The organism is uncultured Fenollaria sp., assembly GCF_934202865.1.
Taxonomy (GTDB): Bacteria; Bacillota; Clostridia; order Tissierellales; family Peptoniphilaceae; genus Fenollaria.
Map to the genome: position 1 here is coordinate 1 of NZ_CAKPYL010000001.1, position 57,671 is coordinate 57,671.

The 57,671-nt window shown below is 40.0% G+C and carries 50 protein-coding genes and 1 riboswitch (1 of these 51 running past the window's edge); of the genes, 12 read left to right on the plus strand and 38 right to left on the minus strand.

What is annotated here, in order from left to right:
• Nucleotides 1–8: 8 nt before the first annotated feature.
• The 16 genes from Q0E71_RS00005 to Q0E71_RS00080 all read right to left on the minus strand — a co-directional run bounded on the left by Q0E71_RS00005 (nt 9) and on the right by Q0E71_RS00080 (nt 20,294).
• Nucleotides 9–2,249 (minus strand): FtsX-like permease family protein, encoded by a 2,241-nt coding sequence (locus Q0E71_RS00005; protein ID WP_294793951.1) that lies wholly within the window; start codon nt 2,247–2,249, stop codon nt 9–11.
• Nucleotides 2,250–2,945 carry an ABC transporter ATP-binding protein gene (locus Q0E71_RS00010; RefSeq protein WP_294793957.1) on the minus strand — a complete coding sequence of 232 codons (696 nt, stop codon included), beginning with the start codon at nt 2,943–2,945 and terminating at the stop codon, nt 2,250–2,252.
• Nucleotides 2,946–3,094: 149 nt separating this feature from the next.
• Entirely contained in the window at nt 3,095–3,469 is a 375-nt protein-coding gene (locus tag Q0E71_RS00015) for a type II toxin-antitoxin system HicB family antitoxin (protein WP_294793959.1), read from the minus strand.
• Nucleotides 3,470–3,604: 135 nt separating this feature from the next.
• Nucleotides 3,605–5,092: an SH3 domain-containing protein gene (locus tag Q0E71_RS00020; protein ID WP_294793961.1), complete on the minus strand. Its 1,488-nt coding sequence runs from the start codon at nt 5,090–5,092 to the stop codon at nt 3,605–3,607.
• Nucleotides 5,082–6,059 carry a hypothetical protein gene (locus Q0E71_RS00025; protein ID WP_294793963.1) on the minus strand — a complete coding sequence of 326 codons (978 nt, stop codon included), beginning with the start codon at nt 6,057–6,059 and terminating at the stop codon, nt 5,082–5,084. Before Q0E71_RS00025 ends, Q0E71_RS00020 begins: the two co-directional genes overlap by 11 nt.
• A gap of 463 nt (nt 6,060–6,522) precedes the next feature.
• Nucleotides 6,523–8,292: an ABC transporter ATP-binding protein gene (locus tag Q0E71_RS00030; RefSeq protein ID WP_294793965.1), complete on the minus strand. Its 1,770-nt coding sequence runs from the start codon at nt 8,290–8,292 to the stop codon at nt 6,523–6,525.
• Nucleotides 8,293–10,068 (minus strand): ABC transporter ATP-binding protein, encoded by a 1,776-nt coding sequence (locus Q0E71_RS00035; protein ID WP_294793967.1) that lies wholly within the window; start codon nt 10,066–10,068, stop codon nt 8,293–8,295. It lies immediately after the preceding gene.
• 596 nt (nt 10,069–10,664) lie between these two features.
• Entirely contained in the window at nt 10,665–11,339 is a 675-nt protein-coding gene (locus Q0E71_RS00040) for a dipeptide/oligopeptide/nickel ABC transporter ATP-binding protein (RefSeq protein WP_294793969.1), read from the minus strand.
• Complete coding sequence (locus Q0E71_RS00045; RefSeq protein ID WP_294793971.1) at nt 11,317–12,072, minus strand: ATP-binding cassette domain-containing protein; 756 nt, start codon at nt 12,070–12,072, stop codon at nt 11,317–11,319. The genes Q0E71_RS00040 and Q0E71_RS00045 overlap by 23 nt, the downstream gene beginning before the upstream one ends.
• Entirely contained in the window at nt 12,069–12,836 is a 768-nt protein-coding gene (locus tag Q0E71_RS00050; RefSeq protein WP_294793973.1) for an ABC transporter permease, read from the minus strand. The genes Q0E71_RS00045 and Q0E71_RS00050 overlap by 4 nt, the downstream gene beginning before the upstream one ends.
• Nucleotides 12,836–13,720, minus strand: coding sequence for an ABC transporter permease (locus tag Q0E71_RS00055; protein WP_294793974.1), 885 nt, complete (start codon nt 13,718–13,720; stop codon nt 12,836–12,838). Before Q0E71_RS00055 ends, Q0E71_RS00050 begins: the two co-directional genes overlap by 1 nt.
• A 33-nt stretch (nt 13,721–13,753) precedes the next feature.
• The gene (locus tag Q0E71_RS00060; protein WP_294793977.1) at nt 13,754–15,298 is read right to left on the minus strand and encodes an ABC transporter substrate-binding protein; all 1,545 of its coding nucleotides are present in this window, start codon (nt 15,296–15,298) and stop codon (nt 13,754–13,756) included.
• Nucleotides 15,299–15,365: 67 nt separating this feature from the next.
• Nucleotides 15,366–15,497, minus strand: a riboswitch (cobalamin riboswitch).
• A 373-nt stretch (nt 15,498–15,870) separates the two neighbouring features.
• Nucleotides 15,871–16,989 (minus strand): [FeFe] hydrogenase H-cluster maturation GTPase HydF, encoded by a 1,119-nt coding sequence (gene hydF, locus Q0E71_RS00065; protein ID WP_294793979.1) that lies wholly within the window; start codon nt 16,987–16,989, stop codon nt 15,871–15,873.
• A complete protein-coding gene (hydG, locus tag Q0E71_RS00070) occupies nt 16,986–18,413 on the minus strand; it encodes a [FeFe] hydrogenase H-cluster radical SAM maturase HydG (RefSeq protein ID WP_294793981.1) in 1,428 nt (475 codons plus the stop codon). The genes hydF and hydG overlap by 4 nt, the downstream gene beginning before the upstream one ends.
• Entirely contained in the window at nt 18,406–19,407 is a 1,002-nt protein-coding gene (gene hydE / locus Q0E71_RS00075) for a [FeFe] hydrogenase H-cluster radical SAM maturase HydE (protein ID WP_294793986.1), read from the minus strand. The genes hydG and hydE overlap by 8 nt, the downstream gene beginning before the upstream one ends.
• Nucleotides 19,407–20,294: a radical SAM protein gene (locus tag Q0E71_RS00080; protein WP_294793989.1), complete on the minus strand. Its 888-nt coding sequence runs from the start codon at nt 20,292–20,294 to the stop codon at nt 19,407–19,409. The genes hydE and Q0E71_RS00080 overlap by 1 nt, the downstream gene beginning before the upstream one ends.
• Before the next feature lie 122 nt (nt 20,295–20,416).
• Here Q0E71_RS00080 and Q0E71_RS00085 point away from each other — a divergent pair, with 122 nt between their 5' ends.
• A complete protein-coding gene (locus tag Q0E71_RS00085) occupies nt 20,417–20,674 on the plus strand; it encodes an AbrB/MazE/SpoVT family DNA-binding domain-containing protein (RefSeq protein WP_294793991.1) in 258 nt (85 codons plus the stop codon).
• 285 nt (nt 20,675–20,959) lie between these two features.
• Here Q0E71_RS00085 and Q0E71_RS00095 read toward each other — a convergent pair whose 3' ends face one another.
• The 6 genes from Q0E71_RS00095 to Q0E71_RS00120 all read right to left on the minus strand — a co-directional run bounded on the left by Q0E71_RS00095 (nt 20,960) and on the right by Q0E71_RS00120 (nt 26,025).
• Nucleotides 20,960–21,391 (minus strand): hypothetical protein, encoded by a 432-nt coding sequence (locus Q0E71_RS00095; RefSeq protein WP_294793993.1) that lies wholly within the window; start codon nt 21,389–21,391, stop codon nt 20,960–20,962.
• A gap of 11 nt (nt 21,392–21,402) precedes the next feature.
• Nucleotides 21,403–22,353: a hypothetical protein gene (locus Q0E71_RS00100; protein ID WP_294793998.1), complete on the minus strand. Its 951-nt coding sequence runs from the start codon at nt 22,351–22,353 to the stop codon at nt 21,403–21,405.
• Between the two features lie 12 nt (nt 22,354–22,365).
• Complete coding sequence (locus Q0E71_RS00105; RefSeq protein ID WP_294794000.1) at nt 22,366–23,802, minus strand: MBOAT family protein; 1,437 nt, start codon at nt 23,800–23,802, stop codon at nt 22,366–22,368.
• 64 nt (nt 23,803–23,866) lie between these two features.
• Nucleotides 23,867–24,559 carry a Crp/Fnr family transcriptional regulator gene (locus Q0E71_RS00110; protein WP_058259578.1) on the minus strand — a complete coding sequence of 231 codons (693 nt, stop codon included), beginning with the start codon at nt 24,557–24,559 and terminating at the stop codon, nt 23,867–23,869.
• Nucleotide 24,560: 1 nt separating this feature from the next.
• Entirely contained in the window at nt 24,561–24,845 is a 285-nt protein-coding gene (locus Q0E71_RS00115; protein ID WP_294794004.1) for a cupin domain-containing protein, read from the minus strand.
• 1 nt (nt 24,846) lies between these two features.
• Nucleotides 24,847–26,025: a hypothetical protein gene (locus Q0E71_RS00120; protein WP_294794006.1), complete on the minus strand. Its 1,179-nt coding sequence runs from the start codon at nt 26,023–26,025 to the stop codon at nt 24,847–24,849.
• Nucleotides 26,026–26,126: 101 nt separating this feature from the next.
• Here Q0E71_RS00120 and Q0E71_RS00125 point away from each other — a divergent pair, with 101 nt between their 5' ends.
• Both Q0E71_RS00125 and tpx read left to right on the plus strand, forming a co-directional pair.
• A complete protein-coding gene (locus tag Q0E71_RS00125; protein WP_294794008.1) occupies nt 26,127–26,306 on the plus strand; it encodes a hypothetical protein in 180 nt (59 codons plus the stop codon).
• Nucleotides 26,307–26,351: 45 nt separating this feature from the next.
• A complete protein-coding gene (gene tpx / locus Q0E71_RS00130; protein WP_294794010.1) occupies nt 26,352–26,864 on the plus strand; it encodes a thiol peroxidase in 513 nt (170 codons plus the stop codon).
• Nucleotides 26,865–27,147: 283 nt separating this feature from the next.
• On the opposite strand, the gene Q0E71_RS00135 is transcribed toward tpx, so the two are convergent.
• Together Q0E71_RS00135 and Q0E71_RS00140 are read right to left on the minus strand one after the other, a co-directional pair.
• Nucleotides 27,148–28,005, minus strand: coding sequence for a DegV family protein (locus Q0E71_RS00135; RefSeq protein ID WP_294794011.1), 858 nt, complete (start codon nt 28,003–28,005; stop codon nt 27,148–27,150).
• A 39-nt stretch (nt 28,006–28,044) separates the two neighbouring features.
• The gene (locus Q0E71_RS00140) at nt 28,045–29,421 is read right to left on the minus strand and encodes a PLP-dependent aminotransferase family protein (protein ID WP_294794013.1); all 1,377 of its coding nucleotides are present in this window, start codon (nt 29,419–29,421) and stop codon (nt 28,045–28,047) included.
• A 97-nt stretch (nt 29,422–29,518) separates the two neighbouring features.
• On the opposite strand from Q0E71_RS00140, the gene pdxS reads away from it, so the two are divergent.
• Nucleotides 29,519–30,376 (plus strand): pyridoxal 5'-phosphate synthase lyase subunit PdxS, encoded by an 858-nt coding sequence (gene pdxS / locus Q0E71_RS00145; protein ID WP_294794016.1) that lies wholly within the window; start codon nt 29,519–29,521, stop codon nt 30,374–30,376.
• A gap of 286 nt (nt 30,377–30,662) precedes the next feature.
• On the opposite strand, the gene Q0E71_RS00150 is transcribed toward pdxS, so the two are convergent.
• The 11 genes from Q0E71_RS00150 to secA form a co-directional block, all read right to left on the minus strand.
• A complete protein-coding gene (locus Q0E71_RS00150) occupies nt 30,663–31,364 on the minus strand; it encodes a hypothetical protein (protein ID WP_294794018.1) in 702 nt (233 codons plus the stop codon).
• A complete protein-coding gene (locus Q0E71_RS00155) occupies nt 31,357–32,199 on the minus strand; it encodes a metal ABC transporter permease (RefSeq protein WP_294794019.1) in 843 nt (280 codons plus the stop codon). Before Q0E71_RS00155 ends, Q0E71_RS00150 begins: the two co-directional genes overlap by 8 nt.
• Complete coding sequence (locus Q0E71_RS00160; RefSeq protein ID WP_294794021.1) at nt 32,186–32,845, minus strand: metal ABC transporter ATP-binding protein; 660 nt, start codon at nt 32,843–32,845, stop codon at nt 32,186–32,188. Before Q0E71_RS00160 ends, Q0E71_RS00155 begins: the two co-directional genes overlap by 14 nt.
• Complete coding sequence (locus Q0E71_RS00165) at nt 32,845–33,963, minus strand: metal ABC transporter substrate-binding protein (RefSeq protein ID WP_294794023.1); 1,119 nt, start codon at nt 33,961–33,963, stop codon at nt 32,845–32,847. Before Q0E71_RS00165 ends, Q0E71_RS00160 begins: the two co-directional genes overlap by 1 nt.
• 68 nt (nt 33,964–34,031) lie before the next feature.
• A complete protein-coding gene (locus Q0E71_RS00170; protein ID WP_294794025.1) occupies nt 34,032–34,325 on the minus strand; it encodes a hypothetical protein in 294 nt (97 codons plus the stop codon).
• 305 nt (nt 34,326–34,630) lie between these two features.
• Nucleotides 34,631–35,644 carry a tRNA (adenosine(37)-N6)-threonylcarbamoyltransferase complex transferase subunit TsaD gene (tsaD, locus tag Q0E71_RS00175; RefSeq protein ID WP_294794027.1) on the minus strand — a complete coding sequence of 338 codons (1,014 nt, stop codon included), beginning with the start codon at nt 35,642–35,644 and terminating at the stop codon, nt 34,631–34,633.
• Complete coding sequence (gene rimI, locus Q0E71_RS00180; RefSeq protein ID WP_294794029.1) at nt 35,629–36,045, minus strand: ribosomal protein S18-alanine N-acetyltransferase; 417 nt, start codon at nt 36,043–36,045, stop codon at nt 35,629–35,631. The genes tsaD and rimI overlap by 16 nt, the downstream gene beginning before the upstream one ends.
• Complete coding sequence (gene tsaB / locus Q0E71_RS00185; protein ID WP_294794031.1) at nt 36,042–36,713, minus strand: tRNA (adenosine(37)-N6)-threonylcarbamoyltransferase complex dimerization subunit type 1 TsaB; 672 nt, start codon at nt 36,711–36,713, stop codon at nt 36,042–36,044. The genes rimI and tsaB overlap by 4 nt, the downstream gene beginning before the upstream one ends.
• A gap of 7 nt (nt 36,714–36,720) precedes the next feature.
• On the minus strand, nt 36,721–37,137 hold the full coding sequence (gene tsaE, locus Q0E71_RS00190) for a tRNA (adenosine(37)-N6)-threonylcarbamoyltransferase complex ATPase subunit type 1 TsaE (RefSeq protein ID WP_294794034.1): 417 nt from the start codon (nt 37,135–37,137) through the stop codon (nt 36,721–36,723).
• Between the two features lies 1 nt (nt 37,138).
• Nucleotides 37,139–38,243 (minus strand): peptide chain release factor 2 gene (prfB, locus tag Q0E71_RS00195; RefSeq protein ID WP_294794036.1). Its coding sequence is split into 2 segments (ribosomal slippage): nt 37,139–38,167 and nt 38,169–38,243, totalling 1,104 coding nucleotides; the frame shifts between segments, so codons are not numbered across the junction.
• Entirely contained in the window at nt 38,243–41,005 is a 2,763-nt protein-coding gene (gene secA / locus Q0E71_RS00200) for a preprotein translocase subunit SecA (protein ID WP_294794038.1), read from the minus strand. The genes prfB and secA overlap by 1 nt, the downstream gene beginning before the upstream one ends.
• 777 nt (nt 41,006–41,782) lie before the next feature.
• Between secA and Q0E71_RS00205 the strand changes: the two genes are divergently transcribed.
• From Q0E71_RS00205 to Q0E71_RS00235, 7 genes are all read left to right on the plus strand, one after another.
• Nucleotides 41,783–42,721 (plus strand): substrate-binding domain-containing protein, encoded by a 939-nt coding sequence (locus Q0E71_RS00205; RefSeq protein WP_294794041.1) that lies wholly within the window; start codon nt 41,783–41,785, stop codon nt 42,719–42,721.
• Nucleotides 42,722–42,790: 69 nt separating this feature from the next.
• On the plus strand, nt 42,791–43,657 hold the full coding sequence (pstC, locus tag Q0E71_RS00210) for a phosphate ABC transporter permease subunit PstC (RefSeq protein ID WP_294794043.1): 867 nt from the start codon (nt 42,791–42,793) through the stop codon (nt 43,655–43,657).
• Nucleotides 43,650–44,453 (plus strand): phosphate ABC transporter permease PstA, encoded by an 804-nt coding sequence (pstA, locus tag Q0E71_RS00215; RefSeq protein ID WP_294794045.1) that lies wholly within the window; start codon nt 43,650–43,652, stop codon nt 44,451–44,453. The genes pstC and pstA overlap by 8 nt, the downstream gene beginning before the upstream one ends.
• Nucleotides 44,453–45,205 (plus strand): phosphate ABC transporter ATP-binding protein PstB, encoded by a 753-nt coding sequence (gene pstB, locus Q0E71_RS00220; protein WP_294794048.1) that lies wholly within the window; start codon nt 44,453–44,455, stop codon nt 45,203–45,205. The genes pstA and pstB overlap by 1 nt, the downstream gene beginning before the upstream one ends.
• 15 nt (nt 45,206–45,220) lie before the next feature.
• Nucleotides 45,221–45,877 carry a phosphate signaling complex protein PhoU gene (phoU, locus tag Q0E71_RS00225; RefSeq protein ID WP_294794050.1) on the plus strand — a complete coding sequence of 219 codons (657 nt, stop codon included), beginning with the start codon at nt 45,221–45,223 and terminating at the stop codon, nt 45,875–45,877.
• An 8-nt stretch (nt 45,878–45,885) separates the two neighbouring features.
• Entirely contained in the window at nt 45,886–46,557 is a 672-nt protein-coding gene (locus Q0E71_RS00230) for a response regulator (protein WP_294794052.1), read from the plus strand.
• A complete protein-coding gene (locus Q0E71_RS00235; RefSeq protein WP_294794054.1) occupies nt 46,554–48,233 on the plus strand; it encodes an ATP-binding protein in 1,680 nt (559 codons plus the stop codon). The genes Q0E71_RS00230 and Q0E71_RS00235 overlap by 4 nt, the downstream gene beginning before the upstream one ends.
• A 457-nt stretch (nt 48,234–48,690) precedes the next feature.
• On the opposite strand, the gene Q0E71_RS00240 is transcribed toward Q0E71_RS00235, so the two are convergent.
• The 3 genes from Q0E71_RS00240 to Q0E71_RS00250 form a co-directional block, all read right to left on the minus strand.
• Complete coding sequence (locus Q0E71_RS00240; RefSeq protein WP_294794056.1) at nt 48,691–49,707, minus strand: CAMP factor family pore-forming toxin; 1,017 nt, start codon at nt 49,705–49,707, stop codon at nt 48,691–48,693.
• 25 nt (nt 49,708–49,732) lie between these two features.
• Nucleotides 49,733–51,421: a CAMP factor family pore-forming toxin gene (locus Q0E71_RS00245; RefSeq protein ID WP_294794058.1), complete on the minus strand. Its 1,689-nt coding sequence runs from the start codon at nt 51,419–51,421 to the stop codon at nt 49,733–49,735.
• A 63-nt stretch (nt 51,422–51,484) separates the two neighbouring features.
• A complete protein-coding gene (locus Q0E71_RS00250) occupies nt 51,485–54,250 on the minus strand; it encodes a lectin like domain-containing protein (protein WP_294794060.1) in 2,766 nt (921 codons plus the stop codon).
• A 441-nt stretch (nt 54,251–54,691) separates the two neighbouring features.
• Between Q0E71_RS00250 and Q0E71_RS00255 the strand changes: the two genes are divergently transcribed.
• On the plus strand, nt 54,692–57,671 hold the 5' portion of the coding sequence (locus tag Q0E71_RS00255) for a lectin like domain-containing protein (RefSeq protein WP_294794061.1). 2,414 nt of this gene lie beyond the right edge of the window; the window shows 2,980 of its 5,394 coding nt (coding positions 1–2,980); it begins with the start codon at nt 54,692–54,694; its stop codon lies off the right edge, out of view.

Consider the following 57,671-nt stretch of genomic DNA (forward strand, 5'->3'; position numbering starts at 1 on the left):
CCCTTAGTTTATCCGGCTATTGTTTTCAACTCCTTCACCATATCGATCCTACTAATCTTTCTTCTCTCAATCCATTGACATAGCGCAAAGACTGCTATTGTCATAACGTAGCTTATCACAAATACTCTTAAAGGCACGGTGACCTCTATATATGCATCAAACTTTTGCATTGATATAAAATAAAAGTATTTTATAAGCTTATTTAGAATTGGAATTAACAAGAATTGAAATAAGAGTAGCATGGCAAAGCTTGTATTTACATAAAACTTCGCCACTTCCCTGTCTTTATATCCAAAAACTTTTAGGTAAGTCATATTGAGTTTGGCTTTTTCTATGATGAGTTCTGTCACAATGAGTAACAAAATAAAGTAAAAGGCTATGGCTGCGATTTGAACCATGACAAAGACTGCTGAGAATGATGCCAAGAAGTGCTTCATAAACTTACTCATCTCTTCTCTGTCGATCTCTGTCAATAGATTTTCCTTTGTAATATTTAGCTCTTCGTCGCTGAGATAAGCGTTATAATAATTTTTATCCTTGCCGATTAGCTCATTTAAATTTTCTCTCTTGGTAAATATTTGGAAATAATTATTCGTATCGTCAATATCCTTGACCAAAATTGTTTTTTCTTCTGTGTTATATGGCTCTCTTATCTTAATCTTATCGCCGATAGCATAATCAAACCTCTTCGAAAGGCCTAAGCTTATGACCGCATCGCCACTTTGAAGGCTAGATACATCGATCTTGTCGTACTTTGTTCCCTCATCTAATCCATAAACTTGAATGTCTTCATCTTCTCTATCGACCAGTTCAACGCTGACTAAGCTTATCTTGCTCGCGTCTAAGTCGTCCACATCGCTCTTGACAATGTATGTGTGGGCGTATTTCATCTGATTTTGCATATCCTCAGCGTATTTTGTAAACATGGGCTCGGCAGAAACGCCATAGATTAAAAGCAAATTAGCTATAAAGATACCAAAAAGCAATGAAATGTAGCTAAATTTATTCGTAAATAGCACTCTTAGCTTAAATTTATTGACAAAATTCATATTTTTTAGCTTCAATCTGCTTCTTGCGCCCGACTTTTTAAAGTTTTTCCTCAAGAAATCGACAGGCCTCATCCTTAGGCTCCTAGCTATGATGATGTAGTTAATCACAAGATACAAAACTAGTGGCATAACAGACGTTATCAAGAAAGAGCGCGCACTGATATATGGGACAAAACTTGGCAAATCATAGGCTTGGTAGTAGACATTGGTATATATCTTGTACGCATATAAGTAACTCACTGCGTTTCCTACTATTGACGCAATTATTACTATAAATATAGGCATGGCCATGTAATTAAAAAGAAGCTCTCTCTTTCTATAGCCCGAAGCAAGCAAAGTGCCGATGATTGGCGCTTCATCTTCGATTATGGACTTGATTTGCACGCTCGAAATGAAGGCAAAAGCTACAAACAAAAGTGCTGTAACTAAGCTCATAGTAGGAACATCGCCACTCATGTCGTCACCAACGTAGGTGATGCACTTATTGTCAAGGCGCGTAACGCCGTCAACCATGAGATTATCTTTGTTCACTATCTTCGCTATATCTTTTAACTTTTCTCTCGCTTCTTTTTTATCTAAATCATGGTCTGTGTGATACGAGTAAAGGAACTTCACGTGAGCGTCCTTCATATCGTCAAAGGACTCACTAGATATAGTCGCTATGCCGAAGTGGCCTGTATCCATAACTAAGTCACTTCTATTTCTAAGAGCTGAGGAATAATCCGGGAAGGAAGCAAGCGAACTTACTTTAAATTTTTTATTTTGAATAGTGATTTCGTCGCCCATTTTAATGTCACTACTCCTAGCAAAATAGGCAGAGATATTAATTTCATCAGCTTTTTCAGGCAAGCTTCCTTCAAAGATTTGCTCTTCGTTGATGTTTTTTCTAGTCTTGAAAATCCTCAAAACCCTACCACTATCAATCTCATCTTCAAAATAATAATTCTCGTAAAGCTTAATGCCAAGGCCCTTTATCTCATCTTTTGCCTCGTCACTTAGCTCATATATGGTCTCAAACTCGCCATCTTCAACTTTGCCATCAGCTATTTGCTTGTAATAAAGCTTTTCAACCGACTCTTGTGCGGTGAAAAATGAAGATGCAAATATAACTATAAAAGTAATAGCTATTAGTATGGGTATGACCTTGAGAGGCTTGTACTTAAACTGCCTGTAAATACGTTTGTTAATAGGACATCTCATCTACCAAGTCACTTCCTTTGCAGAAATCTTTTCAGTATTGGCGACTACGCTTTTGACGCTGCCGTTATGCAAAGACAGAATGACGTCGCTCATCTTGGCAATCTGTGTGTTGTGACTCGCAATAATGACCGTTGCGCCGTACTTTTGATTAAGCTTTTCGATCAAAGCTAAAACATCTTTCGCGCTCTCATAATCAAGAGCGCCAGTTGGTTCGTCGCAGATAAGCAGTTTCGGACTCTTAATCATGGCCCTCGCAATCGACGCCCTTTGCGCTTGACCGCCAGAGATTTCATTAGGGTACTTGTACTTGTGCTCATCTAACCCTAGGTCCTTAAGAAGCTCGTCAATATCAAGCGGCTCCTTCGATAGATACTCGCCTACTTCAACATTCTCAAGAAGATTGAGGTCAGTAATTAGATTGTAGAATTGAAAAACAAAGCCAAGGTAGTCGCGCCTGTAATTTTCCAAAGCCTTCTTAGGCATAGACTTAAGGTCCTTGCCAAAGACAGTGACATCGCCCTCGTCGATGGTCTCGATTCCGCCTAAAATATTTAAAAGAGTTGACTTGCCAGAGCCAGATGGACCCAAGACGCAGATGATCTTGCCATCTTCAATCTCTAGGTCAATGCCTTTAAGCACCTCCGCCCTGTTGTCCTTTGTGCCATAATATTTGTGTAAATTAGAAATTTTTATCATATAAACACCTTAGTTCAATATAATAACATAAATATTGAAACATCCTTTCGCCTATATAATAACACAATTTTTAGTTAGCGTCAACTAACTTTTTTAATTTTTGAAAATTTTTCGCAAAAAAAGAGACCGATTAAGGTCTCTTTGAAAAATTATATTACTTTTTTGGTTAGTGCTTCTTGTAATGTTTTCGAGAAATTAATATTCATCTCAACTGCTCTATCATTTAGCCACGATGGTATAGTAAGCGTTTTTCTAACAGATTTATTATCTTTGTTAAGATTGACATCTGCTCTAATTATGCTCACGAAAGTGTTTTTATCGGTCTTAATTGACTTGATATCACTTGGTGGATTAAGTTTGTCACCATCTTTGAGCATCTCAGACAAATGAAGTTCTAAGGCTAAAGTTGCATCCTCAATAATTTCATCTATGCTATCGCCTTGCGCATGACAGCCTTCTACGTCAGGGAACTCTCCCCAGTAACCGTCATCGTCGTGTATAAGTAATGGATAATAAAAAATCATATTTACCTCCTATTTTAAATCGTACATTTCAATAATTTTCTTTGTTACTTACATCATACACGTATATGCGCATACTTGTCAATAGTTTTCACAAAAAAGAGACCGATTAAGGTCTCTTTGAAAATTTATTTATTTTTATCTTAGCACGCGGCTACTAATCCATCCCGAATAATAAGCCCCATCAATATCAACCGCATCAACTAAATACCAAGTTCTTCCGTCGTCTGTATGCTTTTCGTCGTTAACTGTTACTTCTGCTCCGTCTGAAAGCTTTACGATAACGTCTGCGTCTAATGAGTAGTCTTCTCTTAGATTGCCTTCGTTATTAACGTAGAATGTTTTGCCGATGTCGTTTGTTTCTTCTTTTGCTTCGTCTTGATCATCTTCATCATCTTTTTCTTCTTTGTCATCTTTGTCATCGTCGTCATCTTTATCGTCAGTTTTTTCTTCTTTTGGCTCTTCTTTGGCTTTCTTTTCATCTAAAAGCTGATAGCCTTTGAATCCAAGGTTATTAACAAGTTCGTCGTAGTTATTGTAGTAACCATCGAAGTAAAACTCAGATATTACCTTGCCGTTAGCCTTTTGGAAGTTGTAGCTATCCATGATGTAGTAGTGAGTCTTTCTAGTCTTAGTACCGCTCCACCAGTCACTTTCGTTGAAGCTTGCTTGATAAACACCAAGTAGTCTGTATCTTGACTTTGCTTCATATGAGTTACTTACTTCGTAGATCTCTGCTTCATCCATTGGCTTTTCCATCAGAGCAAGTCTTTCTATCTTAAGTCCATCTGGCTTATATAGTGAGTCGTAGATGCTCTTGTTAGCTCTCTTGTCAAGTCTGTCAGTGAAATCGTCTGGTAGCTCAGCAAAACTATTAACAAGTTCTGCAAGTCCTTCAATTGTCATTTCCTTTTCAATAGTATCGTTATCAAATTTTAGCTTGAACTTTTCAGAAACAAGCTTAACTTTAGCTACGATCTTGTCGCCGTTCTTAAGGCCTTCCTTCTTGTCAAATTCGATGTCGCCGTAGCTAATGCTGTCGAGAATTTCGTAATCTCTGTCTTTAAGCTTTGTCTCAGTAATTTCAGGCATGCCAGTGAGTGAGCCGCTCGCAACTGCGTGGCCGTCAAAGCCCTTGACATCAATAATTATGTCCATGTCCTTAGTGCTGATAACTGCATCTGGCTTTAATGCGTAGATGATCTTCGGAACGAAGATGATAGCTAGCACTAAAAGGATTGCAGCAATAACTCCTATGATTATAGGCTTTGTGTTAACAGGTTTTGCTCTGTAAGCTGGGCCATAGCCGTCGTCGTAGCCATCGTCATAGTCGTCGTAGCCATCATCGTAGCCATCATCATAATTATCATCGTAATTATCATCATAGCCATTATCATAGCTGTCATCATAGCTGTCGTCATTGTCATAGCCATCATCATAGCTGTCGTCATTGTCATAGCCATCGTCATAGTTATCGTCATAGCTATCGTCATAATTATCGTCGTAATTATTGTCGTTATACTCGTTATAATCGTTATACTCGTTGTATTCGTTATAATCGTCTTGAGGCGCTTTTCTCGGACCTCTGTTTTCTCTGTACTCTCTGTTATTATCTTTATTCGTCATATTCATTACCTTGATCGTAGTCGTCGTTTTGTGGTCTAGATCTTCTAGGTGCTTCTGGTCTTTGTGGTGCGTCTGGTTTTGCTGGTCTAGCTGGTCTTTGTGGTGCGTCTGGTCTAGCTGGTCTTCTAGGTGCTTGTGGTCTAGCTGGTCTTTGTGGCCTAGCAGGTCTTTCATCGTAGTAATCATCGTAATCAGCGTTGTTTTGTGGTCTAGGTCTTCTAGGTGCTGGTCTTTGCGGCTCATCATATACGCCGTAGTCGTCGTCAACGTATTCCCTTGGAGCTGGTCTTCTTGTATCGTAGTCAGCAACATTGTCAGGGTTTCTTAAGTCTTCAGCTGCGTTTTGAGCAGTTTCTTTAACAGCGTTTGCTGCGCCTGAAACGCCTCTACCAACTGCGTTTATTTGTCTTGATAAGTCTTTTGGTCTAACTCTCTTGTAAATCTTCTTGTATAGAAGCACGCAGCCTATAATTAGTGTGATTAGAGCTAAAATACCAATTATAAGGCCAAATACAGGTGTATAATTAGGATCAAAGTCACTTGACATTCCAAGTCCTAACATACCTCCTAAAGAGTCCATCGATTTAGCGATCATCTTTAGCATCTTTCTAAACTTCATCATTGCAAAGAAGTCTATGAAAGTAAATAGTAGTCCAAAACCGATCATAACATTGTCAAGTGTCTTAACATTTCTTCTCTTGCCGCTTCTTAAAAGTATTGTGTAAATAAGAGCAAGTGTAGTTGTTACAAAGCTTATAACAATGAAGATAAAGTAAATATTTAGCCTCTTCGCCATAGATATAACTTTGCCTACAGTGTCAAAACTGTCTGAATTACCAATTACAGCTCCGCTTATAATGTAGTCTAGAGCATAAATCAAAGTAAATGCTAGTAGTATAAGTGCACTGAAAAATAGCACTTTGTCGTACATTAATAATGACTTTTTAGGTCTTCTTCTCCCTTCCATAATAAGTCCTCCTTAAAAATTATTTCTACAACTTTATTATACAATATATTGACTTTTATTGCAATTGTATTTACTAAGTTTATTAAATCTTTTTGCTATAGTGCTTTCAGTGTGAGTAAGTAAATTAATTGCTTAGCTTTTTTCTATGACAATGGCCTTGCCACTGCGTATATAATTGCTCAAGAAAAAATGCAGCTACTGCTTATAAGTAACTGCATTTGTTTAATAGATATAAATTGTTTTGCTTAGTACATCGAAAAGTGTTTTCGTCGCTTGCTGGTCTACATAAATTGTTAATTTCTAAGCTTGTTCACCTGTGGTCTCATATCCGTTCGCTTCGCTCAACTAAATGAGTCCACGGGCGGCTCACTGCGCCAAGAAATTAATTCAATTTTCTCCGAAGGCTGCGCTCACGAATAACAATTTTTTTACTATTAGCTCAAGGGCACATTTGGACAAAAAATTATATATTTTCTAATTGATTTTCAATATATTGGTTGCGGTATAAATTATAATACATTCCCTTTTTCTCAATCAATTCCCTATGCGTACCCATCTCAGCTATACGTCCTTGATGTATATAAAGTATCCTATCGCTCGTAACTATAGTCGATAATCTATGTGCAACTGTGATCGAGGTTCTTCCCTCAAGAAGTTTTTCGATTGCGTCTTGTATCCTCTTTTCTTGGTAGGTATCGACTGATGAAGTCGCCTCATCTAGTATAAGTATGGCTGGATCCTTGATCAAGGCTCTTGCGAAGCTCACTAATTGCTTCTCGCCTTGTGAAAGCTTTCCTCCGCCTTCGCCGACTTCTGTGTCGTAGCCGTCCTTGAATGACTTAACTAGCTCATCTAGGCCAACCACTTCGGCTGCCCTTAGCATCTCCTCTTCACTCGCGCCGTCCCTGCCATAAAGAATGTTATCGCGTATACTTCCTCTAAAAAGATACGGCGTTTGCAAAACGTAGCCCAAATTCATTTGCACCCACTTAAGCGGCATCTCTTCATAATCAAGTCCATCGATATAGACCTCGCCCTTTGTTGGCTCATAAAAGCGTGACGCTATGTTAATGATGGTCGACTTACCTCCGCCAGTTTCACCAACCAAGGCAATTCTCTCACCCGCAGCTATTTTCAAAGAAAAGTCCTTTAAAATATAGTCCTCGTCTTTGTATGCGAATGAGACGTCCTTAAACTCGATCTCGCCCTTCATCTCTGGAAGCGGCTTAGTTGGCGGCTCAAGCGCATCGCCGTAGATGGCTTCTATCTCTTTTGTGTCGTAGACATCGATGTCCGCTTCTAAAATGCTATTGACCCTATCAATGGAGGCTTGCATCGATATCAGCTCTTTCAAAACGGAGGCAACTTGCCTGATGGGCTCGTAGATTTCGGTCGAGTACTGAACCATGGCAAATAGCGTACCTATAGTCAATGTGCCGACCATGGCTGCCGCACCGCCATCTTTAAGTATAAAAGCTGTGGCGATTGAGCCTAAAAATGTCAGTGACGGGATATATAGACTTTGCAGCGTAACCGAGTGTTTGCTACGTCTTTCATACCTTGCGGATATCTCCTTGAACTCTTCAAGATTTTCCTTTTCTCTAAGAAGGGTCTTGATAGTTTTTTGTCCTTGTATATCTTCATTTAGCTTGCTTGTCAGGTCAGACGATGCTGCCTTGATGTCCTTTTGTGCCTTCATCATCTTATTTTGGAAGATGTAAGTAAAAATCGCTATAAATGGTATACTTGCTAGAACGTAGAGCGTAAGCCTTACGTTAAGCATAAGCATGGTGATAAGTATAGCGATCAGCCTCGAAATACCATCCGCCATATCAAAGAGGTCCCAAGCAACCGCTTCTTTGATCGACATCGTGTCGTGAACAAGCCTTGAGACCATCCAGCCTACTTGATGCGAGTCCATATACTTAGCAGAAAGCTTTTGCGCCTTCAAAAAAGTTTCACTTCTCAAATATAGTATGATTTTCTTTTCAAATATACCCGACATAAAAGTAACAAACAGCCCAATCCCTGCCATTGCTACAATGAAAAAAAGCATATATGCAATAAACTTTGGAAAACCTTCTACATCATTCCTATAGATATAATTATCAATAATATACTTTGTAAATAGCGGCCACAAAGCAAGTAGCGCCGCATTAAGAACGTTGATAATTACAACGAGAGCGGCTTCTTTCTTAAATTTTTTAACTAAATTAAATAATGTAACCTTCATCTAGTCCACCTCGATGTTTTGTATGCCGTATATAGTCTTGTAAAGGCCGTCTTCCAAAATTAGCTCATCGTGAGTGCCCTCTTGAATTTTCTTGCCATTCTTCATAACAATGATCTTGTCGGCGTTCATAAGCGTTGAAATTCTGTGCGAAATGATGATCTTTGTTTGAGCTTCTTCGTTTTGACTAAGCGCCGTCCTTATGTTGATGTCAGTTTGCGTATCAACCGCCGATAGCGCGTCGTCAAAGATAATTATAGGCGTATGAACAAGTATAGTCCTTGCAATTGCAAGTCTTTGCTTTTGTCCGCCAGATAGGCTCACGCCTCTCTCTCCGACCATTGTGTCGTAGCCCTCAGGAAAGTTCATAATATCCTCATGAATATCCGCGATCTTCGCCGCCTTGATGATGGCTTCATCGCTCGCCTCAGGCCATCTATATGCAATATTTTCTTTTATAGTTTTATTAAATAAATATGGCTCTTGTAAAACTATAGACGTATTTTCCCTTATCTTGCGCTTAGATATGGTATTTAGCTCAACACCATCTACCTTGATAGATCCATCGTATTCCATAAGCCTTGGTATAAGTGAAACCAAAGTCGATTTGCCCGAGCCAGTTAGACCAAGGACACCAAGGGTTTTACCCGCGTCAATGGTGAATGATAAGTCCTTAATCGCGTCGTGTGCCTCATCATAGCCAAAACTTACCTTGTCAAAATCAATTGCGCCCTTGATGGCAATATCTGTTATGCCGCTGTCAAGATCTTCAGAGTCCATCTCTAAAACTTCGTCGAAACGCTTGATAGCAACAGTAACTCTCGTAAATCTCGAAAGCATCCTACCTGTACCTAAGACGACCCAAACCATGTTTAAGGCAACAGCAAATACAGCTGTAAACTCGCCTAAGGACACAGATCCACTACGGTGCATTAAAACGCCAAAGATTGCGATCAAAGTTATTTGCAAAAAGCAAAGCGCTTCAGCTACCGACCAAAAGTATGCGAAGTACTTCATAATCTTGTAGTCCTTATTCGCAAGGTCCATGTTGGCCTCTTCAAATTTCTCAATCTCGTGCTTTTGCTTGAAAAAGGCTCTCACGACTTTGTATGAAGATAGATTTTCTTGCACAGTCGTAGTCAGTCTCGCCTCCGACTTTTCGAACTCATCGAAGACCTTGACCACATTTTTGTCGAAGATGTAAGTCCCGATGAATATTATCGGCATCAAGGCTATGGAAACAAGCGCAAGCTTCGCATTGATTGTAAATAGCGTGAATAAAGATATAAGTATATAAGAAATATTGCCAACAAGCGCCATCATGGTAGTGGAGACAAGAGTTTCGAACTTTGTGATGTCGCTCGACGCCCTTTGAAGCATGTCGCCAGTTGTGATTGAGGCCATGTCCTTGATGCTTAAAGACGAAATCTTCGCGTAAATATTGTCACGAATGCCCTTGCTAATGGCGTAAGTCGCCTTGCCGCTCATGTATGGCCTTAGGAAGTTAAGTAGTGCTATAGTAAAGCTGATAGTGATGAAAGCTATGGCGATGATGCCAAGGCGTTCCCTCACTAAGTCTCTGCCGCCCAAGAAGTTTATGAAACCTATCATGATCTTATTAGTCGGCACTTCACTGCCTATGATGCTGTCAATAGTCGTTCCAAGAAGTATAGGTATAAGCATTTGCAGTGCGCTCGACATTATTTCAAATAAAAATGCTAAAAAATAGATAAATATATATGGCTGAATGTATTTTTTAACTAGAGAATATTTTTTCATTGTATCACCTCGTCTTGCCAATGGTATTATTATAACACTTTTTATTACGCTTGTCAAAATGATTTGCATTCAAGCAAGCCCTTGAACTCGTTCCCTCCTCAGCAATGCTCACGTACGTTTAGTACGATCCGCTTGCTTCGTCAGTCCACTTCGTCCAATCATCTTGCTTGCTCTGCAAATCATAAGTTTGGCGATGATTCTCTGTCGTAAATAAATATTTTGTTTTTAAAAAAATAATGGATACATATCACAACAACATGTATCCACTAAACTATTTATAAAATTAAATTTTTACCCCTTGTCAATTAAGGTTTTAGTGTTTAAACTTTAGTTTAAACCTAAAGCCATTCTTCAAAAAAAATTTATGGATAAGGCGAAGTGAATTTTAATAATGCTATACAAAGTCACTCAAACGCTTAGTTCGCAGAGAAGTTGAGATGATTTTACGTTGTACAGAATTTTTTGGAGTGAGGTGTGCAAATAGGCACTCCGCAGCGACAAAACAATTCGAAACTAGCAAAAGGGCTCGACTTAATGCGAAATAAGTCGAGTATTGCCGCCAAGGGAACAAGCCTTAGCCGAAATTTTTTTAAGAATTAAGTATCTCTAACCATAATGTCATTTATGCTAATCACCCGGTCACATACATGTTCCAGCAATTGTACATCATGACTAACAAGTATTATGCTCATCCCATGTGTTTTTCTATACGCATCAAGTAGCTCTGTGATCTTGAGCTTCAGATTAACATCAAGTGGCGATGTAATCTCGTCTGCAAGTAGCACTTTTGGCTCTGTTAGTAGCGCTCTAATTATTTGCGCACGGCTAATCATGCCGCCTGATAATTCATTTGGAAGCTTTTGTAAAGAGCTTCTATCTAGCTCGAAGTCATCCATTAGTTTTTCTAGCTCTTCTTCATGAAAATCTTTTTTCGAAAAATAAAGCGCCTCTTTAAAACTAGCTAGTATAGTTTTTTTCGCATCGAAGGATGAGACAGCGTTTTGAAATATTAGCTGTACTGGAAAATCATTGAGGTTCCTTCTTTTATCGCCAACTATGGGCAAATCGCGTCCCTTGTAGAGAATTTCACCTTTATCAAGAACTATGAGACCAGCTATGAGCCTAAGAAGGGTTGTCTTGCCGCTACCTGAGGGGCCTATGATGCCTAAAAATTCATTCTCGTATAAATCTAAATTTAAATCAGAAATGGTTGGCGCGTCTGACATTTTAAATGTCTTTTTTAAATTTTTAATCTCTAAAATTTTTTCCATATATTTTCCCTGCCGCATCTAAAAGTGATTTCGTATTCTCTTCTTTGCTTTCAAAAATCTCGTCTGACGCTCTATTCTCAATGATTCGTCCGTCTTTAAAAACGCAAATCCTATCTGTAAGCGCTATGCCGTCAAAGGGGTTGTGCGTGATATAGATAAGGCTCATCTTGTTTTTGTCCATGTGATTTTTAATCATATTTATCGCCATATCGGTCGATTCTCTGTCAAGCGCGCTCGAAATTTCGTCCGCAATCAAAAGCTCTGGCCCTCTGTTTAATATCATGGCGATGACAACTCTTTGCTGCATGCCGCCTGAAAACTCATCTGGGTACTTCTTTGCCTTGTCTTTACTGATTCCAATCGCTTCCAAGGACTCAAGCGCCTTCTCTTTAGCCTCTGCCTTCGAAATGCCTTTTGCAAAAACTAAATCACTCGTCATCTGATCAATGACTTTGATGTAAGGATTTAGCGAGTTTTGCACGTCTTGCGTGATATAGCCGATTTCATTTTTTAATTTATCTTTTAAAGTTTTTACCCTTTCACCTTTGTAATAAATCTCGCCATCTATTTGCGCTTTGTCCACTAAACCAAGTGCTGACCTAAAGGTCATGCTCTTACCTGCTCCTGAAACACCAATCACGCTCATCGACTTACCATCATCAATTAAAAGGTTTATATCTTTGATTATGGATTTGCCAGCTATGCTTACTGAATAATTTCTTAGCTCAATCATACGTTCACCTCATCAAATGTGTAGTGAAAAATTAAGCTTAGGAAAAATATGCCAAGTGCTGGCCACAAAACTATAAGCGGCTTGTCAATTATGTAGCCTCTGTACTGATACAGCATAGTTCCAAAGTCTGGGGCTGTGATGTCTGCGCCTAAACCGATAAATGTTAGTGAAGCGTAAGCTAGTATATGATTTGAAGCTTTGTTGCCCATAAGATTTAGGCTCGGTGCAAGAAGCTCTGGCAGCAAAAACTTTCTCATGATGTATGAGTTTGGTGCTTGCAGCATTCTAAGCGTATCAACATAAGGGTCTCTAAGAATAATTTCACTAAGTTTATAGCTTTGGTTTGCGAAGAAACCTATATTTGAAAAGCCTAGTGCAAGACCAACGGCTAAAACCGTCTCCGAGAAGATGATTGACGCGATCAAAGCAACTATAAAGGTTGGTATGATTAAGGTTAAGTCCGTTAAAAAACGTATGACGCTTAAAAATGCCCCGCCATAAAAGCCAGCTACTATGCCAAGTGCAAGTCCAGCTGCGTATGAGACGGCGCTCGCTATCAAAACAACGCATAAGGTTCTTAAAAAGCCTTGTGCCATAAGCGAGAAGATATCACGGCCCAAGTGGTCTGTGCCCATGATGTGTTCAGCCGATGGCGGCAAGAATTTATTTTTGATGTCAACGAATTTTGGGTTTTGTGTCGGGATTATTGAGAGGACTATCGCTACCAAAAGTATTATGACTACTGATATTATCATCTTTTTCATTATGCGCTTCCCCTCCTTATTACATATTTCGAAAATACACTAAAAATTAAGTGTACAAAGAACATCCATATAATTACCATCATGATATATGTTTGTATGATTAAATAATCTCTGTGGGCGATGGACTCGATCAAAAATGTCGATAGTCCTTGTATTGATAAAGCGAACTCTACAACTGAGCTTGCGCCTATCACGTAAGCACTTTGACTGATAAGTAAACCGGAAAGTCCTTGTAAGGGCTCGTGGTAGCAGTACTTTAAAAGAGCCTTTTCTCTTTTGTAGCCTCTTTCAATATAAAAACGGAAGAATGGTTTTTTCATCACTTCTAAAAAATATATCCTAACCGTTCTGGACATAGGTCCAATAAGTGGAAGACCTACAAAAAACGTTCCAACTGCTAGGCTTGCGATTGAGCCAGTTTTGAAGAACTTGATGAATCTGTATTTCACGCCAAAGAAGTACACAAAGAGAATAATAAATATAAAAACTGGAACGGTTTGAGTGAAAAGAGCAAGTGCCCTTGTGAATTTATCAAAAAAGCCATCTTTAAGGCTTGACAAATAGCCTAGCCAAAAGGCTAATATACTCGCATATATTAGCCCTAATAAGCCAAGCATAAGTGAGACAGGAGCTCTCCTTAATATTTCAGGCTTCAAATCGACGTCTGTCATGTAGCTCTTGCCCCAATCGCCTTTGATAAAATCACTTATCCACTCAAAATACTGCATGCTAAGTGATTTATCAAGGCCGAATTCTTTTTTCAAATAGCTAATATTTTCTTCAGTCGCAGGGAGGTTCCTCTCGCTAAGCACCATCATAACTGGATCGCCGCTCATAAGCCTAACGATGCCAAAGGCGATTAGAGAGCCTACTATGAATATCAAAAGCCATTTGCAAAAAAAGTTTATGACTTTCATTTATCTAACTTTTAGTGTTGGGTTTGTTACAAAATAGTCTCCGTTCCAGATTTCATAATTCTTAATATTATCAGAAAGCATTACAAACCAGTGCGGATCAACTGTATATAGTATTGGAAGATCTTCATAGATCTTTGCTTGAATTTCTTTTGAAAGCTCGTCTCTCTTAACAATATCAGCTGTTACGCCAAGTTCGTCGATTAATTTATCAACTTCAGCATTAGCATAGTAGCTGTGGTTCTTAACAGCGTCTTTCTTAAAGTGTTGAGCGAAGAAATAGTGTGGGTTGCCGCTTGCTGTTGGGTTTTGAGCGTATAATAAGATATCGTGATTACCCTTAGCAGCTTCTTCGTCGATGCTGTCAGCTAGTGAAACGCTTGCTTCTATACCCACTTGTTCTAGATCAGATACAAGTACTTGACCAATAACTGGTAGATCTGGTTTAGCTGAGTATGTTAATATAGTAAGCTTAACAGGATTGCCGTTTTTGTCCATAAGCTTGTCGCCTTGATAAGTGTAGCCAGCAGCTGCAAATTCTTCTTTAGCCTTGTCTACATCAAAAGTTAATTTTTGATCGCCATTGAAGCTGAAGTTCTTGGCAAATAGTCCTGTAGGCATGTCTCCTCCGCCAAGTGCATCGATAATCTCTTGTCTATTAAGAAGAAGGTCAAGCGCCTTTCTGAAGTGAAGGTCATTTAAATGATCTCTCTTAAGATTTAAGAAGCAGTAGTATTGGTATCCAGCATTGTAATCAAGCGCTTTGAAGCCCTTGTCCTTTAAACCGACAGCCACATCGTTTGTAAGGCCGAAAGCTAGGTCCACTTCACCGCTTTCATAAGCAAGCTTAAGCGCATTTCCGTCCTTGAAAGCCTTGATAATAACAGTTTCAGGTCTATTTTCAAAACCATCGTAATATTCGTTTCTCTCTAAAATTACTTCAGCTCCTGGTTTAAGCTCTTTAATCTTGTAAGCGCCTGTGAAGATGTATTTGTCACCATCTTTCTTGAACATAACGTTAGTCCACTCAGCGAAAATTGATTCAAGATTAACTGTAGGTAGCTCAGTAAGTATCTCTACTTTGTAATCTTCTACTGGAGTGAAAACGATCTTACCAGCAGAAGCGCGAGCAAATTCATTGTTTTCCATGATCATGTTCATTGCTTCACAAAATGCCTTAGCATCAACCTCGCTGCCATCAGCAAACTTAACGCCTTCGTTTAATTCAGCAGTAAAGTGAGTCTCGTCTTTAGCCTCGATTGATTTAACAAATCTTGATTTTAAAGTTCCATCAGCTTGAAGAGTGTAAACGTACTCGCTGATGCCGTGGTTTGTGATGCTCCAACCGTTTGATCCGTCAAGTGGGTCATCACTTGTAATAACCCAAGTTTGACCAACAGTTATCTCTTTAACATCAGACTTTTCAGTAGTTTCTGTTTTTTCGCCAGAGGCAGTCTTTTCGTTCTTGTCTGCGCCTGTGTCGTTAGTTTTGCAACCAAATGTGAATAATAATGATAAGATGACTGCCAAGAAAATAATTTTTTTCATAAATCTTTCTCCTTTAATATACTATAGTATAGAATTAACTGTGCTAAAAAAACTAGCCTTGCTCTGAACCGGAGCAAAACTAAAGTACAAGTATCGGACTTATGCTAATCGCAAATACCGTAGCGGCACTGTGTAGGACTCTAACCTACTTCCTTGTTATATTCTATCTGCGTCTATTATACTACTTTTCAAGCAATTAGTCAATTAAAATGTATTTGTATAAATAGAAATAGATACATATAGCTTGACAATTTCACATCGAAAAGTGTTTTCCTTCGCTTGCTAGTCTACGAAAACTGATAATTTCTAAGCTTGCACATCGAAAAGTGTTTTCCTTCGCTTGCTACGTCTACATAAATTGTTAATTTCTAAGCTTGTTCACCTGTGGTCTCATATCCGTTCGCTTCGCTCAACTAAATGAGCCCACGGGCGGCTCACTGCGCTAAGAAATTAATGCAATTTATTCCGAAGGCTGCGCTCGTGAAAATCACTTTTCTCACTAAATAGTATCGATAAAAAATGGATACAAAATTAATTGTATCCATCGTAACTAATAATGTATTTTATCGTAACTAATAATGTATTTTATCCAAAATATCGTTTAAATAAGCAATAGTAATTCCATAATTCGTCATCGGAACTTTTTTTCGTTTAGCCTCATCGACCCTGCTCATCACGTGCGCCCTGTTAAACATACACGCCCCGCAATGTATAATCATATCATAATCCTCTATATCATCAAAATCGTCGGCTCTAGTAAATGTAAATTCAAGTCCATCGCCGAAGCGTTTCTTAAGCATGGCAGGTATTTTGACTGTGCCTATGTCCTCATTAAGCGGCGGATGCGTACAAGCCTCGGCTATCAAAATCTTCTCGTCGCCCTTAAAATCATCGAATTTCTTTGCGGACTCGATAAAGTAATCTATATCGCCCTTCATTTTTGAAAAAAGTACTGAGAAGGAAGTCACTTTTGTAGTCTTTCCAAAAACGTCATAGACCTTCTTAAAAACTCGTGAGTCGCAAATCACAAGGTCGATGTCAGTAAATCTATCTCTCACTTCTTCAAGACTTTCATCGCCCACGACTATGCTTGTCATGCCCTTGTCAAGCGCTTCTCGCAAAGCTTCGACTTGCGCTTTAATCAGCCTTCCCTTTGGCGCTGCTGCATCCTGCGGCATAACCATGACTATGGTCGCGCCGCTATCTACAAGGCCAGCTAATAAGGACTCTTCTTCTGTATTTAAAACTTTTTTAAGCGCTGAAAAAATTTCTTCACGCGATGAGTCATCTTTATAGACGATTGCATCGCCATAGTCATGGCTCACGTCTCTATCGATTGCCATAATAACTTTGATGACAGGCTTATTGTATTTTACTAGCTCTGCATAAATGGCCTCATCACCATTATCAAGGGTATATATAAAGGCGTCGGCCTTGTTAAATTCGGCACGTGTCTTTTTTAGCCTCTCATCCGAAAGGGCTGTGTCGTCGCCAAAGCCAGCTGTATCAATGAAGACAACTGGTCCAAGTCCTGGCACTTCGATGGATTTACGAACCGCATCTGTTGTCGTACCGCGCTCTTCCGAGACTATCGCCGCATCTGAGCCCATGATGGAGTTAAAAAGCGTTGACTTGCCAGCGTTTACTCTGCCTGCGATGACAACGTGCTTTTGTAAGGAACGCGCCATCATAGTCTGAAGTCTCTCTCGCCTTCTTCGATTTTCTTAAGATTTTCTCTGACTAGCTCTTTGATGTCGTCACGCGAAATATTTTCTATCTCTTTTTCAATAAGCGCTTCGCCTTTTTTCCTTGTTTCAGGCGCTGCGTAATCCATTAGATATTCTTTAAGTGTCATAAGTGCGTTTGGTTGACAGATATTGCCTATTTGTCCAGCTTTAACAAGGCTCATGAATCTATCGCCAGTTCTTCCCGCTCTGTAACAAGCTGTGCAGAATGACGGGATGTGGCCCGTATCCATTAGCCATGAAACGACCTCGTCAAGTGTTCTTTGGTCTGATGTGAAGAACTGCTCTGTATCGGCTGCTGCAGCGACTTCTTCTGTGGCGTAGCCGCCAACTGATGTCTTCGAGCCGCCACTGATTTGACTGATACCGAAGTCTATGACCTTAGCTCTTGTCTCAACGGACTCTCTTGTCGATATAATCATACCTGTATATGGCACAGAAACTCTTATGCAGGCAACTATTTTCTTAAATATATCGTCACTAATTGCGTTTTCAAAAGTCTCTGGGTCTATGTCGTCAGCCGGTCTGATTCTTGGCACGCTAATGGTATGCGGACCAACGCCGAAGCGTGCTTCAAGGTGCTCTGCGTGCATCAATAGACCCACGAAGTCGTATTCATAGTTATTTAAGCCGAATAAAACGCCGCAGCCGACATCGTCGATGCCGCCCAATTGAGCTCTGTCCATGGCCTCTGTGTGATAAGCGTAGTCATGCTTTGGTCCTGTTGGGTGAAGTGCTTCGTAATTTTTTCTATGATATGTCTCTTGGAACAAAATATATGTTCCTATGCCGACATCCTTTAATTTCTTGTAATTTTCAATACTTGTCGCAGCTATATTGACATTGACCCTTCTAATGTCACCAGCTTTGTGATGAACGGAGTAGATGGTCTTGATCGACTCAAGTATATACTCAATCGGGTTATTTACAGGGTCTTCGCCTGTTTCAAGTGCAAGCCTCTTGTGACCCATGTCTTGAAGAGCGATTACTTCGTTTTTTATCTCTTCTTGAGTCAATTTTCTTCTGTGAATAGTTTTGTTCTTTAAGTGATATGGGCAATAGACGCAGCCATTGACACAGTAGTTCGATAAATATAGCGGCGCGAATAGAACTATCCTATTGCCATAAAGTTTACGCTTGATATCGTTTGCAAGCTTGTAAACTTCTTCGTTTAAGTCCTCTTCTCCGGACGACAAAAGCAAAAACGCCTCTCTATGCGAAAGGCCCTTGACTTCCTTCGCCTTCTCAATCGCAGCCTTTATGAGCTCTCTGTTGTGCTTATTTGCCCTACCATATTCAAGCGAGGCAAGTATCTCCTCGTGATTTATAAATTCATCCGCTTTTTCAGATTTTACATCGTATTTATACATTGTAGTCTCCTCTCGTAAATTCAATTCCGTAGCCAAATTCTCTCAAATAATCGTTCAGCGCCTTCACGCCCTCAATCGCCTCAAGTCCGGATGCCTTCTTGCCGTCGTATAGATTGTAGCTCTCACGAGCAAATTTTGGCGAGACATTTGGCATGATGACGTTTGCGCCCGATAAAATGCCCTCTATCCTGCCAGTCTCGCTTATGGTATTGAGTGCAGTCGTTGATGGTATCAAGGCTTTCGGGTGTTCGATTCGTAGTATTGCAAGTAGTTTTCGCGTCAGCTCCACGGTGCCCGCTGGACAGCTTTCAAAGCGCGTCCCCTTCGATGGGATAAAGGGCCCTATGCCTATCATGGCGGGGTCTATCTCTCTAATTAATTTTATATCTTTTATATGACTCTCAAGATTTGTGAATGGTGCAGCCACCATAAAACCCGTTCCGACTTGGTAGCCAAGCTCCTTTAAGTCGTAGATTGCTTTTAGTCTACGCTCTAAGCTTTGATCTGCTGGATGAAGCTTTTGGAATATCTCTCTATCGGCCGTTTCATGTCTTAATAAAAATCTATCTGCCCCAGCCTCTTTAAAGAGCTTATATGCCTCATAGCTCCTCACTCCTAGTGATAAAGTGATGGCAGCATCATAATTTTTCCTTAAATGAGAAATAATTTCAGCGAAGGCCTCGTCAGTAAAGTGTGTGTCCTCGCCGCCTTGTAAAACGAAAGTTCTAAAACCTGCTTCATAAGCCGTCTCTGCCGCAGAATATATCTCGTCCTTAGTCAAGCGAAATCTATGTACAGAAGCTTTATTTCTGTTTATGCCGCAGTAGTAGCAGCCCTCTTTGCAATAGTTCGAAAACTCTATCAAAGCCCTTATGTAAATCTTGTTCGAAAACGTTTTTTGAGAAACGTCTCGAGCCCTCTTGTAAAGCTCCTCCAAAAAATCTTGATCCTCGCATAGAAGTATTTCCATAAGCTCCTTATCAGAAAAAAGCATTATACTCCCTCCAAATCAAAGCTTGGCGTGTAGTTCTTGCCATCTTGCTTGTCTTGAATAAAGGCATTTGTTATGCCAAGGTCCGCCGCATAATCAACGAAGCTATCATATTCTAAGTCGCTTACAGTCCTATTAATCTTCTTATAATCCTTCGCCATGTGCATAGGTTGATATTGATTCATCAGTGAAAATATCACGCTATCGCCATATTTACCATAAAGTAGGCGAACTATCTTTTTCGCATCGAAATATAGATTTGGAAGTAGAAGTAGACGTATAATGACGCCCTTCTTCATTATCCCATCTTCAACAATCACTTCAGGGACTTGTTTATGCATCTCGTCAATGGCCTCAAGCGCGTACTCTCTGTAGTGAGGCGCGTGCGAAAATTCATTGGCGTAGCTATCGGAAAAATACTTGAAGTCAGCTAGGTAGATGTCGATGAGACCATCAAGATTTTGGATAGCCTCTTTGAGCTCGTAGCTGTTTGTGTTGTAGACGAAAGGCAGGTCAAAGCCTCTGTCCTTCGCCATAACGATGGCGTCCTTGATAAGGTGACTAAAGTGCATTGGCGAGACCAAATTGATGTTGTGAACGCCCTTTGCTTTTAGCTCGAAGAAGATTTCCACGAGCCTTTCCTTGCTTATGTACTTGAACAGAGCGTCCTTATTTTGAGAAATTTCATAATTTTGGCAGAAGACGCAAGACAGATTGCATCCCGCGAAGAAGACAGTCCCCGAGCCGCGTGTACCCGAGATGACAGGCTCTTCAAATACATGAACAGATGCCTTTGATACGGCAAGTTCATTCTTCATTCTGCAAACGCCAAGTTTTTCGTCTCTATCGATGCCGCAATTGCGCGGACATAAATTACATATATACATCATATCACCATGAATATTATATAACTAATGAAGGATTATTGTCAATAAATATGTATTGACATAGGCTTTGTAAAAAGATATAATATAATTAGAAAGTAAGAAATTCCAACTAAGGAGGTAAGGCTATGTTAGTTGAGTTAAAAGCTAAGTCGCAAGTGACTATACCTAAGGAAATAGTGAGCTTGATGAATTTAAATCAAGGAGATAAATTTGAAATTATCGAGGAAAATGGCAGGATAGTTTTGATCCCGCTTGAAGTCTACCCAAAGAATGTGATTGATGAATTAAAGGCCTCAGTTGAAGAGATAAAGGCAAGTATTGACAATGGTGAGAGACCCGTCTTTGACTCGATAGATGCCTTGTTTGAAGAGCTGGATAAGTAATGAAATACAAAATTACTTACTCGGATGCCTTTAAAAAGCATTATAAATACTATCAGATATAGAAAAAGCTCAGACAAAGAAAAAAATTAATTTATTTGTAGAAAATCCATATCATCCGTCGCTAAGAACTAAAAAAATAAAAGGAACTGATAATATTTATGAGTTTTCTGTCAATATGGATATAAGAGTAATATGGTTTTATCATAACGATGAAGTGGTTATACTTCTTGATATTGGTCATCACGATATACTTAATAAGATTTAAAATGCTAGACTTTTTTTTGTCTAGCATTCTTTTATTATATCAAGCTCTGCATCAAGCTTTATTATCAAATTCTCTATGCTTTCTCTAAAGCTCTTTAGCTCGTCAAGCTTTTCCCTAATCTCGCTAGCTACTCTAATGTCCGTGAAAATGTTGTCAAAATATATATCCATGACATTATCACTCATTGTATCACTCATCTCCTTAGGAAGCCTCATGCCTATGTCGCCGAGCTCCTTATTAAGACTCTTTAGGTATATGCCCGCCTCCTTTATGCTAAGGTTCGCCCCCTGTATATGCTTTCTCTTAATTATACTAAAGAAAGAGCCGCCGCCAAGCATATCCCAAGCACTCATGCTCGATGCATCATCAAGCGACTTAACTGCTTTATCAAGCCTTAGCAAAACCTCAATCGCAGCCGCTTTTGCCTCTTTTATTTCCTTTTCCTTGTCCATGGATGTCACCCCTATCTATATTTATTCAAAACATTCTTAATAAAGTATCCAGTAAATTTTTTTGCTCCCTCACTATTCAAATGCGACGCATCATAGTAATCATCAAAGCCCAGATCCTCACTCATCACTTTAGTGAAGTCTATAAAGTCCGCGCCTATACTATTCACATAACTCTCAAGTTCGGCGATGTTCTCGTCGTAGACGCCCTTCGTATAAACCGGCGTCTTTATAAAATGCACTTCAACGCCATTTTTCTTAGCAAGATCATTTATCCTCTTAAGCGCGGCGTACTTTTTCTCTCTAAAATCCTTATCGTGCGCATTTGCGATATTATCAAGGTTTTCCTTGCTTAGTTCAGGATTTTTCACAAATTCTTTGCTCTGACGCTCGAGCTTCACAAAACCATTCAAATCGTCGTGGTAGTCCTTCCACTTGGCCTTGTAATCCTTCTCTTCAAGCGCCCTCCATCTTGTGTGGTACTTGATTAGCGGCATCACATTCTCCGCCCATTCCTCCGGAGGAAGGCTATCCTTAATCATCATAGCCTTGTTTATGCCCATGGGGAAATAGTCGGTGTAAGTGTGGACGCTGCCCTCATCGATATCGTTCATAGCCAAGGCGTCAAGCACGTCAACGTATATGGCCTTTGGCTTTGACCTCTTGATGGCCTCTTTGATGTAGTAGTAAGTCGCCTCAAGTGGCTGCTTTTGGCTCGCTAAGATGTACGAAGTGACTCCAGACGCCGCCAAATCCTCTGTATCGAAGGAGCAATACGCGTGCGACGTGCCAAAGAAGATGACGTCGTAAGGCTTGTCCTCGTTGAAGTAGCCGGCAATCTTGTTAATCATGTCCCAAGGCTTCACATCGGATTTTCTGATAAAGATGATATTTAATTTTGCAAGCACAAGGCTCAGTATGATGACAAAGCCCGCGATTTTTAAAATTCTCTTAATATATTTCATCTCTCTCACCCTTTAGAACTGGAAGTAAATGAACTGCGCTTCGCTGTAGCCCGGTCCGTAAATCCCGAAAATCAATGTCGCTATCAATAAAAATATATATATCGGCCATCTTACAATCAGGCTTCTTCTCTCGATATTGTCCGCAAGTTTCACTTTATTATATATAAGTATATCGACCACCATAAGAATGGCTATCGCAATGAGTAAGATGACTGTATCTTCGTAAGGAAAAGCGATTGACGCATCTAGGCTTCCTGCCTGTCTCTTAAGTATGCCAAGTAAATAGGCTTTTGCCGCGCCAATATTTTTGCTTCTAAAGATTACAAAACTCAAAACTGCAACGACAAAGGTAATCAAGCGGCGGATATTTCTATAAATAAAATTATCTCTGATACCCTTTGTGATGCCTTTAAAACTATCTTCCAAGATATTGAAAACGCCATGAATAAGGCCCCAAAGAACGAAAGTGTAGTTCGCTCCATGCCAAAGACCGCTCACTAAAAAGACGATTAAAACGTTTAAGTGCTTTCTAAAAGCGCCCTTCCTGTTTCCGCCCAAAGGGATGTAAAGGTAGTCCTTAAACCAAGTAGATAGCGAGATATGCCAGCGTCTCCAAAATTCTGTGATTGATTTCGATAGGTATGGCGCTCTAAAATTGTCCATAAGATCATAGCCCAAGATCTTTGCCGAGCCCTTTGCGATGATTGAATATGAATAAAAATCGCAATAGATTTGCACGGCGAATAATAAGGCCGCGTAGCATAAAAAGATGTATGAGTAGCCTTGGTAGCTGTCAAAGACTTGGTTTACAAAGATCGCTGCCCTATCTGCAATGACTAGCTTTAGGAAAAAGCCCCAAAGTATGTAAAGAAGCCCTTTCGATAGATTTTCGTAACGCCTTGTGCCCAAAGTATCGATCTGAGTAAGAAGGTTTTTTGACCTCTCTATCGGCCCAGCGACTAATTGCGGGAAGAACGAGACGAAAAGAGCGTAATTAATAAAGTTCCTCTCAGCTTTGATCTCGCCTCTGTAAACGTCAACGATGTAGCCAAGCGCTTGAAATGTGTAAAAGGAAATGCCGACTGGCAGCAAAACGTCTATGACAGGCATGTCAATACTTAAAGCCGCTATGCCGAGTATTTTATTTATAAAATTAACTGTAAAACTGTAGTACTTAAAAACGAAAAGTATCGCCAAATTGACAAAGAAGCAAAGTCCGAGATAGAGCTTTTTCTTTTTTTTCGCTCCCACCATATCCATGGCGATGGCTGTGCCATAAGTCGCTACTGTGCTAAATAGCATTAGTAGTGAGTACTTAAGATTCCAGCACGAATAAAAGAAATAGCTTGCCAAGAGCAAAAAGACTCTCTTAAGCTTCTTTGGTAGTATGAAATAAACTAGGCAAACGATTGTGAAGAACACAATGTAGCCAGCTGAGTTAAATAGCATATAAAATCTCCTATGTATCTAAAATGGACAAAGAGCTGATTTTGCGCGCCTTTGTCCAAGTTCATCATATAGTTTTGTCTGAAAGTTTTTTAATATCGTTAATAATAATCTTGCTGCGTTCGAGCGTGATGATGCCCTCGTCTTGGAATTGGCTAAGCTTTCTCGATATAGTCTCGCGCGTAAGTCCCGTGAAGGAGCCCATCTCCTCGCGATTGATCTTAAGATCGACTGTGATGACGCCGTCATTGATCGAACCCGATATTTTTATAAGATTAATAAGGGCCTTGGCTACCTTCATGTCCGCGTTAATGACAGAAAGCCTGTCAATTAGCTCTTCCGACTTTCTGATTCTGTAGTAAGCTTCTTCCAAAACCTTCAAAACGAAGTCGCGGTTCTTAAGCATGATGTTTTCGAAATCGTATTTATTTATGACTATGATCTTCGCATTCGTTGTGGCAGCTGCATTGTAGACGTACTTGTCTTGATAAAGTATGTTGAAGCCGCCAACGAAGTCGTCCTTTTTGTAGATGTAGAGGATTTGCTCCCTGCCATCCGAAAGGTACATCGATATCTTCATAAAGCCTTCGTAAACGATAAACATCCTGTCTGCGCTGTCCCCTGATGAGAATATGGCGTCGCCACGCTTAAAAGTCTCGAGCTTGAGACCTTTTTTGATCTCCATCAGCTCATCATCGGAAAAGTATGAAAAAAGTGGTATCTTCTTTAAATCAATATTATCTGGGAATTTATTATTCATCTTATTCTTTATTTACTAAGACTACAAGGCTTTCACTGTCATCCATCGCCACCGCGCTTATGGTATTAGTGCCATCGAAGTTAAGCGCTTCGCCCGCCTTAACAACATGCTTTTCCACTTCGCCAATGGTGATTTCGAAAGAACCCTTCATTACAGCGAAAACTATCTCTTTATCAGGATGATTGTGTTTTTCAATAGTATCGCCCTTCTTCAAAATTTTGTGAACGAAATTAACTCCGTTAATGCTTTTTAGTAAGCCTTCTTCTTTTAAAACTTTTGCTAACATCTTATCCCTCCTCTAATATATTTCTAATTTTTTCTTTGTAAACTTCAACGCCCGGCTGGCCATAAGGCTCAAGCATGTCCATAGCTGCGTTATAGACGCAGGCCGCCATGTAGAAGATGGCAAGCTTTGCAAGGCCCTCCTCATTTATCTCATTCAATTTAATTACGCAAGTTGGCACGCCGCCCATATGATGCGCCTTAACAGTCGCTTTGAAGGCAATTTCATTTATCTTGTTTAAATTGTTTATAGCTTTGTCACTAGATTTTTTCGCCTCTGCAAATATATGGGTCTCGATTATATTGCGCCTGCCCTCTTGCAAGAGCTGACCCATAGAGTGAAGGTCCTGTGTGTACTTAAGGTTTGAGACTATCAGTCCCTTGCCGTCCTTGGCAAGCGATTCGCAAAGAAGCTGCTTAATCCACTCAGTAAATGACGCGAGCCTTTCCTCGTAAATGCTGATAAACTCAAGCGCGTAAGATTCTCCTGCCACGTGCCTATAGTAAGCGTAGTCAAGAGCCGTGTTATTTTCAAGACCATTATCAAAATACTCTTCCTTAGCACTTTTTATACCCAAAACAAGCGAGTCTATATCAAGGCCACTGGCAGCCATTGGCAAAATGCCAACTGCAGTGAAAACGCTGTAGCGACCGCCAATGTCCTCAGGTATCGTAAATGTCTTTATATTATGTACACTAGCGAACTTTGCTAATTCACTTGCTTCTGAGCTCGTCACTATAACCCCATGTGCAAGGTCAACGCCCTTCTTCTTCATATCGTCAAGGAAGATTTCGAAGACAAGTTTCGTCTCCATCGTAGTTCCCGACTTACTTATCACGTTTATGGCGTAGCGCTTGTCACGTAATTCGTGAAGAAGCTTAGTAATGCAGCCGCTGTCAAGCATATTGCCCGTAAAATATATAGGAAAATCACTTCCTAAAGCGTCGATAAAAGCCTTGGCACCGATAAATGATCCGCCGATGCCGATAACGACAAGAGCGTCAAAGTCCTTGCGAATGCGCTCAGCGGTGTTTTTTACGTCACTAATAAAGGCCTCGCTTAAGTAGTCAAGCCTAATCCAGTCCGACGCATATTTCGTATGAAATTGTTTAAACGCATCTAGCTTTTTCTCGGATGCATTCGCCTCGTATTGAAGCGGCTCCTTGAATATATCAAGCTGCATATGATTCACCTCGCTTATAAGTATCTATATTATAACACGAAAGAGCATAAATTTCCAGATATTAATGTGGTCTTTGTGATATAATGTCCTTGGTGATGAAAATGATTTTAGATGAATTTTTAGAAGAGCTTGAAGACGTGGCTCTAGCTGAGAAAAGACTCGCTTCTATAAAAAAGAATAAAGAAAAACTTATAAGTATGGAAGAATTTGAAAAAGAATTCAATATAGACTTTGACAAGATTGAGCCAATAGATGATGAAGAAATTGAATCAAGCGTTTAAAATTTTTCATTTCGGGTAAATAATTTACACTAGGAGGTAATAAATATGAACGAAAGAAAAGGTATAATTACATTTGGCGGATCACCAATGACTTTACTTGGTGACGAAACAAAAGTAGGTAGCAAGGCGCCTGAATTTAAGGCACTTAAGAATGACTTGTCAGAGTTTTCTCTTGACGAAGTGAAAGGCAAAGTTGTTATCATCAGCTCAGTTCCTTCGATTGACACACCTGTTTGCGAATTACAAACAAAGAGATTCAATGAAGAAGCTGCTAAGCTAGGCGATGCAGTTGTTTTAACACTTAGCTGCGACCTACCATTTGCTCAATCAAGATTTTGCGCTGCTGACGGCATTGACAAAGTTATAGTTTTGTCAGACCACAGAGACCTTGATTTTGGTACAAAATACGGTCTTGTGATCAAGGAGCTTCGTCTACTTGCAAGAGCCATCACTATCATTGATAAGGACGGCACTATCAAGTATCAAGAAATTGTTAGCGAAGTAACTAAACATCCTGATTATGATAAGGCGTTGGAAGAAGCTAAAAAGCTTATCTAAGTAAATACTTTTTTATATGACAATAGCTGGGCCACGTGGTCCAGCTATTATTTTTGCAAAAAAAACGCTCGGCCAATGAACGTTTTTTTTAGGTGGTGTAAATTATGTGTCTAAGATTATTCTTACAATTTAATTATACTATAGTCCATAATTTTAAATATGTCAATGGATTTCGCATAAATTGCCGCTTGTATAATAAATTACAATATGTGGCCCTCTTAGTATAGATAAATTTTATAAACACAAAATGGATAGAGTTTTTTCTATCCATTTTCTTTTCTATCTATTCAAATTTTTTCACTGCGCATATATGAACTGTGCCCGGACCTGTGTGAGCGCCTATGCTCACGGCGAATGGATTTAGTTCTATCGTCTTATCAGGATACTTCTCTACAAGCGCATCCCTTACCTTAGTTGCAAGATCAATGCAATCTGCGTGGCAAACCATGATCCTGTCATCATAAAGCTCGTGTCCGACCTCTTCCTCAAAGATGTCCACAGTCTTGGCAATGGCTCTGTTAGTTCCTCTGACATTGTCCTTTGTATAAATTACGCCATCGGCATGAACATCAAGAATGACCTTCATATTAATCAAGTTGCCGATAGTTGCCTTAAGCTTCGAGACTCTGCCGCCCCTTTGCAAGTACTCAAGCGAATCGACGAAGAAAACATATCTCGTGTTCTTCACAAAATTATCCGCGTATACCTTTAGCTCGTCAAAGCTCATCCCATCGCTCGCAAGCTTTGCAAGATTCAAAGCCATCATCCCTTGACCCATGGATGCGCCGCGCGAGTCAACGAGTAAAAGCCTGTCATCAGCTATGCCCAAAGAGTTCTTCGCAAGAACCGCGTTGTTAAAAGTTGACGACATGCCAGTAGAAAGCGATACGTAGATCGCCTTGTCATATTTATCTAAAACTTCTTTAAATTTCACTTCGTATTCGTGCGGAGTGATCGCTCCAGTCTTGTAAACAGCGCCATTTCTCATGTCATCGTAAATTTCCTTGCCGCTGATGTCGACGCCATCTAAGTAAGTTTTGTCTTCCTTCATAATGACAATCGGCATAACATCTATACAAAATTCACGTGCCAGTTCTTTACCTATGTCTGAAGCCGAATCTGTTATAATCTTAATACTCATGATTTCCTCCTCATATATACTTATTATATGATAAATTTATTATTTTTTCAAGTCCAGAATTATTTTTTTCACCATGCTCATGGCGGAGCGGATCTCATCCTCATCCATAGCCCCGTAACCAAGCAGTAGCGCGTCCTTCGCCATAGGCTCCTCACTTAGGTAATAGTCTTTAAGTCTCGAAGCTTTTATGCCATTCTCTTTAAGCGCCATGACAATGGCTTCGTAATCATCTATACCATCAACGTAAACTTTAAGATGCATACCGGCCATGGAGTCGATGGCGTGAAGGCCGTCTATGTCCTCGAGCTCATCCAAAAGCACGAGACGCTTCTTATTGTAAATACCCTTCATCCTGTTGAGCTGCCTTTCGAAGTGGCCGCCCTTCATAAAGTCCTTGACAAGTATCTGAACTATGTTTGACACGGTCGAGTTAATCTGCGGCTTGACCTCGTAGTACCTCTTTAGTAGTTCGTTCGGCAGAACCATGTAGCTCAGTCTTAATAAGGGACTGATGGATTTTGAAAAATTCGCGATGTAGATGACTTTATCCATCTCATCGAGGCTCTTTAATGGGGAAAGCGCCCTCGATGAGTACCTGAACTCGCTGTCGTAGTCGTCTTCAATGATGTAGCGGCCGCTTGCCCCATAAGCCCAGTTCAAAAACTCGAAACGCCTCTTGATCGGCATGACGGTCGCCGTCGGAAATTGGTTCGATGGAGTAAGTAGCGCAGCAGAGCAATTTGCACGCTCGAAGCGCTCGAAGCTCATCCCGCTATTGTCAAGGCTAATGGGCTCGTAGTCAACATTATTGAGCTTCAAAAGCGTTTTGAGCTCCTTGTAGCCCGGATTTTCAAGGCCGAGGCGAAGCTTTTTATCCAAAATGATGAAGATTATCGTCAAAAGCTGCTCAAGACCCGAACTGATAATGATATTGTCCTCGCTAGTCTTGATGCCACGCGCCTTGAAGAGGTAATTTTTGATCTCGTGGCGCAGACCGTAAAGCCCTTGGTAGTCCCTCTCGTAAAATTCCTCGTCGTAAATGACTTCCTGCGTGAAAATCTTTTTAAATTTGTCAATTGGGTAGCTCTCCTTATCACCTTCGGTGATGGCAAAGGAGTACTTGTAGCTTTCTGTGACAGGTCTAGTCGCGTTTATGGGCTCCGCCTTAAAATTATATAATGAGCCAATCTCGCTGACAAAGTAGCCGCGCTTCTCGACGCTCTCTATGTAGCCTTCGCAGCTAAGGGCGTCGTAGGCCGCTCTAATGGTATTGACGGCGACAGCCATCTCCTTAGCGAGTGCCCTCTTAGATGGCAGCTTCTCGCCTTTTTTGAAGCGCCCTTCAAGTATGGCGTCCTTAAAATATTCATATATCTCTTCATAAATGGGCCTATCACCTTTCAAATCTATTTGCATAGAGATCCTCCTATCTGGTACCATCAAAATAATCATAATTGGTACTTTTAATTATACCATAATCCAAGTATAATAGCTATAAAAGAGGAGGAATATTATGAATAAAAAATTTTTAGACTTTACAAATACACTTAAGGGCGGCGTCATCATGGACGTTACTAATCCTGAGGAAGCGAAGATTGCCGAAAGTGCCGGCGCATGCGCTGTCATGGCGCTTGAGAGGGTACCTGCGGACATCAGACGCGAAGGCGGCGTTGCTAGAATGAGCGATCCAGAAATGATTTTGGAGATAAAAAAAGCTGTCAAGATCCCTGTTATGGCGAAGTGCAGAATCGGTCACTTTGTTGAGGCAGGCGTTTTGGAAGCGCTTGGCATTGACTACGTCGATGAATCGGAAGTTTTGTCAAAGGCTGATAACGACAATCACATAGACAAATACAAGTTCGACGTGCCTTTCGTTTGCGGGGCGAGAGATCTTGGCGAAGCGCTTAGAAGGATCGAAGAAGGCGCATCGATGATCAGAAGCAAGGGCGAAGCAGGTACTGGCGACGTCGTACAAGCTGTAAGCCACTTAAGACAAATACTTGGCGGCATCTCGCTACTTGTGTCGAAGAGAGAGGATGAGCTATATACATTTGCAAAAGAATATAGAGTTAGCTACGATATAGTGAAATACGTTTATGACAACAAGAGACTACCTGTACTAAACTTCTCAGCTGGTGGTGTCGCTACACCTCAAGACGCAGCACTTATGAGAAGACTTGGCGCTGAAGGCGTCTTCGTTGGCAGCGGTATATTTAAGAGTGAAGATCCAGAGAGAAGAGCTAAGGCAATAGTTAAGGCAGTCGAAAATTATGAAGATAACAAGATTATAGCTGAGGTGGCGACTGGACTTGGTAAGGCTATGTTTGGGATTAATGAAGATGAGCTAACTATAAAAATGGCAGATAGATAAAATTTCGCGTTCGTGCGAAGCACCAAGATTCTCGGGACCCATTCAAAGCGAAGCTTTGTAAATGGGTGAGGTTCTTCGAATTGCGCCTGAAACTCGTTCGCTTCTCGTAATCATCTAGTTTTTTCTGCATAGCGCAAAGGTTCTCGCTAATTTTTTGGCGGGGTTCTTCAATTTGTTAGGTGATTATTCATTGGCACTATAATAAATTTGATTAAATTATAAACTTAGACATAAAAGAAGGATAGAGATTTTAAAATCTCTATCCTTTGTTTTTATCTGTGTTGAATTATTTAACTATTTTCGCATCCTTAATAATTGCCAATGGAAACGGTATCTCATCCGAATTATACACATCCAGCACTCCCTCAACCGTTACCTCTTCCTTATCCTTTGGATATTTCTCGTTCTTATCCTCTAACACATACTGAAGTCCTTGTTGGCAGCACGCTTGTCTATCGTTGATAAGGACGTAGTGGTCGATGCCGGATGTATCTGTTGTCTCTAGATCTGTTGCGATGCCTGAAAGCTTGATCTTAACGCCCACAAAGCTCTTTGGGTCTTCGGCTATCATGGCGACGATGACGTAGTTCATATCTGCGTCGTTCGCTGTTAAATCATAGCTTTGGCCGTTTGCGTTTGAGCTTTCATTTTCACTAGCGCTTTCATTTTCACTAGTGCTTTCATTTTCACTAGTGCTTTCATTTTCACTAGCGCTATCAGCCTCGCCTTGATTTGTTTTTTCACTAGGGCTATCGGCCTCACTTTGGCTTAGCTCGTCACTTGTTTCGCTCTCTTGATCAGGCGAAGTGGCCCCACCATCATCCCCGTCCATTGTCTTGGAGCTTTCTTTCATCTTATTCACTGTCTCGTTGACGGTGCTATTAGGCATATAACGGTATATAACTTTTTTGTTTGTGAAAAATGCGAGTATCAAGACCAAAATCAAGGCCCCCACTATCCTCAAAATTCTCTTCCTTGTTTTATCCACGTTTCACACCTCCTACTATTGACATAATTATGAATATGGCGAGATTCATCACGACGATTGTCGAGCCGACTGGTGTCGAAGCAAGTATCGCAAATATCGCGCCTCCAAGTGCTGATATTAGCGAGATTATTGCCGAGGCGATTGCTATCTTCCTAAATGAATGGAAAACTTTCATCGCTGAAACTGCTGGGAAGACGATGAGTGCTGCGACTAGAAGTGAGCCCACGAGCCTGATTGCAAGTGTGATCACGACTGCGACGACCATTGACAAGACTGTGTTTAGCCTTTCGACTTTGATGCCTGAAGCGCTTGCGAGGTCTTCGTCGAAGACTGTGATGTATATTTCTTTATAGTAGTAGATGAAGAAAAGTATCACGAGTATCGAGAGTGCCACGGATGTGATGACGTCTAGCTTTGTGAGTGTCAGGATGGATGTCGATCCGAAAAGTATTGTGCACACGTCAACTAAGACGTTTGGGCCGACTCTGAAGACGTTCATGACTAGGTAGCCCACTGCGAGTGCCGAGACTGAAACCATTGCGATGGCTGCGTCTGAGATGATTTTCTTGGAATTATTTCCTTGGAGTAGTATTAGCGCGAAAAATATTGTCATAGGTAGTGCTAGGACTAATTTTTGCGTAAAGCCGATGGCTGTCGCGATTGATAGGGACGCGAAGGCGACGTTTGAAAGTGAATTTGCGATGTAGGAGTAGCGTTTCAAAACGAGTATCACGCCCAAAAATGCTGACGCGAGCGCTATGAGTGAGGCGCAGACTAGTGCGTAGCGCACGAAGGGGTAGCCTAGGTAGAAGGTGAATTTGTTAATTAAGTCCATCTTTTTTGCCTCCTTCCTCGTAAATCGCGCGGCTGCCGTCAAGCTTAAGTACTTTGTTTGCATATTGTGTAGCTCTTTGGCTGTCGTGCGATACCATGATTATGGCTGTGCCACTTGCGTTTATCTTTTCAAGCATCTCGTAGAGGCTTCCTTGCGCCTCTGGGTCGAGGCCGGCAAGCGGCTCGTCGAGTATAAGTAGCTTCTTTTCTTCTACGAAGCTTCTTGCGAGCAAGGCTCTCTGCCTTTGTCCGCCTGATAATGAGGAAAAGCGTCTGTCTTTGAGATTTGCTATGCCAAAATTATCAAGGCATTCAAGTGCTCTCGCCTTTTCTTCTTTTGTGTAGAAAAATCTTTTTTTGATCTTAAAGCCGGATAGAACGAGCTCCATCACTGAAGTCGGAAAATCGGCTGCGACCAGGAGGATCTGCGGTAGGTAGGCGATTTCGTCTTTTGAAATGCCATCTAAAACTATATCCCCCGATATTTTCTTATTAAGGCCCAAGATGGTTCTGATCAGGCTCGACTTGCCCGAGCCGTTTTCGCCTAGGATGACGATGTAGTCACCATCTGAAACCTCTAGGTTTATAAAGTCACTTAGGACTTGACCTTTGTAGCCAAATCCTAAGTCTTTTAGTATTAATTTCATTAGTTTAACGCCTTCTTTAAAGCGTCTAAGTTCATTTGCATGTAGTCAATGTATGACTTGCCGTCATTTGAACTAGCATTTTCCATGGATGTCATCTCGATGATGTCTTGGTCCTTTGCCTTGCTTGCGTTTTTCACTGTGTCTGCGATTTTGCCGTCTGAACCAGCTAGCTTAATGATGTGCTTAATGCCAAGTTCGTCGACTTTTTGCGCTAGGAAGCTAATAGTTTCAAAGCTTGCTTCGCTTTCTGCCGAGCAGCCAACAAAGGCAGCGAAGTAGTCAAGGTCAAGGTCACTTACTAAGTAGCGGAATGGGAAGCGATCTGCAACTAAGATAGTATCAACTTTTGCAGTCTTTCTCATCTCGTCAAAGTCATTTTGAAGCGCATCAAGTTTTTCTGCGTATGCTTCGTAATTTGCCTTGAATTTGTCCGCGTTCTTTGGATCGATTTCTGCTAGAGCGTCCGCTATCGCCATGGATATAGTCTTAGCGTTCTTCACAGATAGCCAAACATGTTCGTCGTATTCTATTTCTTCATGTTCATGTTCATGGTCATGGTCGTGGTCTTCATCGTCATGGTCATGGTCTTCATCTCCATGGTCGTGGTCATGGTCTTCATCGCCATGCTCATGCTCATGGTCTTCATCGCCATCTTCATGTTCATGCTCATGCTCCATACCTTCTTTGACTTCTTCTTCCTTAACAGCGTCACCTAAAATTTCAAGCATATTAAGAACTTTGGCATTAGGCGCTTGTTTTGCTGCATCTGGAGCCCATTCGTCCGATTCGCCGCCCACATACAAGAATAGATTTGCCTTTGCAATCTTTTCGATGTCTTGAGCGGAAGGCTCGTAATTGTGAAGGCTTACGCCGTTGTCAGTTAAATTAGTTACTTCGACGTCAGTGCCTTCAGTGATGTTCTTGACCCAATCATAAGCTGGGAATGTGTTAGTTACAACGCTTATAGCGTCTCCGTCCTTTTGAATGCTGTCTGCTTGATCAGCTGGAATAGCCTCAGAAGCTGGTTCCTCTGCCATCTCTGGCGCTTTATTTGAATTGCATGCCACTAACAAAACGACCGCTAGTAGGCAAGCTAAAAATTTATTTATATTTTTCATATTGATCTCCTTTTTTTATATATTCTACCGATATTAAATTTTGCCGTTATTATATAAAAAAGAGATCTCTAATTGTTCATGCGCACCATAAGCTCGACTGGTGTCTTCGCCATAGCCATAGTCATGGTAATGGTGATGGCCCTCATAAATACTAGTACTGCGAGCATGACTGTGACTGCCGCACGCGAATGGTCTAAGTGCTTTTCTAAGTCCGAGACCATGTCCATGAAGCGGCAGATTGGGCAAGATGTGCGCTTGCAGATGTGGAAGGCGCTTGTGGCCGCGACGAAAAAGCTTAGTAGCGAGAATGCGACTAATATGATGCAAAGTATTGATAATAGTTTTTTGATACGCTTTGGCATGTGGCCCTCCTTTTTTACATGCCTTATTATATAGCAGGGCTTTAAGAATGTCAAGAAATAGCGGCTTATATCGATTAAAATATATATGTACACACATTTATATTTTGCAGAGCGATGAAGAACCCCGTCCATAAATGGACGTGAACCTTTGCGCTATGCTGAGATTGGCGTAGTACAGAATTTTTTTGGAGTGAGTCGTATGAATATACGTCGCAGCGACAAAAGAATTCGAAACTAGCCAAGATCGCAAATCGAATGCAAAATAACAAAAAAGAGAGCAAAACGCTCTCTATATAATAATTATTCTATAGTCCCAGATTTGGATCAACCTCAAAAGCAAGATCCAACCCCCGACATCCATTAACATATTCCAAATATCCTTGCGCCCCAATCATCGCGGCATTATCTGTCGTATAAACTGCCTTCGGGTAATACAGCTTAAAGCCATGTGCCTTCTCTTCCTTAGCTAGCGCCTCACGTAGGGCCTTATTATTCGATACGCCGCCCGCAAGTACTATCTTGTCGTAGCCGAGCTCGTCTTTCAAATCAACTGCCTTCTTTGCGAGTACATCAACTGCGGCTTTTTGGAATGAGGCTGCGACGTCGGCCTTATTCACTTCGCGTCCCCTTTGCTCTTCGTTATGAAGATAATTTAGGACCGCTGTTTTTAGTCCCGAGAAACTAAAGTTGTAGTCGCCCGACTTCATCATAACTCGTGGAAGCTCGATGGCATCTGGATTTCCTTCCTTAGCGAGTTTCTCTATCTCTGGTCCACCCGGGTACGGTAGTCCCAAGGCTCTGGCGACCTTGTCAAAGGATTCGCCCGCTGCGTCATCAAGTGTCCTTCCGACTAAATCATAGTCGTAGTAGTCCTTCATATTTACAAGGTAAGTGTGGCCGCCCGAAACGACTAGCGAAACAAACGGCGGCTTCAAACCATCTGTCGTTATGTAATTTGCTGCGATGTGGCCCTTCATGTGATTTACTGGCACTATCGGCACATCCATTGACATCGCTAAGGCCTTCGCGAATGAGACGCCAACTAAAAGGGCTCCGATCAGTCCCGGTCCCCTCGTTACAGAGATGAATTCGATTTCGGATAAGTCAGTTTTTGCCTCAGTGAGTGCCTCTTCCAAAACTGCCGAGATCGCCTCGATGTGCATTCTTGACGCAATTTCAGGCACTACGCCCCCGAATTCTCTGTGCGTTGCTATTTGCGTTGCTATGACATTCGACAAAACTTCCAAGTCGTCCAATATGGCGATCGATGTCTCATCGCATGAACTTTCTATCGCTAAATGTTTCACTTTCTCCTCCACATAATCGCCGCATCTTCACCATGGTAATAGTTTTTGCGGACGCTTTCCTTTTTAAAATCGTATTTTTCGTATAAGCTTATCGCTTTAAAATTGCTTTCCCGAACTTCTAGGGCAATGGCTTTGCCTTCGGCTACCTCAATCGCCTGGGCTAATAGCTTTGCTCCTATACCCTGGCCTCTCAGCTCTTCCGAAACAGCTATATGCATCAAATCTGCCTCGTCATAGAGAATTTTGATGTCTACAAAGCCTCCTACGGCTCCCGTTTCGTCCACGTATACAAAGGCCTTAGAGCTATCGCTTTTTAGCTCGCTCCCCACTACGCCCATGGTCCAAGGATCATCTGTCTTTGACAAAATTTCGTAAATGGCCACCGCGTCATTAGGCTCTGCCCGTCTAATCACTTTTTATCTTCCTCAGCTTGCGATGACTTCATGTAAATAGGTATCGCGCCGTATCTATCTTCAGCTTCCATCTCATCAATATGGTCTATAACGTAGTCAAGGACTTCCTTTGCAATGGGTTCGTTCTCTCTATAGACGCCCGCTATGACATTCGCACCGAACTTTTCCTTGTATTTTCCATAGAAATCGCCCGGCATAATGACAGTGCCGTCAAGTCCATTAACGAGGCTAATTAGCTCATCCAAAGTGTATATGCGCTCTTCGTTCATGAGCTCAAATTGATTTTCGTAGCTATAAAGCGCCGCGAAGGCTCTATCGCGTCTCGCATCAATCGCTGGAATTATGTATTTAAGCCCTTTGTAGCGATAGCTCATCGCCTTAAGCGAAGATACGGTATAAATGGGCTTCTCGTCCTTAAAGCTAAAGGCCTTAATCATGGCGGCTGCTATCCTAAGTCCTGTGAAAGAACCGGGTCCCTTCGAAACAGCAAAGGCATCGATCTCGTCCACTTTTAGACCAAAGATGTCTAAAATCTCCTTGGCCATAAGGGCAAGCTTTTCGGAGGCGCTTCTGTCGTATGAAACGTTGAACTCTCCTCTCACAACGCCGTCAACTGCAAGCGCCGCGCTTATATATCTACTTGAACTGTCTAAACTTAAAATCTTCATATTACCTCTAATAATCAAAATTCGTTTCTAAAATTCGGCTCTCGCCGTCCTTAATTAGGCTTATCTTTTTCGCGTCTTTGAACTCATTCTCAATCGCTTCAGGCCACTCAATTAGGCTCACTGCGCCACCATCGTATAGGTAGTCATCAAGTCCAAGCGTATCTATGTCCATGGACTTTGTCAGTCTATATAAGTCAAAGTGGTATATCGCCATGCCCTCTGCCTTATAAACGTTCATTATGGCAAATGTCGGGCTTGTTACGTAGTCATCTGAACCAAGCGCCTTGACTATGGTCTTGGTGATGGTCGTTTTGCCGGCACCCATTTCCCCTTTTAAAAGAATTATGTCGCCTATATCAATTTTCTTCGCTATACGCTCGGCGGCGCGCCTTGTATCATCCAGTGTTTTCAGTACTTCTCTCATATTACGCCTCCCTCACGTGATCAAGGTAGGCGTATATAAACTTGTCGATGTCGCCGTCAATGACTTTTTGCACTTCGAAATTCTCTACATCTGTCCTATGGTCCTTGACAAGCATGTATGGATTGAAGATGTAGGAGCGGATTTGCGAGCCCCACGCAATCTGTGAGTAGTCGCCCGTAAGCTCATCTATGGTCTTTTTGCGCTCCTCTTCCTTCAGCTGAACAAGCTTGCCGTACAAAATACGAAGGGCTACCTCTTTGTTTTGCTTTTGGCTCCTTTCGTTTTGGCAAGTTGCGACCACGCCAGTCGGTATGTGCGTGATACGAACCGCTGAATCAGTGGTGTTGACGGATTGGCCGCCAGCGCCTTGTGAGCGGTAGTAGTCTATCTTTAAATCCTCTTCCTTTATATCTATAACAATATTTTCATCTATATCAGGGAAGACGTCGACCGAGGCAAAGCTTGTGTGCCTCTTCTTTTGCGCGTCGAAGGGCGATATCCTAACAAGTCTGTGAACCCCGCGCTCCGCCTTTAAAAAGCCATAGGCGTAGGCACCTAAAACCTTGAAATAAACACTTCTTATGCCGCCCTCGGTGTCCGCTAGATAGTCGATACACTCAAGTTTATACTCGTGATCGGCTGCCCATCTCGTGTACATGCGGTAGAGCATCTCCGCCCAGTCTTGAGCGTCGGTGCCGCCAGTACCTGCGTGTATCGATACGACCGCGCCATTCTTGTCATATTCGCCGTCAAGTAGCGTCCTCACCTTGAGTTCTTCGAGCGCCTTGTCTATTGACTCCGCCAAATCATGTAGAGCCTTGTAATTATCAGGCCTTTCCTCTTCGTAGAGCTCGATGTAGACAGCCATGTCCTCAAGATTTGATCCTATCTCCTCGTAGCTATTTAGAGGCGTAGTAACGTCTTTAAGCTCGTCTATTACCTTATCTGCCTTGTCCTTGTCGTCCCAGAATGACGGCTCGGCCATCTTCCTCTCAAGCTTCGTCTTAGTCTCTCTTAGACCATCAGCGTCAAAGATAGTCCCCTAACTTGATGTATCTCTCATTAAAATTCGCGTAATCTTCCTTATACTCTTGTAATGTCTTCATTACTCATTCCTTCCACAGCAGTTTTTGTACTTCTTGCCGCTTCCACATGGGCAAGGATCGTTCCTGCCAACTTTTTTAGTTTTTCTAACGTATGGCTTCTTCTTTTCGTCAGAACCCGCGCCTTCAAAACCTTCCTTTATATTCTTATTTTGCTCTCTTCTCTTAACCTTGCTTGGATCTTCAACGTGGAATAAAATCCTTAAAGTGTCTTCCTTGATCGCTTCATTCATCGCCTCGAACATGTCAAAGCCTTCAATTGCGTAGGCCCTAGCAGGGTCCTCTTGCGCCATGGACCTAAGTCCAATGCCTTGCTTCAACTGATCCATCGCGTCGATGTGATCCATCCACTTGTCGTCAACAACTTGTAGAAGCACGATTCTCTCTATCTCTCTGAACTTTTCAGGAGTAAATTCATTTTCCTTCGCTTCGTATTTTTTAAGCGCGTGCTCTGTAAGCATGTCAATTAGCTCATCCTTGAGAATGTCCTTAGTGTTTAGACCATCAATATCTTCTATATCTATATCGAAAATGGCCTTAAGGTGCATGAATAAGCTCTTGAAGTCCCAGTCGCCACAGTCTTCTTTTTCAAAAGTCATGGTATTTACAAAACCCGCTATGACATCCTTGATCATGGCAGTGATATTGTCCCTAAAATCAGCGCCTTCAAGGAGTTTCTTTCTCTCAGCGTAGATGACTTCCCTTTGCTTGTTCATTACATCATCGTACTTAAGAACGTGCTTTCTGATACCGTAGTTGTTTCCTTCGACCTTTCTTTGAGCCGACTCAATCAGCCTTGTCAATACTGGTGATTTTATCGAGTCGCCCTCAGGCATCTTCATCATGTCGATGGCGTTTTTAAATCTGTCGCCGCCAAATAGACGCATCAAGTCGTCTTCAGCAGATATATAGAATGTCGATGAACCGGGGTCACCTTGTCTGCCGGCACGACCACGGAGTTGATTGTCGATACGTCTTGACTCGTGTCTTTCAGTACCGATGATGTGTAAGCCGCCTGCATCAATAACCTTAGCCTTTTCCTCTTGAAGTTCCTTCTTATATTGTTCAACGTATTCGTCGTATTCTTTTCTATTCTTTAGTATTTCAGCATCCTTAGTGTCTTCATGCGAGTCAACTTGAGCCATCTCTTCCTCAGATAGACCCTTTCTTCTCATCGCTTGCTTTGCCATAAACTCAGGGTTACCGCCTAAGATGATGTCGGTACCACGGCCCGCCATGTTAGTCGCTATCGTAACTTGACCCAAACGGCCCGCTTGAGCAACTATTTCCGCTTCTTTGTCGTGGAACTTCGCGTTCAAGACCTCATGCTTGATGCCAGTCTTTTTAAGTAGTTTCGATAGTTCTTCCGACTTTTCTATGGATATAGTTCCGACTAGAACCGGTTGTCCAGTAGCGTGTCTAGCCTTGATATCATCAATAACAGCGCCGAATTTCTCAGCCTCAGTCCTATAAATCTCGTCAGGATTGTCTTGTCTAATAACCGGCTTGTTAGTCGGTATCTCAATAACGTCCATGTGGTAGATGTCTTGAAATTCCTCTTCTTCAGTCTTTGCAGTACCAGTCATACCCGAAAGTTTCTTGTACATTCTAAAGTAGTTTTGGAAAGTTATAGTCGCCAAAGTCTTCGACTCGCTCCTAACCTCAAGGCCTTCCTTCGCCTCAATTGCTTGATGTAGACCATCCGAGTAGCGTCTACCAAACATCAAACGGCCAGTAAACTCGTCAACGATGATGATCTCGCCATCTTTCACAACATAGTCCTTGTCCTTCTTCATAAGACTTCTAGCCTTCATCGCTTGATTAATATGGTGAATGATCTCCATATTCTCAATGTCAGAGAGGTTTTCAACCTTGAAAAATTCCTCCGCCTTCTTAGTTCCAAGCTCTGTTAATAGCACAGAACGGTCCTTTTCGTTGACAACGTAGTCCTTAGTCTCTTCCTCCTCTTCCTCTTGCTTAACAAACCTGTCAAGAGGGTCCACGTGCTCGTCAGGGTCTTGAATTCTGACCGATAGACGCGATACAAAAGTCTTTGCAAGCTCATAAAGATCAGTAGATTTGTCACCTTGACCAGAAATGATTAAAGGCGTTCTCGCCTCATCTATTAAAATAGAGTCCACTTCGTCGACAATCGCGTAGTTTAGCTCCCTTTGCACCATATTTTCCTTGTAGATAACCATGTTGTCCCTTAAGTAGTCGAAACCGAATTCATTGTTAGTACCATAAGTTATGTCAGATGCGTAAGCTATTTTCCTATCTTCCTTAGGCATGTCGTGCACAATGCAGCCGACAGATAGACCAAGATATTCAAAAACCTTGCCCATCCAGTCCCTGTCACGCTTAGCAAGGTAGTCGTTTACAGTAACGATGTGTACACCCTTGCCCTCAAGCGCATTTAAGTAAGCCGGCATAGTCTCAACCAAAGTCTTACCTTCACCAGTTTTCATCTCAGCGATGCGGCCTTGATGCAAAATGATGCCGCCTTCGACTTGCACCCTGTATGGCGTCATGCCTAGAACCCTCTTAGAAGCTTCCCTAACAGTCGCAAACGCCTCCGGCAAAATGTCATCAAGCGTTTCGCCGCCCTTAAGTCTTTCCTTTAATTTATTAGTATTATCCTTTAATTCCTCGTCCGATAGCTTAGAGTATTCATCCTCCAAAGCCATAACCTCTTCAACTTGTGATTTGTTCTTTTTAATAGCCCTATCAGAAGTAGAGCCAAATATTTTTGAGAATAATCCCATATCTTCACCTTCTTTAAATTACTTCACCCTTTATTATACCCGATAATAGAATAAAATTCAAGAACTTGGAAAATATTTTATGAGTAATAGCCCTCGCCACGCGCATGGCCTTGCCCCTTCAGTTGATTTTGTTTGGCAAATGGCGGGCAGATGGTATACGCCGTGCAAATGGTATATGACGAGCGATTGATTTTTTTACTTATAATTCTCTTCCTATATATATACTTCTCTTCCTATTATATATAGGCAAAGAGATATTAATTGAAAAAACGTTTTACACGCAAAACGACTTTTGCTAAATGTGTTTTTATTGAACTATGACTTTTTAGAAAATTGATTTTCACGAGCGCAGCCTTCGGAATAAATTGCTATTAGTGAGAAAAGATATGTTCCAAAAGCAGCGCATTGAGACAAATTGCTTCAATTGCTTTGCGAAGGACGACGGCCATAAATCCATCTAGTGAAGCGTAGCGTAACGAATATGGATTTATAGTCGGACAAGCTTAGCAATTGTCAATTTGTTGAACTAAGCTGCATGGAACTATCTTTTCGATGTGCAAGCGAAGGAAAACAATTTTCGATGTACAATTACTTTCCGTTCATATCGCCTCCATTTGTAAAGTTTATTTTACATTCGCAAGACCATTTTCGTAAAAATCAAAAAAAATTTAGTGATTTTACATATTTTACATAATCTTTACAAAATTAATATACATTCTTAACACAAGGCCACTATAATCAACTTGTAAAAATCATTTAAAGGAGTGTTATTTAAAAATGACAAAAAAATTAATTTCATTATTGCTAGTACTTGTATTAGCATTCTCTCTAGTAGCTTGCTCTAAGGGTGACGACAAGCCAGCTGAAACAGCTACTGAAACAAAAACAGAAGACACAAAGACTGAAGAAAAAACTGAAGAAAAAGCACCTGAAGCTTCTAACGAAACTATCACTGTAATCTCAAGAGAAGACGGTTCTGGTACTAGAGGAGCTTTCATCGAAATCGCTGGTATCGAAGAAAAAGACGGAGATACTAAGGTTGACAAAACTACTGTTGACGCTGTTGTTCAAAAATCTACTAACGCTGTGCTAATGACTGTTAACGGTGACAAGAACGCAATCGGTTACATCTCTTTAGGATCTTTAAACGATAGCGTTAAGGCTGTTAAGGTTGAAGGCGTTGAAGCTACTGCTGATGACGTTCTTGACGGTTCATACAAGATCGCAAGACCATTCAACATTGTTTACAAGGGCGAACTTGATGGACTTAAGAAAGACTTCGTAGACTTTATGATGTCTAAAGAAGGTCAAGACATGGTTCTTGAAAACAAATACGTTCAAGTTGACACTGCAGCTCCTGAATACAAACAAAATTCTCAATCAGGTAAGCTTGTAGTTGGTGGATCAACATCTGTTACTCCACTTATGGAAAAATTCGCTGAAAAATACATGGAAATGTATCCAGACGTTAAGATTGAAATCCAATCAACTGGATCATCTGCTGGTATCCAAGCAGCTATCGAAGGTGCAGCTGATTTAGGTATGGCATCAAGAGACGTTTCTGATGAAGAAAAGGCTGAATTAAATAACATAGTTATCGCTAAAGACGGTATCGCTGTTATAGTTAACAATGAAAATGCAATCGAAGATTTAACTCTTGATCAAATCAAAGGCATCTTCGTAGGCGATATCAAAACTTGGGGAGATATTAAATAATTTAGACTAAAACAAAATTTCTTGAGGAGGGCCAGATTTGAGCCCTCCATAATTTTATAAGGAGTAATTATGAATAAAAATTTTAAAGAGAATTTCATGAAGTATTTCTTCTTTGTCATCTCTCTAATATCTGTCTTTGCTCTTTTACTTATATGCTACTTCATTTTTTCTGAAGGCATTCCCTTTGTAAAAGAGTACGGACTAAAAGCATTTTTATTTGGCAAAGTATGGGCTCCTAGGAACGTTCCCGCATCTTACGGTATCGTGTCAATGGTAGTTGGCTCAGTGTATACAACGCTCGGCGCGATCATCATAGGTCTGCCTATAGGTTTACTTACAGCCATATATATGGCTTTCTATTCCAATAAAAAAGCATACAAAATACTGGAGCCAGCTGTTCAGCTAATGGCGGGCATCCCTTCAATAGTATATGGTTTCTTTGCCCTTGTAGTTATTGTGCCACTTGTAAGAAAAAGTTTTGGCGGTGACGGCATGAATATAATAACGGCTTCCCTACTTCTAGGAATAATGATACTTCCAACTATAATCTCCATTTGCGAGGCATCATTAAGGGCCGTCCCAAAAGCCTTCTTCCAAGGTTCAGTAGCACTCGGCGCAAGTAAAGAAATAAGCATATTTAAAGTCGTTGTACCTGCTGCAAAGAGCGGAATCATCTCCTCTTTCATCTTAGGTATAGGTAGAGCGATTGGTGAAACTATGGCTGTTTACTTAATTGCGGGTAATCAGCCTAGAATCCCAGGCTCCATTACACAAGGGGTTAGAACACTTACTACAAATATAGTTATAGAGATGGCATACGCTACACCAAAGCATAGACAAGGACTTATCGCAACTGCCATGGTCCTATTCATCTTCATTTTGGTAATTAACACTATATTCTACTTTATAAAAGGAAGTGAAAAGAATTATGAGTAAATTTTTGAAAATATTAATCAAAGTCGCTGCCTACTTCACATTGGCGACGCTTATCTTCATAATCCTTTACATCTCCGTCAATGGTCTACCAAATTTAAAGCCGTCGTTATTTGCACTTAAGTACACAACTGAGAACGTATCGATGCTGCCAAGCTTAATTGTAACGCTTGTAGTAGTTATACTCACTTTACTAGTTGCTGTGCCTATAGGCGTAGCGAGCGCCATCTACCTAAGTGAATACTCGAAGAAAGGCTCAAAGATTGTTAAGATCATTAGGCTTGGTACTGAGTCACTTGCAGGTATCCCGTCTATCATCTACGGTCTATTTGGTATGATCTTTTTCGTATATGAACTGCAAATGCAATATTCGATCATGGCCTGTGTATTAACCGCCATCATCATGGTACTGCCAATAATTATAAGAACGTCGGAAGAAGCGATACTAGCTGTGCCTGACTCATTTAGAAAGGCATCCTTTGGTCTAGGCGCGGGAAAGCTATCGACGATATTCAAAGTAGTTTTACCTCCAGCTATGAACGGAATTTTGGCGGGTATCATACTTTCTATAGGTAGAATCGTCGGCGAAACTGCTGCATTTATCTACACTCTAGGTACTGCGACTGCCATGCCAAAGGCGCTTAACGAATCAGGAAGAACGCTTGCCCTACACATGTACGTACTAAGTGACGAGGGCTTCCACGTTGAAGCAAGTTTTGCAACTGCCTTTGTTTTACTGATTGTAGTTGTAATTATCAATATGCTTTCAACAAAATTATCAAGAAAGGTTATGAAATAATGAATAAAATTGAAGTTAAAAACGTTGACCTCTTTTATGGTGATTTTCAGGCGCTAAAGAATGTGTCTATGGATATGCCGGAGAATAAAATCACGGCTTTCATTGGCCCATCTGGCTGTGGTAAATCAACACTATTAAAGAGTTTAAATAGAATGAATGATCTTGTCGATGGAGTAAAAATCACTGGCGAAATCACTTTGGATGGCGAGGACATCTACGCTCCAAAAGTTGATGTTAACGAGCTTCGTAAGAGGGTCGGCATGGTTTTTCAACAACCAAACCCATTTAGCATGTCTATCTACGATAACATTGCCTATGGTCCTCGTGTTCACGGAATCAAGAAGAAAAAGGACCTTGACATCATCGTAGAAAGGTCACTGCAAGGTGCGGCTCTTTGGGACGAAGTAAAGGATAAACTAAAGAGAAACGCTCTGCAAATATCTGGTGGCCAACAACAAAGGCTTTGCATAGCAAGGGCGCTAGCTGTTGAACCGGAAGTTTTGTTAATGGACGAACCAACATCGGCTCTTGACCCAATATCGACATCGAAAATCGAAGAATTATGCGACTCACTTAAGGACCGCTACACCATCGTCATCGTGACTCACAACATGCAACAAGCGGGTCGTATATCGGACTACTGCTCCTTCTTCTTTGAAGGCGAAATCATCGAATCAGATGTAACGAGCACCATTTTCCAAAATCCAAAAAATAAAAAGACTGAAGACTATATCACTGGTAGATTCGGTTAAAAAAGGGGTATAATCATGGTAAGAACAAGATACATTAATGAATTAGAAAATTTAAAGAATGAAATCATTTTATATAGTGCTATCGTTGAAAAGATGCTGATGGACATGAAGGTGACTATAGAGATGGCTGCGGAAGGCGCTGAGATCAAGGATCAGCTTAATGAGATCGCGAACAAAGAGGACGAGATCCGTGAGTTTGGCAGAAACATCGAGACTCTTTGTCTTAAGATCATGTCGACTCAACAACCGGTTGCGAAGGATTTAAGGTTTGTTTCGTCTACTTTAAATATCATCAGAAGCGTTGAAAAGATCGGCGACCATGTCATTGAAATCACTGGCTTATTTAATTTTGTAAGCATCGGCGAGGACTTCACTGAAGAGATTTTGGATATGTGCCTATCGACTAAGAAGATGTTAAAGAGCGCGATTGACGCCTTTATCACAGGCGATTTGGAAGAGAGCTACAAGGTCATCGCCTCTGACGACAAGATCGACGCTTTATTCCACCACATAATGAACGAGGTCGTTGACAAGATTGGCGAGAGCAAAGAGGACGCTTTAAGGCTTATAGACATCATACAAATTGCGAAGTACTTCGAAAGAATCGGCGACAATGCTGAATCTATCGCGGACTGGAGCGTATTTTCAATCACTTCTAAGCACTATGAGTAGGAGGAGCTATGATATATATAGTTGAAGACGACAGGAGCATTAGGGACCTAGTCCTATATGCACTGCACAATGAAAATTACAAGGCTGAAGGCTTTGAAAATGCTGATGAGTTCTTCGCAAGAGTGAAAAAAGAAGTGCCAACGCTAGTTATGCTCGACATCATGCTACCTGGCACGAGCGGACTTGAAATACTTGATCAAATGAAAAGGGATGCCGCACTAAAGAACATCCCCGTAATTATGCTAACAGCTAAGACTACTGAGTTTGACAAGATTACTGGGCTTGATAGAGGCGCCGATGACTACATCACAAAGCCATTTAGCGTACTTGAGCTCTTGGCAAGGGTCAGAGCCCTTCTTAGACGCAGTAAAGTCAATGCGGGCGACATACTTGACTACGCCGGCATCAGACTCGACTACGATAAAAGAACCGCAACAGTCGATGGCGAGCCCATCTCCCTTACTTATAAAGAGTTTGAGCTACTATACTTTTTACTATCAAACCCAAATATCGTCCTAACAAGAGACAGGATTATAGAGAAGATCTGGGGCTACGATTTTGAAGGAGAGACAAGAACCGTTGACGTTCACATCGCCTCGATCAGGTCCAAGATTGAGCCGTATCAAGGCATTATCAAGACTATCAGAAGCCTTGGCTACAAGGTTGGTGACGAAAAGTGAAGAAAAAATTAAACATCACCTACGCCATTTGCTTTTTTCTAGCAATATTAATATCTGTCTCGCTAACAGTTTTTATAACATATAAAAATACAAGCGCAAACGATCTTAGAGACCTTCAAGACGAATTGAAACTCGCTTCGCAAATGGATGTAGAGAGCATAGAAAAGGTCGGCACATTTAGTAACAATATCCGCGCAACTGTAGTAGATCCAAGTGGTACAGTCATCTATGACAACTTCTCTGACCCATCGACTATGGAGAACCATGCGGCTAGAAAAGAGATTAAAGAAGCCTTAGCTGGCGACGTCGGCAAAGACGTGAGACTATCCAACACACTTAATAAGGACACATACTACTACGCTAGTTTAATGAGTGACGGCAATGTAATAAGGCTATCAAAGCAAACAGAATCAATACTTGGATCATTTATGAAAGTAGTTCCACTAATACTACTTATGTCAATTCTACTCATCCTAGTGCTTTTACTAATCAACAAAAAACTAGTAGACAAACTGCTTTTGCCTATCGATTACGCTGCAGAACACTTACACAGAGACGATTTCAATACAGCTAAGATAGATGTATACGACGAATTAAGTCCATTCATAAGGACTATAGAGAGAAAAAATAAAGACATCAAAGGATATATAGAAAGCCTTGAAACTAAGGAATCAACAGTAAATGAGATACTTAGGAACATGAACGAAGGCTTGGTGCTTATAGATACTGATCTAAAGGTCGTTCAGCTCAACGACGCATCAAAGAAGCTATTTAAGTCAAATATGCAAACAGATTATACGGGCATGGACGTCGTTAGGCTAACAAGGAGCCAAGAGGTTTCGACTAGACTAAATGATTTGATTCAAACGCACAAATCATCGAGCTTCGAGATCATGGTCGACGAAGACAACCTAAAGATATATCTTTCACCAATTGAGAATGGCAATGCCCTTACAGGCATCATCATGCTAGTTCTGGACGTAAACGACGAGAAAAAGGCCGAAAAGCTAAGACGCGAATTCTCCGCGAACGTTTCACACGAGCTAAAGAGCCCATTGACATCGATATCAGGCTACGCCGAGCTAATTAAGAACGGCATGGTTAAGGAAGAAGACATCAAGAAGTTCTCCGGCATCATCTTTGACGAAGCAGGTCAAATGCTGCGCTTGATCGATAACATCATCATGATATCGAAGCTAGACGAAAGACCACAGCTAAAGAGCGAGGAAGAAGTTTCGATTAAAGACACCATAGACAATATATTAGAGCTATATAAAGGCAAAATCGACGCGAAGAACTTAACAGTCGAGAGCCATATTGAAGAAGGTCTTAAGAAAAATGTGCCGCTTGGCATGCTTTCAGAGCTTTACAGAAACCTAATTTCAAACGCTATCAAGTACAATAAAGATGGCGGAAAAATCACAATATCCGTCGAAAGGCGCGGGGACAATATCATAAGCAAAATTTCAGACACAGGCATCGGCCTTGAGAAAGACGAAATCCCTCGTATATTCGAGCGCTTCTACATGGTCGATAAAGGAAGAAATAGAAATACAAACTCAACAGGCCTTGGTCTATCCATAGTGAAACATATTGTGGAAGATATGGGTGGATCGATTGATGTTAATAGTACTGTCGGCGAAGGAACTACTTTTAAAGTGATCTTTGGTATATAAGTTCACATTCAAGTGAGCCCTTGAACTCGCTTGCTCTGCGAAGTCCCATGGTCATAGTAGAATCCAGGGTAATTAGAGAAAAGTTAGTGAATAAAGTAATATTTATAATGAATATTTAAAATCAAGCGAGCCTAATCAATAAAAAATAAACAGACTATAAAAAATGAAAGCTGTGAGAAAAAATTCTCACAGCTTTTTTGTCTTCCTATTATATATATAATAGCAAGCAAAGGAAAGCCGTAAGTTTAATCAAATCGACGTTCGCTATGCTCCGTCTCTTTGTAAACTCTGGCATTAGGCATGCATAGTCAATCGAACATCGCTAACACTCGTTCTCTTGGTGCATGGACTTAACAATTTTCGATGTGCAAATTGAATGCAAAATTAAAGAGAGCCTATATAATAAAATATAAGACTCTCTCATATAATTGCTATTAAATATTATTAAAACTATTAACTAGTTTCTAGGACCCATGTCAAGAAGCATTCTGATTGTATCAATCATTTCTTGTACTTGTCTTGATGATGCTCTTGATTGAAGAAGTAACTTACTTGCTGCATCTATAGCATCTCCTAATTCTTTTCTCTTGTCCCCATGTCTTCTTGCTTTTCTCGCAAGGTTTCTGTGTTCTCTAAGATCTTTCTTTTCAGTTGAAGTAATTCTGTGGTCACTTTGCAATTGTGCAATTGCTTTACCTACTGCTGCATCTAGCATATCTGATGCTTCGTAGATTTCTCTAACTGTTGATTGTGGTCTAAGTCTTATAGAAGTAACTTCTCTTATAACTTTATTTAGGTCATCTAAAACATACTTAGGAGCTTCTTTAAGGTCTGTTCTGTAAAGTGCTCTTGCTTTAACTAGCTTATGATCAAGATCGCTTCTAACATAAAGGTTAGCTGTATCGTTGTTTGTTAAATCTGGATATCCTATAAGTTTTGCTTTTAAAGCTTCAAATTCAGCCATATAAGCCTTCATATCGTCAACTGTGTGGAATGGGCTTACTGCAATTACTAAACCTTGGAATACATATTCAGCAATTTCTACATGTGCTTGGTCAACTTTATATCTTAGTGTTGTTGTTGCAAATCTCATTGCTACACATAGTCTTCCAACTAGCATAAGTCTTTGAGGAATTGAAGATAAATCATAGATTTGTGAGAATCCCATACCAATTCCGCCAACGGCTTCAGGTGAGCAAGAATTTTCAATATTTAGTTCTAATTCATCAGTTTTTTCATTGAAATTCTTAATCATTTCTTTGTGAGTATCATTATATGGAGTGATATCTTTTGCATCGTCTCTTATAGCTTGAACTTGTCTTTTATAAACTTCTAAATCATTTACATCGATTTCGATGTCGCCGTCTTCGATAACTTCTTCGTCATCATTAATTATTTGTGCTTGCGCAACTGTTCCTAACACTGTATTAAACATTAATATTAATGCTAAGAAAATTGACATTAATTTTTTCATTATTTTGTCTCCTTTCAATTATAGACTATCTATATGAGAAATCTAGTTCTCTTACTTGATCTTTTATTGTAACTTTTGCGTGGAAGTTTTTTAACCAAACATAGAATTCAAATCCGTTAAATTTAACTCTACCTTTTCCTTGGTTCATATATACTTTCTTTGTTAAAGTCTTATCTCCAGAAGTAACTTCAACAGTCATATAACCGTTGTATCCTCTTCCATTTTTTAAAGCTTCTACTTCTATAGTAAATATGCCGGCTCTTCTTTGAGTGTTTTCTACACTTATAATTTCAATTTCAGCTTCTTTTGCTTTTTCTTTTACTTGTACATAAACTGATCCCATAATTCCATTTTCTGAAGCAGCAAATATTTTTATAAGACCTGGATGAAGTGCTCTTACAATTCCTGTAGTTTTGTCAACGTCTGCTATAGTATCGTTTTCAGAAGTATATGATAATGATTTATTGACAGCTTCTACTGGATAAACAAGTGCTTGAGCTGATAAATCATAAGTTTCTCCAACTGTCATAACAATCTTATCTGTAGCAAAGTCAACGCTTTTCACTTCAGTCTTGTCATGTTGTATAGGTGGTTCATCGTCATGTCCTGGAGCTGGATCTAATTCAAATCCGTAATTTTGTCCTGTAGCTTGTAATGGTGGAATTTGATCCATGTATCCGCCTTGTTCAACAACGTATAATGTAAATTTTCCTTGAACGTTGTTATCCTTAGCAATTACTATGATTTCTGTTGAGCCTGTTCTTTGAGGAATTATTTCCCCTGCACTTACTCTTGCAATATATGGATTAGCTGAGTATATAATTACGTCTTTATTTTTTACTTCATTAGGGAATATAACTGGTCTAATTCTTGTTTTCTTATCGATTGTGATGTATCCAGCTTCACCTTCCATGAATTCAATTCTTTCTACTCTAATTTTTGGTCCAGTAATCTTTTCCATTTCAACATGAACTTTTTCAATTTGAGAATCAAGTTCTCCGCAAGTTACATCTAGTCTCCACCACATTCTTGAGCCTTCGTCTATGGCCTCTTTAAGTGGTCTTGCTCTGAATTGTTTAGTTACTCTGTTTTGGCTATTGTAAACTCTTCTTGCCTCAGATAGTTCTCTACTAAAAGCAGCTTTCTTGTAAATAGTTGCTATGTCCTCAGGTCTAAGATCTGGATATTGAAGTAATTCTTCTTGAAGTGCTTCAAATCTTTCCATGTACTCAATGATTTGTCCTTCGCTTGCAAATGGATTGACTACATATAGTATACCTGTTAAGATATATTCTGCAATCTTAGTGTGTGCAGCTACAACTTTATTAGAAAGTTCTGTAGTTGCGAATCTAATAGCACGACCCAATCTAATAAGAAGTTGGATTCTTACAGGAATAGTTGTAAGATCATATACAGATCCTTCCCCAATACCTACTGCGCCTGCTACCTTTTCTTCGCTTATTTCAAGCTCTCTGTTGATGTCTTTAGCAGCTTCATGATATTTATCAAGAAGTTCCTTTTCATCATCATTCTTTGGTTCAATATCTTGAACGCTTTGAACCGCGTTTTTAATATCGACCTTTAAATCAGAAATTTCTAAAAGCACAGCTTCTTTTTCTGATTCAGCTTTAGCAATGTTTCCAAAAGGGCCCATTGTTGTTACTAAGATTGCCAACATAAGGACAAATGATAGTACATTTTTTAGTTTTTTCATTAGTAAACCTCCCTTTTACTTTTATTTATATAACTGGCTGTAGCCAGATATATCATATTGATTTTACTCAAATTTGAAGTACAATTCTCTACTTACATCCCCAACTGTAAGAGTAGCTACAAATTCTTTTTTAGATATTGCAAATGAAAAACCAGAATATTGTCTTAATAGTTTTCCATCAACAACCCTAAGAGTATCAGTTAATTCTCGTCCCTCAAGAGCATTAACTGTTAGTGTTGCTTCACCTGTATAAGGCTTCCCATCAGCTTCTATATATGCTTCAACTCTAAATATTCCAGCTTTTCTTTCTGTATTTGTTAATGAAATAATATTAATCTCATTCATTTTTTCTGGTATCATATCGCCAAAATATATAGTTTTTTCTTTGTCTCTTACTTTTATAGTTGCTTCAAATGCTTTTCTTGATATCGCAAAGTCACCGCCTAAAAATTTAGTTTTTACTTTGCCAGCATTGAAGTAAACTGTTCTTTCTTTTACTCTGTCCCCACTTCTTACTGTAATTTTAGCTGGCCCATTGTACGGTCTTGCATCAACGGTTGCTTCGGCATATAATCTGAATATGCCAGCCTTTCTTTCAGAATTTGTAAAACTAACAATTTCAATTACTTGAGCGCCTTTATCTGGTGCTACCTTTACTTTAAAAACAGTCTTTAAATTATTATCAGTCATAACTGTTATATTAGCAGTTCCAACGCTTCTAGCAACTAATACTCCATCAGGTCTTGCCTCTACAACATTTGGTTTATCTGAATAATATATAAAGTTTCTCTTTGCAGTTTCTGGATAAGTTCCTACAAGTGGCTCAAGATTAAAATCAGTACCCTCAGTGATTATTTCGGATTGTTGCTTCATATATAATGATATAGCTACATTTGGATCTAATTCAGGTTTTATAGGGTCAGCTTCTTTGTCATCAGGTATTTCTGGCTCATCAGGTTCTTCCGGATCTGGTTCAGGAACATAATCATTATTTCCTATAACTTCAATCTTTTCTCTTCCTGGAACCCTTATACCTGGATTAACAACTTGTATATTAAATCTTTTTTCTAAAGTTCCGTCCTTAGTTTTTATAAATACATTAGTATTTCCTGTAGATACTGGATAAAGTATACCACCTTCTTTAAAGACAGCAACATTTTTATCCATAGTGCCAAAAACTAGCTCTACATCATCTGCATTTGCAGGTTCTAAAGTATATCTTAGTATACCTTTCTTGTCAATCTCGATAACTCCTTGGCTACCTTGAGTAAAGACTATATCTCTTAATTTTACTTTTCCATCTATGGTTATATCAGTTCCACTATCATCAACTTCATCTAAATCTTTTTCAGGAACTTCGTCGCCAGTTGTTGTGATTGCTTTGATACAAAAGTTTGCATTTGCTAGTGTTCCTGTTAAGTCAGTCCAACCGCTACCTGATTTTGAGTAGTACGATTGACCTGGAGCTGCCACTGCTTTTGATGTGTAGCCTTCAATTCTTGATTCAATAGCAAGCGGTGTATTGTTCTTAGATTTTGTCGAGTTCATATAAACGATTACAGAAAATTGTTCACCTTCTTCGAGTTGCTGTGGTGTTATGTCTATTGTATAATAACCTGGATATAATATAGTTCCTTCAGCAACTTTTATTCTCTCATCTGATAATTGAGATGTTTTATTTACATGTCTTACAACATATATTTCATAGTCAGTTTGATTAGCAACATTAAATACGCCAACTTCATGAAGAAGCTCCTTATATTTAGCCGTATAAATATTAGCCATATATCCTTCGCCCTTAAAGCCGACAGATCTTGTTGCTCCTAGCGGATCATATTGATGAATAATTCCTCTTAAATCTTTTTTCTTTGGAATAAAAACAGTTGGACTCTTTCCTATAAATCCATCGTAATAAGAAACATAGTAATAACCAGACTCCATATACTTAGTTCCCCAAGAGTTTTTACAAATCCAAGCACCATTTCCTGGCGCATTTTGAGTAAATGCAGATGCGGGGAAAGTATCGTCCCATCCAACTATAGTTACAGCGTGGTTAGTTGAGCCATGACCTGGGTTATACATAGAGTTTGTGTTTTTGTTTTCATAGTAAGAAGTAGAATTAACTGTAGTATAAACCCCGCCATATTCATTGATAGCCCACTTAATATTGTCGATCTCGTTGATGTTTGTAACGTCTGGAAGGTAGATAACTTTGTCAATGTCTAAAACTCTTCTTAAGTCCTTCTTTGAAACAGTTATAACTGGATCATAAGGATCATCATCTTCATCTATAGGTCCCTTGCCGCTTGCTAAGTATGCAGCTGCCATATCACGGTTACCGCCCTTTTCAGCAGACCAGTCAAAATCGTGCATGTTTCTTAAGTGTTTTTCACTAAAATCATATAGGCCTTTCTTTTGTCTTAATAATATGGATTCCATAGATCCATATGTAGCGAATGCCCAGCACGAACCATTTTGTCCTTGATCCTTAACTGGAGATACCATGCCAGATTGCCTTAAATCAAATTTAGCTGGATAAAACTTTGGTGCTCTTAAAGCTTTTGTTCTTAGGCTTGGAGCAATAACTTTTGTTTCTACCTTTAAAGGCGCACTACTCAAATCATCCCCATCGAAGTCTTCATTGATTTCGCTTATTTCTAATGAAAAATCTTCCTCATTATCATCCGGAACCAAAACTGTTTCTTCAATGTTGTCATCAAATTCTAAGCCGTCAAAGTTTTGTGCCTTAGATAAGTTTGGAAGATTGCTTGTCAATATTAAACATAAAACTAAAAGAAAAACTAAGTTTCTAAATTTTTTCCTCTCCATTGATATCCTCTCCTCTCTTTATATTTTTACACGTGAATGTAAACAAGATAAAATATTTTTTGTAGAAATTATAATTTATATAAAATATTTAATTTATTTTTTTCAAAAAATTATAATTTGATAGAAATATTTAATTCATTATACATCGTTTTGCAAGTTATTTTTATTTTATTGCACAATTTCTTCTTTTTGTACTAAAAAATAATACTTTAGTATTAGTTTTTCAAGACTATTATAAAGTTTTCTTATAGAAAACGCTGTTTTCATAAAAATTTTTGAATAGTTAAAATCATTGTAATGCGATAAAATTTGTGCTATAATCAATCAAAATAAGCAAAATAACCGTTACGATTTACCAAGGTAGAGTTGTTTTTGGTATATGTCTTAATGATGCAATTTGTTTTGCTTATTCTTTCATTTTCATTCAAGGGAGGTAAGTAAATGAAAAGAAAATTTTCTAAAAGTATTTTAAGTCTTGTTTTAGCACTTATTATACTTGTCACACCTGTAACAGCATTTGCTGAGGATTTAGAAATTTCTGATCCTATAGTCGATCAAGTCGACTTAGCAGATATTGTTAAAAAAGATGAGATTGCTGATGATATTGAAGGTTCTTTCTCACCTATCAATCCAGAGTATAATAAGGTAAGATCATCGAAGCAAGACGAAAAGTTTTATGGTTTGCGTGTTAGCCCAATAATCTGTAACACAAATTATGAACTTGAAAAAAGTAATGAGTTTGCTCCGTGGAGAGAGCGTCAAGCAGCTCCAAGAAAGTATGACTTAAGAGAGCGCAATCGTGTTACTCCTGTTAAAAATCAAGGTCCTAACGGTTCTTGCTGGTCCTTTGCATCATTTGCATCAGCTGAATCAGTTTTAATGCCAGAGTACAATGACTTCAGCGAAAAGAACATGAGAAACACTCACGGCTTTGACTGGGGTCCAGATCAAGGCGGCACATGGCAGGTATCAAGCGCTTATTTAACTCGTGGCTCTGGCCCAATATCAGAAGCTGATGAACCATACTCACCATATGATTTTAATTCACCAAGAGGATTAAGAAGGGTCAAAGACGTTGATAAGATAATGAATATTCCAGATGTTAGAGGTGGATGGGATACTGATACATTAAAACAAGCTATTATGGAATATGGCGCTGCTTATACAACTATCAACGGTGACGAATCGTATTTAAACACAAGAACTATGGGATCATACAACCCAGGCTACAGTGGTTATGCTAACCACGCTGTTGCCATAGTTGGCTGGGACGATGACTTCTCTCGTTATAATTTTGGTATCACACCTCCAGGAGATGGTGCTTGGCTAATCAAGAACTCTTGGGGACAAAACTGGAAATACATGGGCGGTTATTATTGGGTTTCTTACTATGATGCTTTTGCAGGCAGAAGCAACGCAATTTTTAAATTAAAGGATATGGTTCCTAACGAAGAGATATGGTATTATGACGACTTAGGTATGACAAGTACTTATGGTAATGGTCAAAGCGCATATTTCTCAAATGTTTTTGGCCCAGTTAATTCTAGTAAAGATGTTTACCAAGTTGGTTTCTTCGTTCCATCAAACGGAGCAAGATATGAAATTTACATGACTAAAGGCAGAGGACAAGTTTCTTTCAACGATAGAGTAAAAGTCGCTGAAGGCAGTGTGACTTATGCAGGCTATGTCAATATACCTATAAGAAAGTATAATGTTTCAAATGGTGAATACTTCGCCCCTATAGTTAAGCTAACAACTCCAGGATATAACTATCCAATCCCTGTTGAAAACTACATTGCTGGTTATTCTTCAAGGGCAAGAGCTAACAGAGGCGAGTCTTACATCTCTTATAACGGAACTAGTTGGACAGATATGACACAAGTTAAATACAACGCTAATGTCGCATTAAAAGCTATGACAGTTCCCGCAGGTTCTTCTCCATCATATGACAAAAAGGTTTCTTCAATTGAATTTAATGAAAATCCAGTAAATATTAAAGTAGGAGAAACTTATGAAATCAATCCAATCATTCTTCCAGAAGATGCTACTAACAAAAATCTAAACTATTCTGTTAGTCCAACAGGAATTGTAAGTGTTCAAAATGGTGCTCTAAAAGCTTTAAGAGTCGGTACTGCTACGGTAACAGCTACTGCTACTGATGGATCTTATAAGAGAAGTTCATTTGCTGTAAATGTTTCTGATGATATTCAAAATCTTGAAGTAAAAAATATTATCCTAGATAATGAAGTGCTAAAACTAAAAGTCAATGAAACAAGTACAATAAGAGCAAGCGTTGAACCAAGTAACGCTACAAACAAGGCTATATACTGGTCAAGCACAAATACTAGTGTTGCCACAGTTCAAGGCGGCTACGTAAAAGCCATCGCCAAGGGCGAGTGCGACATCATCGCTAAAACTTCTAACGGCGTTAGTAAAAAAGCTCACGTAACCGTCTATGAGGAAGATGTTAGCGATGATAAAGATATAATCAAAGTAGTATCGTCTGTATCATCAAAAACCGTTAAACAAGGTTATAGCCAAACTTTAACAGTTAACTCAAAGGACTATCTAAACAGAAATCTTCGCTATGTTATGACTGAGATTGAAGTTATAACCCCAAATGGAACTACTATAAATAAATCTGCTTACTCGGACTACTACGGCAACGCTAAATTTACACTTAGCTCAAATGAAATTTCTATAGCTGGCGAATATACTGTTAATATCAAGGTTAGCGGCGGAACTTACAAAGCAAACACTGATAGATTGACATTTACCGTTGAAGATGCTCGTCCATCTTTTGATGTAGAAGTAAAGCCTATGTCAAAAGAAATTATGAACAATCAAAAAGTTCAACTAGCAATTCACGCTACTGCTAATGGCAGAAACGTAAGATATGTAGACCTAGATATCGAGATAGTAACTGCAAGTGGCGCTGTTCATAAAAACACTGGTAGAACTAACTACTACGGAAGAGCAAACTACTACTACAGTCCAGACGGAGGCCAAGAAGGCACTTATACTGTAAAAGTTACAGCTAAGAGCTCTCAATATAAGGACGCCGTTGGCACTGCAAGCTTTGAAGTTAAAAAATACAAAAACCCTTATCACCTAGATATGTCTTTCGAAAAAGACCAAGAAAGCTACAAATTAGGCGATAGGGCAGGTATCAGTATTAAAGTTGTTGACCAAAGAAAATATGGCGTAAGATACCTACCTGTTAAGATAGAAGTAAGTGGACCAAATAACTTTAATTACAAATTAACAAAGTATACTAATAATAGTGGTATCGCTACAGTTTATATAACTCCAACACAAGACATGGGTGAGGGCGAATATATAATCAATGCTACAGCAAGTAAATATAGATATGATGACGCTGAAGGTGAATACAAAATTGTCTTTGGTGATGAAAAGCCTA

Coding starts and splice junctions, on each gene's coding strand:
- Q0E71_RS00005 (WP_294793951.1), bottom strand. CDS start 2,249: ATGAGATGTCCTATTAACAAACGTATTTACAGGCAGTTTAAGTACAAG.
- Q0E71_RS00010 (WP_294793957.1), bottom strand. CDS start 2,945: ATGATAAAAATTTCTAATTTACACAAATATTATGGCACAAAGGACAAC.
- Q0E71_RS00015 (WP_294793959.1), bottom strand. CDS start 3,469: ATGATTTTTTATTATCCATTACTTATACACGACGATGACGGTTACTGG.
- Q0E71_RS00020 (WP_294793961.1), bottom strand. CDS start 5,092: ATGACGAATAAAGATAATAACAGAGAGTACAGAGAAAACAGAGGTCCG.
- Q0E71_RS00025 (WP_294793963.1), bottom strand. CDS start 6,059: ATGGAAGGGAGAAGAAGACCTAAAAAGTCATTATTAATGTACGACAAA.
- Q0E71_RS00030 (WP_294793965.1), bottom strand. CDS start 8,292: ATGAAGGTTACATTATTTAATTTAGTTAAAAAATTTAAGAAAGAAGCC.
- Q0E71_RS00035 (WP_294793967.1), bottom strand. CDS start 10,068: ATGAAAAAATATTCTCTAGTTAAAAAATACATTCAGCCATATATATTT.
- Q0E71_RS00040 (WP_294793969.1), bottom strand. CDS start 11,339: ATGGAAAAAATTTTAGAGATTAAAAATTTAAAAAAGACATTTAAAATG.
- Q0E71_RS00045 (WP_294793971.1), bottom strand. CDS start 12,072: ATGATTGAGCTAAGAAATTATTCAGTAAGCATAGCTGGCAAATCCATA.
- Q0E71_RS00050 (WP_294793973.1), bottom strand. CDS start 12,836: ATGAAAAAGATGATAATATCAGTAGTCATAATACTTTTGGTAGCGATA.
- Q0E71_RS00060 (WP_294793977.1), bottom strand. CDS start 15,298: ATGAAAAAAATTATTTTCTTGGCAGTCATCTTATCATTATTATTCACA.
- hydF (WP_294793979.1), bottom strand. CDS start 16,989: ATGATGGCGCGTTCCTTACAAAAGCACGTTGTCATCGCAGGCAGAGTA.
- hydG (WP_294793981.1), bottom strand. CDS start 18,413: ATGTATAAATACGATGTAAAATCTGAAAAAGCGGATGAATTTATAAAT.
- hydE (WP_294793986.1), bottom strand. CDS start 19,407: ATGCTTTTTTCTGATAAGGAGCTTATGGAAATACTTCTATGCGAGGAT.
- Q0E71_RS00080 (WP_294793989.1), bottom strand. CDS start 20,294: ATGATGTATATATGTAATTTATGTCCGCGCAATTGCGGCATCGATAGA.
- Q0E71_RS00085 (WP_294793991.1), top strand. CDS start 20,417: ATGTTAGTTGAGTTAAAAGCTAAGTCGCAAGTGACTATACCTAAGGAA.
- Q0E71_RS00095 (WP_294793993.1), bottom strand. CDS start 21,391: ATGGACAAGGAAAAGGAAATAAAAGAGGCAAAAGCGGCTGCGATTGAG.
- Q0E71_RS00100 (WP_294793998.1), bottom strand. CDS start 22,353: ATGAAATATATTAAGAGAATTTTAAAAATCGCGGGCTTTGTCATCATA.
- Q0E71_RS00105 (WP_294794000.1), bottom strand. CDS start 23,802: ATGCTATTTAACTCAGCTGGCTACATTGTGTTCTTCACAATCGTTTGC.
- Q0E71_RS00110 (WP_058259578.1), bottom strand. CDS start 24,559: ATGAATAATAAATTCCCAGATAATATTGATTTAAAGAAGATACCACTT.
- Q0E71_RS00115 (WP_294794004.1), bottom strand. CDS start 24,845: ATGTTAGCAAAAGTTTTAAAAGAAGAAGGCTTACTAAAAAGCATTAAC.
- Q0E71_RS00120 (WP_294794006.1), bottom strand. CDS start 26,025: ATGCAGCTTGATATATTCAAGGAGCCGCTTCAATACGAGGCGAATGCA.
- Q0E71_RS00125 (WP_294794008.1), top strand. CDS start 26,127: ATGATTTTAGATGAATTTTTAGAAGAGCTTGAAGACGTGGCTCTAGCT.
- tpx (WP_294794010.1), top strand. CDS start 26,352: ATGAACGAAAGAAAAGGTATAATTACATTTGGCGGATCACCAATGACT.
- Q0E71_RS00135 (WP_294794011.1), bottom strand. CDS start 28,005: ATGAGTATTAAGATTATAACAGATTCGGCTTCAGACATAGGTAAAGAA.
- Q0E71_RS00140 (WP_294794013.1), bottom strand. CDS start 29,421: ATGCAAATAGATTTGAAAGGTGATAGGCCCATTTATGAAGAGATATAT.
- pdxS (WP_294794016.1), top strand. CDS start 29,519: ATGAATAAAAAATTTTTAGACTTTACAAATACACTTAAGGGCGGCGTC.
- Q0E71_RS00155 (WP_294794019.1), bottom strand. CDS start 32,199: ATGGACTTAATTAACAAATTCACCTTCTACCTAGGCTACCCCTTCGTG.
- Q0E71_RS00160 (WP_294794021.1), bottom strand. CDS start 32,845: ATGAAATTAATACTAAAAGACTTAGGATTTGGCTACAAAGGTCAAGTC.
- Q0E71_RS00165 (WP_294794023.1), bottom strand. CDS start 33,963: ATGAAAAATATAAATAAATTTTTAGCTTGCCTACTAGCGGTCGTTTTG.
- Q0E71_RS00170 (WP_294794025.1), bottom strand. CDS start 34,325: ATGCCAAAGCGTATCAAAAAACTATTATCAATACTTTGCATCATATTA.
- tsaB (WP_294794031.1), bottom strand. CDS start 36,713: ATGAAGATTTTAAGTTTAGACAGTTCAAGTAGATATATAAGCGCGGCG.
- tsaE (WP_294794034.1), bottom strand. CDS start 37,137: ATGAGAGAAGTACTGAAAACACTGGATGATACAAGGCGCGCCGCCGAG.
- secA (WP_294794038.1), bottom strand. CDS start 41,005: ATGGGATTATTCTCAAAAATATTTGGCTCTACTTCTGATAGGGCTATT.
- Q0E71_RS00205 (WP_294794041.1), top strand. CDS start 41,783: ATGACAAAAAAATTAATTTCATTATTGCTAGTACTTGTATTAGCATTC.
- pstC (WP_294794043.1), top strand. CDS start 42,791: ATGAATAAAAATTTTAAAGAGAATTTCATGAAGTATTTCTTCTTTGTC.
- pstA (WP_294794045.1), top strand. CDS start 43,650: ATGAGTAAATTTTTGAAAATATTAATCAAAGTCGCTGCCTACTTCACA.
- pstB (WP_294794048.1), top strand. CDS start 44,453: ATGAATAAAATTGAAGTTAAAAACGTTGACCTCTTTTATGGTGATTTT.
- phoU (WP_294794050.1), top strand. CDS start 45,221: ATGGTAAGAACAAGATACATTAATGAATTAGAAAATTTAAAGAATGAA.
- Q0E71_RS00230 (WP_294794052.1), top strand. CDS start 45,886: ATGATATATATAGTTGAAGACGACAGGAGCATTAGGGACCTAGTCCTA.
- Q0E71_RS00240 (WP_294794056.1), bottom strand. CDS start 49,707: ATGAAAAAATTAATGTCAATTTTCTTAGCATTAATATTAATGTTTAAT.
- Q0E71_RS00245 (WP_294794058.1), bottom strand. CDS start 51,421: ATGAAAAAACTAAAAAATGTACTATCATTTGTCCTTATGTTGGCAATC.
- Q0E71_RS00250 (WP_294794060.1), bottom strand. CDS start 54,250: ATGGAGAGGAAAAAATTTAGAAACTTAGTTTTTCTTTTAGTTTTATGT.